At 61.9% G+C, this 57199-nt stretch carries 53 protein-coding genes (1 of these 53 only partly in view); 28 read left to right on the top strand and 25 right to left on the bottom strand.

Annotated features, from left to right (window positions below):
- The 7 genes from HX793_RS00890 to HX793_RS00860 all read right to left on the bottom strand — a co-directional run.
- A protein-coding gene (locus HX793_RS00890) for a fimbria/pilus outer membrane usher protein (RefSeq protein WP_177060573.1) crosses the window boundary here: on the bottom strand, positions 1-611 show its 5' portion. The gene continues 1870 nt to the left of window position 1, outside the view; only the first 611 of its 2481 coding nucleotides appear in the window; the start codon lies at positions 609-611; its stop codon lies off the left edge, out of view.
- Positions 612-696: 85 nt separating this feature from the next.
- Positions 697-1446, bottom strand: a complete 750-nt coding sequence (locus HX793_RS00885) for a fimbrial biogenesis chaperone (RefSeq protein WP_177050703.1) — start codon at positions 1444-1446, stop codon at positions 697-699.
- A 60-nt stretch (positions 1447-1506) separates the two neighbouring features.
- Positions 1507-2097: a fimbrial protein gene (locus HX793_RS00880; RefSeq protein ID WP_095016768.1), complete on the bottom strand. Its 591-nt coding sequence runs from the start codon at positions 2095-2097 to the stop codon at positions 1507-1509.
- 83 nt (positions 2098-2180) lie between these two features.
- Positions 2181-2825, bottom strand: a complete 645-nt coding sequence (locus tag HX793_RS00875) for a response regulator (protein ID WP_016977429.1) — start codon at positions 2823-2825, stop codon at positions 2181-2183.
- Between the two features lie 22 nt (positions 2826-2847).
- The gene (locus HX793_RS00870) at positions 2848-6006 is read right to left on the bottom strand and encodes a hybrid sensor histidine kinase/response regulator (protein WP_178905433.1); all 3159 of its coding nucleotides are present in this window, start codon (positions 6004-6006) and stop codon (positions 2848-2850) included.
- 51 nt (positions 6007-6057) lie between these two features.
- Positions 6058-7245 (bottom strand): response regulator cyclic di-GMP phosphodiesterase PvrR, encoded by a 1188-nt coding sequence (pvrR, locus tag HX793_RS00865; protein WP_177002824.1) that lies wholly within the window; start codon positions 7243-7245, stop codon positions 6058-6060.
- Positions 7232-10018: an ATP-binding protein gene (locus HX793_RS00860; protein ID WP_016977432.1), complete on the bottom strand. Its 2787-nt coding sequence runs from the start codon at positions 10016-10018 to the stop codon at positions 7232-7234. Before HX793_RS00860 ends, pvrR begins: the two co-directional genes overlap by 14 nt.
- Positions 10019-10186: 168 nt before the next feature.
- Between HX793_RS00860 and HX793_RS00855 the strand changes: the two genes are divergently transcribed.
- Genes HX793_RS00855 through HX793_RS00840 form a run of 4 tightly spaced genes read left to right on the top strand, consistent with a single transcriptional unit; the run spans position 10187 to position 14852 of the window.
- Positions 10187-10660 carry a MarR family winged helix-turn-helix transcriptional regulator gene (locus tag HX793_RS00855; RefSeq protein WP_016977433.1) on the top strand — a complete coding sequence of 158 codons (474 nt, stop codon included), beginning with the start codon at positions 10187-10189 and terminating at the stop codon, positions 10658-10660.
- Positions 10657-12108 carry an efflux transporter outer membrane subunit gene (locus tag HX793_RS00850; RefSeq protein ID WP_177094254.1) on the top strand — a complete coding sequence of 484 codons (1452 nt, stop codon included), beginning with the start codon at positions 10657-10659 and terminating at the stop codon, positions 12106-12108. Before HX793_RS00855 ends, HX793_RS00850 begins: the two co-directional genes overlap by 4 nt.
- A gap of 15 nt (positions 12109-12123) precedes the next feature.
- Entirely contained in the window at positions 12124-13323 is a 1200-nt protein-coding gene (locus HX793_RS00845) for an HlyD family secretion protein (protein ID WP_177094256.1), read from the top strand.
- Positions 13323-14852, top strand: coding sequence for a DHA2 family efflux MFS transporter permease subunit (locus HX793_RS00840; protein ID WP_016977436.1), 1530 nt, complete (start codon positions 13323-13325; stop codon positions 14850-14852). The genes HX793_RS00845 and HX793_RS00840 overlap by 1 nt, the downstream gene beginning before the upstream one ends.
- A 156-nt stretch (positions 14853-15008) precedes the next feature.
- On the opposite strand, the gene lpxH is transcribed toward HX793_RS00840, so the two are convergent.
- Together lpxH and HX793_RS00830 are read right to left on the bottom strand one after the other, a co-directional pair.
- The gene (gene lpxH, locus HX793_RS00835) at positions 15009-15758 is read right to left on the bottom strand and encodes a UDP-2,3-diacylglucosamine diphosphatase (protein WP_177050692.1); all 750 of its coding nucleotides are present in this window, start codon (positions 15756-15758) and stop codon (positions 15009-15011) included.
- Positions 15755-16258 carry a peptidylprolyl isomerase gene (locus HX793_RS00830; RefSeq protein WP_010209496.1) on the bottom strand — a complete coding sequence of 168 codons (504 nt, stop codon included), beginning with the start codon at positions 16256-16258 and terminating at the stop codon, positions 15755-15757. The genes lpxH and HX793_RS00830 overlap by 4 nt, the downstream gene beginning before the upstream one ends.
- Positions 16259-16506: 248 nt before the next feature.
- Between HX793_RS00830 and HX793_RS00825 the strand changes: the two genes are divergently transcribed.
- Both HX793_RS00825 and cysS read left to right on the top strand, forming a co-directional pair.
- The gene (locus HX793_RS00825; protein ID WP_177002828.1) at positions 16507-18207 is read left to right on the top strand and encodes a glutamine--tRNA ligase/YqeY domain fusion protein; all 1701 of its coding nucleotides are present in this window, start codon (positions 16507-16509) and stop codon (positions 18205-18207) included.
- An 18-nt stretch (positions 18208-18225) separates the two neighbouring features.
- Positions 18226-19614 (top strand): cysteine--tRNA ligase, encoded by a 1389-nt coding sequence (gene cysS, locus HX793_RS00820; protein ID WP_016977440.1) that lies wholly within the window; start codon positions 18226-18228, stop codon positions 19612-19614.
- Between the two features lie 67 nt (positions 19615-19681).
- Here cysS and HX793_RS00815 read toward each other — a convergent pair whose 3' ends face one another.
- Complete coding sequence (locus HX793_RS00815; protein WP_177050687.1) at positions 19682-20233, bottom strand: dihydrofolate reductase family protein; 552 nt, start codon at positions 20231-20233, stop codon at positions 19682-19684.
- Between the two features lie 112 nt (positions 20234-20345).
- Here HX793_RS00815 and lepB point away from each other — a divergent pair, with 112 nt between their 5' ends.
- Complete coding sequence (gene lepB / locus HX793_RS00810; RefSeq protein ID WP_177050685.1) at positions 20346-21014, top strand: signal peptidase I; 669 nt, start codon at positions 20346-20348, stop codon at positions 21012-21014.
- A gap of 50 nt (positions 21015-21064) precedes the next feature.
- Positions 21065-21523: an HIT family protein gene (locus HX793_RS00805; RefSeq protein ID WP_177050683.1), complete on the top strand. Its 459-nt coding sequence runs from the start codon at positions 21065-21067 to the stop codon at positions 21521-21523.
- Between the two features lie 125 nt (positions 21524-21648).
- Here the strand turns inward: HX793_RS00805 and HX793_RS00800 are convergent, their stop codons facing one another.
- The 7 genes from HX793_RS00800 to HX793_RS00770 all read right to left on the bottom strand — a co-directional run bounded on the left by HX793_RS00800 (position 21649) and on the right by HX793_RS00770 (position 28791).
- The gene (locus HX793_RS00800) at positions 21649-21987 is read right to left on the bottom strand and encodes a Na+/H+ antiporter subunit G (protein ID WP_016977444.1); all 339 of its coding nucleotides are present in this window, start codon (positions 21985-21987) and stop codon (positions 21649-21651) included.
- A complete protein-coding gene (locus HX793_RS00795) occupies positions 21984-22262 on the bottom strand; it encodes a K+/H+ antiporter subunit F (protein WP_003211751.1) in 279 nt (92 codons plus the stop codon). Before HX793_RS00795 ends, HX793_RS00800 begins: the two co-directional genes overlap by 4 nt.
- On the bottom strand, positions 22259-22747 hold the full coding sequence (locus HX793_RS00790; RefSeq protein WP_016977445.1) for a Na+/H+ antiporter subunit E: 489 nt from the start codon (positions 22745-22747) through the stop codon (positions 22259-22261). Before HX793_RS00790 ends, HX793_RS00795 begins: the two co-directional genes overlap by 4 nt.
- Positions 22744-24426: a monovalent cation/H+ antiporter subunit D gene (locus HX793_RS00785; protein ID WP_177095432.1), complete on the bottom strand. Its 1683-nt coding sequence runs from the start codon at positions 24424-24426 to the stop codon at positions 22744-22746. Before HX793_RS00785 ends, HX793_RS00790 begins: the two co-directional genes overlap by 4 nt.
- On the bottom strand, positions 24423-24767 hold the full coding sequence (locus tag HX793_RS00780) for a Na+/H+ antiporter subunit C (RefSeq protein ID WP_003192163.1): 345 nt from the start codon (positions 24765-24767) through the stop codon (positions 24423-24425). The genes HX793_RS00785 and HX793_RS00780 overlap by 4 nt, the downstream gene beginning before the upstream one ends.
- On the bottom strand, positions 24767-27688 hold the full coding sequence (locus HX793_RS00775; protein ID WP_177050679.1) for a monovalent cation/H+ antiporter subunit A: 2922 nt from the start codon (positions 27686-27688) through the stop codon (positions 24767-24769). The genes HX793_RS00780 and HX793_RS00775 overlap by 1 nt, the downstream gene beginning before the upstream one ends.
- Positions 27689-27846: 158 nt before the next feature.
- Positions 27847-28791 carry a DMT family transporter gene (locus HX793_RS00770; protein WP_177050677.1) on the bottom strand — a complete coding sequence of 315 codons (945 nt, stop codon included), beginning with the start codon at positions 28789-28791 and terminating at the stop codon, positions 27847-27849.
- Positions 28792-28883: 92 nt separating this feature from the next.
- Between HX793_RS00770 and HX793_RS00765 the strand changes: the two genes are divergently transcribed.
- The 11 genes from HX793_RS00765 (at position 28884) to HX793_RS00715 (ending at position 39842) form a co-directional block, all read left to right on the top strand.
- Positions 28884-29447: a helix-turn-helix domain-containing protein gene (locus HX793_RS00765; RefSeq protein ID WP_124528991.1), complete on the top strand. Its 564-nt coding sequence runs from the start codon at positions 28884-28886 to the stop codon at positions 29445-29447.
- A gap of 154 nt (positions 29448-29601) precedes the next feature.
- Positions 29602-30798 carry an SfnB family sulfur acquisition oxidoreductase gene (locus HX793_RS00760; protein ID WP_177050675.1) on the top strand — a complete coding sequence of 399 codons (1197 nt, stop codon included), beginning with the start codon at positions 29602-29604 and terminating at the stop codon, positions 30796-30798.
- A gap of 9 nt (positions 30799-30807) precedes the next feature.
- Positions 30808-31134 carry an acyl-CoA dehydrogenase gene (locus HX793_RS00755; RefSeq protein ID WP_177002838.1) on the top strand — a complete coding sequence of 109 codons (327 nt, stop codon included), beginning with the start codon at positions 30808-30810 and terminating at the stop codon, positions 31132-31134.
- Positions 31134-32513 (top strand): LLM class flavin-dependent oxidoreductase, encoded by a 1380-nt coding sequence (locus tag HX793_RS00750; RefSeq protein ID WP_177050673.1) that lies wholly within the window; start codon positions 31134-31136, stop codon positions 32511-32513. Before HX793_RS00755 ends, HX793_RS00750 begins: the two co-directional genes overlap by 1 nt.
- A gap of 184 nt (positions 32514-32697) precedes the next feature.
- Entirely contained in the window at positions 32698-33600 is a 903-nt protein-coding gene (locus tag HX793_RS00745) for an AMP-binding protein (protein WP_177095430.1), read from the top strand.
- Positions 33597-34367: an ABC transporter ATP-binding protein gene (locus HX793_RS00740; RefSeq protein ID WP_033901330.1), complete on the top strand. Its 771-nt coding sequence runs from the start codon at positions 33597-33599 to the stop codon at positions 34365-34367. Before HX793_RS00745 ends, HX793_RS00740 begins: the two co-directional genes overlap by 4 nt.
- The gene (locus HX793_RS00735) at positions 34367-35248 is read left to right on the top strand and encodes a branched-chain amino acid ABC transporter permease (protein WP_016977456.1); all 882 of its coding nucleotides are present in this window, start codon (positions 34367-34369) and stop codon (positions 35246-35248) included. Before HX793_RS00740 ends, HX793_RS00735 begins: the two co-directional genes overlap by 1 nt.
- A 4-nt stretch (positions 35249-35252) precedes the next feature.
- Positions 35253-36302, top strand: coding sequence for a branched-chain amino acid ABC transporter permease (locus tag HX793_RS00730; protein ID WP_016977457.1), 1050 nt, complete (start codon positions 35253-35255; stop codon positions 36300-36302).
- 21 nt (positions 36303-36323) lie between these two features.
- Positions 36324-37664 carry an ABC transporter substrate-binding protein gene (locus HX793_RS00725; protein WP_177050669.1) on the top strand — a complete coding sequence of 447 codons (1341 nt, stop codon included), beginning with the start codon at positions 36324-36326 and terminating at the stop codon, positions 37662-37664.
- Between the two features lie 3 nt (positions 37665-37667).
- Positions 37668-38435: an ABC transporter ATP-binding protein gene (locus HX793_RS00720; RefSeq protein WP_177095428.1), complete on the top strand. Its 768-nt coding sequence runs from the start codon at positions 37668-37670 to the stop codon at positions 38433-38435.
- Positions 38436-38447: 12 nt separating this feature from the next.
- Positions 38448-39842, top strand: a complete 1395-nt coding sequence (locus tag HX793_RS00715; RefSeq protein ID WP_177095426.1) for an FAD/NAD(P)-binding protein — start codon at positions 38448-38450, stop codon at positions 39840-39842.
- Positions 39843-39857: 15 nt separating this feature from the next.
- On the opposite strand, the gene HX793_RS00710 is transcribed toward HX793_RS00715, so the two are convergent.
- The 4 genes from HX793_RS00710 to HX793_RS00695 are packed head-to-tail and all read right to left on the bottom strand — an operon-like array spanning position 39858 to position 44484.
- Positions 39858-41102, bottom strand: a complete 1245-nt coding sequence (locus HX793_RS00710) for an efflux RND transporter periplasmic adaptor subunit (RefSeq protein WP_177095424.1) — start codon at positions 41100-41102, stop codon at positions 39858-39860.
- Positions 41092-42570, bottom strand: coding sequence for a TolC family protein (locus tag HX793_RS00705; RefSeq protein ID WP_177095422.1), 1479 nt, complete (start codon positions 42568-42570; stop codon positions 41092-41094). Before HX793_RS00705 ends, HX793_RS00710 begins: the two co-directional genes overlap by 11 nt.
- Entirely contained in the window at positions 42563-43780 is a 1218-nt protein-coding gene (locus tag HX793_RS00700) for an ABC transporter permease (protein WP_177050664.1), read from the bottom strand. The genes HX793_RS00705 and HX793_RS00700 overlap by 8 nt, the downstream gene beginning before the upstream one ends.
- The gene (locus tag HX793_RS00695; RefSeq protein WP_177050662.1) at positions 43777-44484 is read right to left on the bottom strand and encodes an ABC transporter ATP-binding protein; all 708 of its coding nucleotides are present in this window, start codon (positions 44482-44484) and stop codon (positions 43777-43779) included. The genes HX793_RS00700 and HX793_RS00695 overlap by 4 nt, the downstream gene beginning before the upstream one ends.
- 360 nt (positions 44485-44844) lie before the next feature.
- Here HX793_RS00695 and HX793_RS00690 point away from each other — a divergent pair, with 360 nt between their 5' ends.
- On the top strand, positions 44845-45603 hold the full coding sequence (locus HX793_RS00690) for a TetR/AcrR family transcriptional regulator (RefSeq protein ID WP_016977465.1): 759 nt from the start codon (positions 44845-44847) through the stop codon (positions 45601-45603).
- 181 nt (positions 45604-45784) lie between these two features.
- On the opposite strand, the gene HX793_RS00685 is transcribed toward HX793_RS00690, so the two are convergent.
- Entirely contained in the window at positions 45785-46843 is a 1059-nt protein-coding gene (locus tag HX793_RS00685; RefSeq protein WP_025999812.1) for an FUSC family protein, read from the bottom strand.
- Positions 46844-46866: 23 nt separating this feature from the next.
- Complete coding sequence (locus HX793_RS00680; RefSeq protein WP_177061112.1) at positions 46867-48483, bottom strand: NADP-dependent glyceraldehyde-3-phosphate dehydrogenase; 1617 nt, start codon at positions 48481-48483, stop codon at positions 46867-46869.
- 138 nt (positions 48484-48621) lie between these two features.
- Here HX793_RS00680 and HX793_RS00675 point away from each other — a divergent pair, with 138 nt between their 5' ends.
- The gene (locus HX793_RS00675) at positions 48622-49482 is read left to right on the top strand and encodes a Dyp-type peroxidase (protein WP_177050658.1); all 861 of its coding nucleotides are present in this window, start codon (positions 48622-48624) and stop codon (positions 49480-49482) included.
- Here HX793_RS00675 and sodC read toward each other — a convergent pair.
- The gene (gene sodC / locus HX793_RS00670; RefSeq protein ID WP_016977469.1) at positions 49479-50000 is read right to left on the bottom strand and encodes a superoxide dismutase family protein; all 522 of its coding nucleotides are present in this window, start codon (positions 49998-50000) and stop codon (positions 49479-49481) included. The genes HX793_RS00675 and sodC overlap by 4 nt on opposite strands.
- Before the next feature lie 115 nt (positions 50001-50115).
- The gene (locus HX793_RS00665; protein WP_025999813.1) at positions 50116-50577 is read right to left on the bottom strand and encodes a winged helix-turn-helix domain-containing protein; all 462 of its coding nucleotides are present in this window, start codon (positions 50575-50577) and stop codon (positions 50116-50118) included.
- Positions 50578-51178: 601 nt separating this feature from the next.
- Between HX793_RS00665 and HX793_RS00660 the strand changes: the two genes are divergently transcribed.
- The 7 genes from HX793_RS00660 to HX793_RS00630 all read left to right on the top strand — a co-directional run bounded on the left by HX793_RS00660 (position 51179) and on the right by HX793_RS00630 (position 56942).
- Positions 51179-51340, top strand: coding sequence for a hypothetical protein (locus HX793_RS00660; protein WP_016969018.1), 162 nt, complete (start codon positions 51179-51181; stop codon positions 51338-51340).
- 85 nt (positions 51341-51425) lie between these two features.
- Positions 51426-52313, top strand: a complete 888-nt coding sequence (locus HX793_RS00655) for a SctD/MshK family protein (RefSeq protein WP_016977472.1) — start codon at positions 51426-51428, stop codon at positions 52311-52313.
- Positions 52314-52449: 136 nt separating this feature from the next.
- Positions 52450-52806: a hypothetical protein gene (locus HX793_RS00650; protein ID WP_016977473.1), complete on the top strand. Its 357-nt coding sequence runs from the start codon at positions 52450-52452 to the stop codon at positions 52804-52806.
- Positions 52806-53141 (top strand): tetratricopeptide repeat protein, encoded by a 336-nt coding sequence (locus HX793_RS00645; protein WP_177061118.1) that lies wholly within the window; start codon positions 52806-52808, stop codon positions 53139-53141. Before HX793_RS00650 ends, HX793_RS00645 begins: the two co-directional genes overlap by 1 nt.
- On the top strand, positions 53138-55270 hold the full coding sequence (gene sctV, locus HX793_RS00640; RefSeq protein ID WP_177050649.1) for a type III secretion system export apparatus subunit SctV: 2133 nt from the start codon (positions 53138-53140) through the stop codon (positions 55268-55270). Before HX793_RS00645 ends, sctV begins: the two co-directional genes overlap by 4 nt.
- Entirely contained in the window at positions 55267-56547 is a 1281-nt protein-coding gene (locus tag HX793_RS00635; RefSeq protein ID WP_033901346.1) for a type II and III secretion system protein family protein, read from the top strand. Before sctV ends, HX793_RS00635 begins: the two co-directional genes overlap by 4 nt.
- 14 nt (positions 56548-56561) lie before the next feature.
- Complete coding sequence (locus tag HX793_RS00630) at positions 56562-56942, top strand: hypothetical protein (RefSeq protein ID WP_016977620.1); 381 nt, start codon at positions 56562-56564, stop codon at positions 56940-56942.
- The last annotated feature ends 257 nt before the right edge of the window (positions 56943-57199 follow it).

Genomic DNA, 57199 nt, shown 5'->3' with positions numbered 1-57199 from the left:
AGGCGCCAGGCCCCCAGGTTGATCCCGTTGCGCAGGCCCAGGTTATTCGACAGCGTGGTGTCGGCGTCGGTGCTGCTGCGGTTGCTGCTCAACTGGTAGTTGATGAATGCGGCGGGGACGCCATCATCCCACAAGGCCGGGTCGACATAACCGCGGCGTCCGCGCTCCATGGCGCGTTGCGGCACACTGACCAGCAGGCGCAGGCGCGGTACGTCGTAGCGTACTTTGGCGTGTTCGATCAGCGCAGGCAGGTCGAGGCAGGCATTGGGGTCGGTGTCGACGAGTTTGCCGCTGGACTGCAAGGCGCCGATATCGACGCCCACTTGTTGCAGCATCTCCAGGGTCAGGCAGGCTTCGACTCGGCCGTTTACAGGGTTGCGGCGAAAGTCGATATCGCGTCGGCCCACCAGGGTGTCGTTGCCATACAGGTCAACTCGGTAATTGCCGGGGAGCACGCTGCTGCTGGCGAGCAATGACTGCAGGTCAACGGACGCTGCGGCGCCTTGCAAAAACGACGTATTGAACTGTTCATTGTCGTCGGCCTGGCAGACCGAACTGAAGCCCACGACAATCAAAAAAGGCGCCAGACTATCGCGCTTGAATAAAAACATGCAGGAACCCTATATCACCTCCGATACGAACTAACGGAGCGAAGAGAAATACAGTGAAAGTGCGGCTGCGCGAACGGCAGGCGCGTTATGGTGATTCTTTGTTCAAACTCGCGCTGGTTTGAGCACGGTCAGAAAGTTGCGCGCTATAAGGGTCTTGTGCGCCATAGTCGTTGATGCTGCTGAACTTCAAGAGCGCGGAGTTAATCGAGGAAAGTTGCTTGAGTTGGAACTCTTTTTGTTCGCCTGGCGCAATCATCATCGAATCAAATGGATGTTCGCTGACGGCCCCGGCCTGTAGGGTGATGTCGGCAATCGACACGTGATAAACCCCAGGGTTGCTCACCCGCAGCACGCGTTTACCGCCGTGTTCGGCCAGTTGCCAGAGCAGTTCGGTCGGCGCCAGGTAGGCGTTGTTTTTCAACGCGGGCGGGCGGAAGAACACCTTGATGCGCTGGCGCACGGCAAGCTGCAAGGTGTTCTCGGTTTTCGAGGCCTTGGGGATTTCCTGCACGTTGAGCCACACCACCGACTCGCGGTCGGCAGGCATGCCCGTGCCTTCATAGATCACGCGCAACAGTTGTTGCTCATTGTTGGTGACCCGCGCCAGCGGCGGGGTGACGGCAAAGGGTACCGAAGTCGCGTCGTCGGCGTCCGTGTCGACCCAGGACTGGATCAACACGTCCTCGCCGCTGTTGCGAACGGTGATTCCGGCTTCTTTGTGTTGGCCGTCGAACACCAAGCGCGTGCTGCTCAACGAAATGCCGGCTGTGGCTTGCCCGACTGCAAGCAGGCCGAGCAGGCCCGCGCACAGGGGCAGTGAGTGGCGAAAAAACATAATGGCTACCGCTACGTTCGAGAGGTGTGCGAGGCCCGCAGGCCCCGCATCGGGCTGGGGTTATTCGTACTGCAGGGTGAACGGCAGGGTGGCATCGCCACGACCGGCCACGGCAGAGGCAGCGTCGATGGTGGTGACGTAGGCGGCCGAGAATTTCAGCGTGGTGTTGCTGTCCTGCAAGGTGTTCTCGATCTTCGCGGTGGTTGGCGAGCTCAGGTCGATCAGTGCGCCATTGGAGTCCAGCAGGGCGATACCGATGTTCTTGGCGGCGCCCAGGCCGTCGATCAGCTTCAACACTTTGGTGCCGGTCACGATGCCTGAACCGGCGCCTTTGGTCGGTTCGAAGATCATCGCCACTTTGGTGCCGGCGTTGCAGCTGATCTTCATGTCAAAGTTCTCGGCGCTCAGGGTGCCGTTGCCTTTGGGGGCGGTGGCGGTGCCCATGTCCTTGATCGACACTTCGCCCATGTTGATCGAGATGGTTTTGTTGACGCCGATGCCTTCAACGGAGCAGGCATCATTGTTGATACTGCCGGTGAAGTTGATGGTGCCGCTGCCGGCCTTGGTCGGTGTTACCGGTGGGTCGACGGCAAAGGCATTACCCGCGGCGAAGATCGACAATGCCAGAAGTGTGCGAGACAGCTGTTTCATGTTGTTTTTCCATGGTGGGGTTAAAACAACACGATAAGACGGCGGCGGTTAGTGGAACATCAGACGATCCCTAGAAGCGGGTGTTAGTTGAACAAGTTTCGCTCTATGCAATAAGCCAGCAAGTCTTGGTCGCTGTTGACTTCCAACTTGCGCATGGCCGCAACTTTTTGTGTGCTGATGGTTTTGGCACTGCGGTTCAACCCTCGTGCAATTTCATTGACGCTCTGTCCTGAGACAAACAAACGCAGGATCTCATGCTCCTTGGGCGACAGCCGGGTGAAGCGCTCATCGAGGTCAGACGATTCCAGTACCGAGGTCGGTTGCGGGCCCTTGCTGCGAACCGGGTTGCCACGGGCAATGGCCTTGAGCGCGGCCTGGATCTCATTGTGCAGTTGGTTTTTCTGGATCACGGCCAGCACGCCCAATTCCTGCAAGCGCGTCAGGATCAGCGGATTGGAGATCATCGTCAGCACCAGCACGCGCACCTTGGGAAAGTGCCGCACCAGGTACTCCACCAACTTCAGGCCATCGCCGTAGGGCGAGTCCGCCGGCATGTTGAAATCGGTGATAACCAGATCGACCGACGTGGTTTCCAGCAGCGTCACCAATTCGTTGGAACACACGGCTTCGCCCACCACGCGAAAACGCTCATCGCGCTCGACCAGTTCCCGTACCCCGACCAGCACGATGGGGTGATCGTCTGCAATGACTACGTTGAGGGTTTCCATGGGGTGATTATCCAGAGTGAGGTTATTCAAAGGTGTCGAGCAATGTCGTGAGGCGGGCCAGGTTGCGCCGTACTTCCAGGGCGAGTGCGGGGGTGACCGCCATGCCAGTCAGGCGCAGTTCCAGCTCGACGAAGGCACTCGCCATGTCACCGAGCTGCACCGCGCCAAGGGCACCGGCCATGCTGTGCAATTGCTGCGCTGCGCCATTGGCGTCCTGGTTCTCTAGCGCGGTCAGGGTGGCCTGAACATCCTGACGCAGGGTAGTGACAAACAGTTCGCGCATTTTGGGCGACAACGGCGGCATGTCGACGACGGCGGGCACCTCGATCTTGCAGTACTTTTCCAACTTGGTACGCAAGGTGGCGAGGTTCAGCGGCTTGACCATCCACGCATTCATGCCGACGGCGGTGCAGTGTTCGCCTTCTTCGCGCATGGCATTGGCCGTCACCCCGATAATCGGCAGCGCGGCATCTTGCTGGCGCAACGCCTTGGCGAGCTGGTAGCCGTTCATCACCGGCATGTTCACGTCGGTCAGCACCAGGTCGAAGCGCCCCGGTAGCCATTGCATGAGTGCCTGTTCACCGTTGGCGGCCAGCACCACCGAGCAGCCCAGGGCTTGCAGTTGTTCTTGAATGATGGCGGCGTTGATCGCATTGTCTTCGGCTACCAGCACTTGCAGGTTGAGCGGGCGCGCGTTGACGGTGGGCGCGGGGCGGTTGCCGGCCTCGGCACCCTGCTGTGCCAGGGAGATGGCCCAGGCAATCGCGCGCACGTCGTCGGCGTCGACGGCCCAGTCGCTGGCACACCGCTGCGCCGGGTTCGGCCCGCCGGCTGTGGCGATGATCCGCGTGCCGGGCCAAGCCGGTTCTCGTGTGAAGTCCACTAGCAGTGCAGAGGACGGCGCATCGGGTGAAACCGCGCGGCTGTCGAGCCCTAGGCGCTTGAGCCAGTCGATCAGGTGTTGCGCCCGTTCAAGTTCCTGCGCGCGCACATAGACCGTCGGCATGCCGGGGCTGAAGGCGGGGCAGTCAGCCAGGGCGCCGGGGACTGACTCCAGCGCGAGGTGCAGGGTAAAGCTGCTGCCCAGGCCGGGTTCGCTGACCACGTTCAGTTGGCCGTGCATCAACTCGCACAACCATTTGCAAATCGCCAGGCCCAGGCCTGCGCCGGCCTGGCTGGTGGCATCTTCAGCCTGGTAGAACGGGTCGAACAATTGTTGCTGTTGCGCTTGGGAAATACCCACGCCGGAGTCGCTGACTTGCCATTGCAGGTCTACCTCGCCGGCGGTGTTCTCCGACGCGCGCAGGCGCAGCACCACACGCCCGTTGTCGGTGAACTTGATCGCATTGCTCAGCAGGTTATTGAGGATCTGGCGGATACGCAGGGGGTCACCGCGCAACCGATCCGGTAGGTCCGCGTCGATGCAGGCATACAGCTGCAGGCCCTTGGAGCGGGCGAACGCGCTGTAGGTGCGCACGCAGTCTTCGGTCAGTTCCAGTGGGCAGAAATCCTGGAGTTCGAGGGTCATTTGCCCGGCTTCGATTTTGGAGACATCCAGCACGTCGCTGATCAGTTGGAACAGCGTGGTTGAGGAGCGCTGGATGGTCTGCAGGTAATCCTGCTGGCGCGGCGCGAGCGACGTGAGGCCGAGCAGCTCCAAGGTACCCAGCACGCCATACAGCGGCGTACGAATTTCGTGGCTCATGGTCGCGAGGAAGCGGCTCTTGGCCTCGCTCGCCGAGTCTGCGGCTTGGCGTGCTTCTTCCAGGGCCGCAGCGTCTTCGATATGCCGGGTCACGTCATGCACCGCACACAGCCACGCATCCTGGCCCTGGTAGCGGGTGGGCACGAACGCCACGTGCAGGTGGCGGCCTTCGCTTTCCAGGTCGGCCTGGCCCGGTGCAGCCTGCGTCTGTTGCTTGAGCAAGTCGAACAGCGGGCGAGCGTCGCGCCACTCCAAGGCGCGCTGGTTCTGCAGGAGTACATGATGGTCGCTGCGCCGGATCACACACAGGCCGGTCGGTGCGGTGTCGATGACCGCTCGGGCGAATGCCGAGCTTTCGGCAATGCTGGCATGGGCTTGGTGGGCAGGCAGTACTACCCGTGCGGTGTACCAGCGATTGAACGCGCGACTGCACCCCAGCATCACCAGCACCACGCCTACCAGGCACAGCAAAGGCCACAGCGCATAGTCGAGAAAGCGTTGCAGGCTGATCACGTAGATCGCCGTCCAGGGCTGCTCGCCCTGGCTTGTCAGCTTGAACACCAGGCCGTCGCGGTTGAGGTTCACACCTTCATTGAGCACCTCGCTGGGCTTGACGGCCCCGGTTAGCACCACGCCACCTGGAGTGATCAAGGTGAAGTCGTCGTAGATCGACCACTGCATCAGCCGCTCGATGTTATTGACCTTGGACAGGTCCAGCAGCGAGGCCACCACCACCCAGGTGTTGGCGCCGGTGACGGTCAGCGAGGTGGAGGCCAGGTTGATATCGACATAACCCAACAATATCGGAGCTTCCTTGCCATCGGGGGCGGTGTCGTAGGGTTCCCAGTGCACGGTGTGATGGGGCTGGGGGGTGTTCTGTAGGTGCAGGCGCTCGTTGAGTTGGGTCATCACGTCCACCAACATACCTATATGCACGTGGCCGCCATCGCGCAGCCGGCCGGAGGAGGGCACGGCGATGTCGAAATTGTCCGGGCCGTTGACCACGACCACTTGAGGTGCCTGGTAGTGGGAGCCCGCCCAAAAGGCGCTGTAGTAAGCCGACAGGTAGGTGCCCAGGGCGAAAACCTTGGGGTATTGGTCGGCGGCTATCTTGTCGGAGTTGATTTTCAAACTGTAGGGCAGGGAGAACGGCAAACCGCGGCCTTCATAGGTGTTCGGTCCTTCCTCGGGCAGCGGCTTTTGCACAAAAGGCGGCGGCAGGCCAATGGACTTGTACTTAGCGTTGGTGCTGCCCCGTGAGATATCGATCAAGAACACTTCCTGCTCGTGGATGTTCTCCATCAGCCGGGCGAAGTGAAAGTGCAGGGTGTCGCGTTGCTCCTGAATCATGCGTTGCGCGCCAAGAAAGCTGATGCCCAGCAGCAACAGCACCAAGGCCCCCAGCACCAGCAAGCCTTTGTTCAGGCGCAGCGAACTGCTGGTGAGTTTCTCCAGGAAGGCGTTGGGGTGATGCATGACGCGGTGACCTCGCAAGCTAACGGCGTTCGTACGCACCCGGCCAGCGGGTCAATAGGCGCTCGCCGGCCCGTCGTGGGTCAGCAATTGCTGGAACTGATCCGAAGACACGGCGTGGGAGATCAGGAAGCCTTGGACCTGAGTGCAGTCGATCTTACGCAACAGCGCAAGTTCTTGCGCGGTTTCTACGCCTTCGGCGACTACGATCAAGCCCAGCTGACGCCCTAGGCTGACAATGCTGGTGAGCGCCTGGGCCAGTTCCTCGTTGGCGTTGCAGCCTTGCACCAGTGCGCGGTCGATCTTCACCTCGGTAAACGGCGCCGACACCAGGTTCATGTACGAGCTGTAGCCCTTGCCGAAATCATCCTGGGACAAGCCAAAGCCCTTGATGCGCAAGCGACAGGCGCCGGCGTAGAAGTTGCTGATGTCATCCGGCACCGAGCACTCCATCAGCTCGAAACAGATGCGCGCGGGCAAGCCCTGGTGTTCCTGCACGAACGCCAGGATGCGGTCGGGCAGGTCGTGGCTGTTGAGCAGGTGAGTGGGCAAGTTGATGGATACCGGGATGTCATAGCCGTGTTGGCGCCACATGGCTTGAGCGGCCATCGCTTGTTTCAGCACGCACCACAACAAGCGTTCTTCCAGGTTGCAACTGATCAATGCCGGCAGGAACATGCCGGGTAACAACAGGCCATGCTCGGGGTGAACCCAGCGCACCAAGGCTTCGGCCGCGACGATGCGACCATTGCTCAGGGCTTTCTTGGGTTGGAACCAGGCTTGCAGCTCGCCATTGACCAGAGCATTCATCAGGCTTTGGCAATCAATGCCGGGCTGGGTCTCGGCCGGTTCGACCTGGCGCAGCGCCAGCAATTGATCGGTCAGGCAGCGCAAGGCCGCGGCATTCACCGGCTTGGAAATCAGCCCGATCACCTTCACTTGCAGGTTGCTCGCCACCAGGCTCGCGCCCATCAACATGCGCCGTGAGGCGGCGCTCATGATCGCCAATGCTGGGCGCGACGGTTGCGCGGCCAGGCCCTGGATAAATTGCACGCCGTCCATGCCTGGCATCAACAGGTCAGTGAGCACCAAGTCGAAGTCTCGTTGCTTCAGGCAGGCCAGCGCCTCCTCGCCGTCCCGGGCGCACACCAGGTCGAACTCACCCAACTCGCTGAACAGGTTCTGCAAATACAGGTGCTGAAAGGGATGGTCTTCGACAATCAGAATGCTACAGGGCTTCATGGATGGCTCGTTCGTAGGGAGCCAGGACAGAGGACAAGGCTCGCAGCGTAAAGGGTTTGACCAGGCAGTGATTCATGCCGGCCGCCAGGCACAAGGCTTCTTCACCGCGCAGGGCGTTGGCGGTTGCGCCGATGATCGGGGTGGTGCAGCCCAGGCGTCGAAGCGCTTCGGTCAGTTCGTAGCCGTTGAGCCTGGGCATGTTGACGTCAGTGAGCACAATGTCGAAGGTGCCCTCGTGCCAGCGCGCCAAGGCCTCTTCGCCATCGCTGGCCAGTTCCACGCTGCAGCCGAGTTCTTCAAGCTGGTCGCGCAGGATCAACTGGTTGATGACGTTGTCTTCGGCCACCAGGATGTGCAGGTGCAAGGGGCGCAGGTCGCGCACTTCGCAGCGCGCCTGGGGTGGCACCACCTGGCCGTTCTGGGCGTGGCGGACAGCTTGTTGGATCGCATCCAGGTCATTGAGGTTGACCTGCCAGCCATCGCCGCTGAACTGCGGTTCGTGCGCGCCGTCATTGCTGGCCAGTACCCGTGGCCCGTGCCAGGGCAAGTCGAGGCGGCGTTCGATAAGTTCAAGCAATACACCGGGCCCCGCCAGCTCGGTGCAGGTCGGCAGACCGACCTGCGCGCGCGCGCCCCAGCGGCGCAGCCAGCCGCAGAGGCTGTCGGCCAGTTCGCGGATCGGCGATAGCACATACACGATTTCCGCTGCCAATGGCTGCAAGGCTGGCGGTGTATTGCCGCTCGGTTGTTCCAGCGGCACGCTCAGGGAAAAGCTGCTGCCCAGTCCCGGCTCGCTGACCAAGCGCAGGGTGCCGTTCATCAAATGGGTCAGGCGCAGGCAGATAGCCAGGCCAAGGCCGGTGCCGGCGATCACATGGGAGTTGCCTTCGCTCTGGTAGAACGGCTCGAAGATAAACGCCTGGTCGGCAGGGGCGATGCCTTTGCCGGTGTCGGAGATTTGCCATTGCAGGCACACCCGTTCGCCTTCGCGACTGAGCTTTTTGACCCGCAGCACCACGCGGCCGGAGTCAGTGAACTTGACCGCGTTGCTCAGCAGATTGTTGAGAATCTGGCGTACGCGGCTGGCGTCACCGATCAGGCGCCGGGGCAGTTGCGGATCGAGGCAGGCATACAACTGCAAGCCTTTGCTGTGTGCCGCTGCCGCATAGCCTTGCACCACTTCCTGCACCAAGGTCGGTACACAGAATTCGCTCAGTTCCAGGGCCAGTTGCCCGGCTTCGATTTTTGACACGTCGAGCACATCGCAGATCAGTTGCAGCAACGTCGCGGACGATCCCTCGATGGCGTGCAGGTAGCTTTTCTGCTGGGCATCCAGGCGGGTGCGGGCGAGCAGTTCCAGGGTGCCGAGCACGCCATACAGCGGCGTGCGGATCTCATGGCTCATGGTGGCCAGGAACAAGGTCTTGGCTTCGTTGGCGGCGTCGGCGGACTGGCGTGCCTGTTCCAGCGCCGCTTCGATCTGCCGGCGTGCGCTGATGTCGCTGAAGGCGCAGAGCAACACGTCTTCGCCTTTGTAGCGGGTGGGTGCGCAGCTCAGGTACAGATGGCGGCCGTCGGCGGCTTCGAAGTAGTCGGTGAGGCAGGGGGCGTCGGGGTCGAAGGCCTGACGAATCCAGCCGGGACCAAGTTGTGCGCCACACTCACCGAGCCACTGTTGGGCGAGGGTGTTTTTCAGCACCACCGTGCCATCGGTGCGACGCAGTACGCACAGCGCCACGGGGGCGGTCTGGATCACGTCGCGGCTGAACAGCTCGCTTTCCACCAGTGCCTGGATGCGATGGATCGCCGGCGTGATAAAGCGGTGTTCGAGGCGACGGGTGAGCAGGCACACCAGGCTGATGGTCAGCAGGCAGAACAGCAGGGCGCCGAGCATCTGTGGCCAGAGCGCCCACAGGACCGCGCGCAGGTCGATGGAGTAGGTGAGCTGCCAGTCTGAAGACTTCAGTTGTTTGCGCAGCACCAATTGTTCGGGCAGCCAGCCATCGCCGACAAAACCGAAGAAGTCCTGCTGGCGCAGGTGCGGCAGGTTTTGCCCTGGCGGTGGTTTATGGCTGTTGCTGAAGAGCGGCATGCCCTGGGCATTGAACATGGTGAACTCGCCGGCGCTGTGATCACTCAAGGCGTTGGAGACTTCCCGATCATCCATTTCCAGGCCGAGCCAGCCGGAGTCCAGGTCGCGTTCATCCAGGCGAATAAAGATGTACAGCTGTGAGTGGCCGTCCGTGGCGTGGGTCAGCCAGAGTTCCTGCAGGGTTTTCTGCTGCTTGAGGGCGTGCAGTTGCGCCAGCATGGTCGCGGGGAAATCGGCCGCCACGGGCGAAGCATCGTACAGCCGCAGCACTTGGGCATCCGTGCTGACATACAGCAGGTTGAGCTGCTTGGCCCTCAAGAAGTCACGCATGCGCTGGGTCAGCCAAATGCTCCATTGCTTGCCCGGGGTATTTCCCAGCAACAGGCGGATTTCTTCATCGGAGACCGGCAGGTTCAATTCGGCCTTGCGTGTCGCTGACAGGCTGAGGCTTTCCAACAGCGCTTCACGGGTGGTGAAAAAGGTATGCGCCTCGGCGATGGCGCTGCTCATATAGCTGCGCCGCTGGGAGATCTCATTGTTGAACGTGAACAGCAGGAAGCTGTACACGCCGCCCAACATGCCCACCAGCAGTACCAACGCAAAAATACGCAACAGACGGCGCGCGGCATGGGGCGTGGACAGCACGGGGCTGATCTGGTGCAGGTAGCTCTTTAATCTCATCCCGCCACTTTAGGGATGGTCAACCGTGGGAAAAATCAGACGATCCTTAGAACCCACCATTCATCCGCCAGATACCAAGCAAGCTAATAATTCCATTTGACATTCGCTGCCTAAGCAGTAACATCTTGTCATACATTCACTGCCTAGGCAGTAATAAGGTGACTTCCGATGTCTCACTTCACGCCTGACAGTTTTCGCAACTGCCATCTCGGCCTGCTTCTGGGCCGGGCGGCGCTGCTCAAGGACCGCATTATCGATACCCATATGGAACCGCATGGCGTGACGGCCGCGCAGTTCAAGGTGTTGATCATCATTGCCCAGTTCGACGTCGATACCCCGGCGGAACTGTGCCGCAACCTGTCCCTGGACAGCGGTTCCATGACCCGCATGCTCGACCGCCTGGAACAGAAGGGCCTGCTGGCGCGCCAACGCTCCGAGCAGGACCGGCGCCAGGTGCGGCTGGTGCTCACCGAAGACGGCCAGCGCCTGGCGGACATGCTGCCGCACATCGGCGCGCAGTCGATGAACGAGTTGGCCGGCGCCCTGGAGCCTGGCGAGTTGCAAACCCTGGAACGGATCCTCAAGAAAATTCTGGTAGCTGCCGGTGACGCCATCGTCATCCAGCGGGTAGGTAATGAATGAACAGACGCGCACTTAGCCTGGTGCTGGTGGCCATGAGCATGGCCGGTTGCGCCAACTACAGCGGCCTCGACACCCAAGGCCAACGCCTCGACGCGACCAGCCTGCAAACCGGCAAGACCCTGAGCGGCGTGACCTTGTCGAGCGCGGCCTGGCCCAGCGCCGATTGGTGGAAAAGCCTCGGCGACCCCCAGCTCGACGGCCTGATCCAGGAAGCCCTGCAGAACAGCCCCGATATGCAAGTCGCCAGCGCCCGGGCCCACCAGGCCGAGGCTGCTGCTTACGCCGCCAACGCCGAGCGCATGCCGACCCTGGATGCCAGCGCGGGCGTGAGCCGCTCGCGCCTGGCCAAAGACCAGGACCCACGCGGGGAGGGCGATGCCTATTCGACCGTGCGTAACATCGGCGCCAGCTTCAACTACAACTTTGACCTCTGGGGTGGCCAGCGGGCCGCCTGGGAAGCAGCGTTGGGCGAGGCGCGCGCCGCCCAGGTCGATCAACAGGCCGCGCGCCTGACCCTGGCCGCCAACGTGGCCAAGGCCTACAGCGACCTCGGCCAGGCCCACATCGTGCGCGACCTGGCCAACGATGACCTCAAGCGCACCCGGCAGATGCTCGACCTGGGCAAGCGTCGCCTGAACTCGGGCATCGACAGCCACTACCAGTACCAGCAGACTGAAAGCCTGGAAGCCAGTTCCCAGTCGCAACTGATCGATGCGGAAAAACAACTGCAAAGCGCCAAGATCGCCTTGGCGGTATTGCTCGGCAAAGGCCCGGACCGGGGCAGTGAACTCGCTCGGCCCAACGTGCTGAAGCCCAGCGCCGTCGCTGTGCCCTCGGTGCTGCCCGCCGAGCTGCTGGGCCGTCGCCCGGACCTGATCGCCGCGCGCTGGCGCGTGGAGGCAGCCGGCAAGAATATCGACGCGAGCAAGACCCGCTTCTACCCCAACCTCAACCTGAGCGCGAGCGCTGGGGCCGAGTCGTTGCTGGGGGATGCGATGTTCGGTTCGGCCAGCCGCTTCTTCAACATTGCGCCGACGATCTCACTGCCGATCTTTGACGGCGGCCGCCTGCGCGCCGACCTCGACGCCCGCGACGCCGACTACGACCTGGCGGTGGCGCAGTACAACAAAACCCTGGTGCAAGCCCTGGGCGATATCGGCAACACCCTTTCACAACTGCGCGACACCGGCCGGCAGATCCAAGCCCAGCAACATGCCGCGGACATTGCCCAGCAGTCCTACGACACCGGTGTGCAGCGCTACAGCTCCGGCATCGGCAACTACCTGGATGTGCTCAGCATCGAGCAGCAATTGCTGCAAGCCCAACGCCAGTTGGCGACGCTGAATGCTGCGCAGATCGATCTGTCGATTCAATTGATGCAGGCCCTGGGTGGCGGATACGACGCCAGGAACATGGCCGCGACCACCCCAGCCACACGCTCGGAATAATTTGAGGTATTTGTCATGGCCACTGCCGAAAACACCAACACAACTGAACAACCCCAAGACAACAACCCACGCAAACGTAAAGTGATGCTGATCGGCCTGGCGCTGATCGTCATCCTCGCAGTGGTAGGCGTGTGGGGCTGGTATGAACTCTATGGCCGCTTCAATGAGAGCACCGACGACGCCTACGTGAACGGCAATGTGGTGGAAATTACCCCGCTGGTCACCGGCACCGTGGTCAGCATCGGCGCCGACGATGGCGACCTGGTCCACGAAGGCCAGGTGCTGGTCAACTTCGACCCGAACGACGCCGCCGTCGGCCTGCAAAGCGCCCAGGCCAACCTGGCCCGCACCGTGCGCCAGGTGCGCGGCTTGTACAGCAACGTCGACGGCATGAAGGCGCAGGTCAATGCGCAGAAAGCCGACGTGCAAACCGCCCAGGATAACTTCAACCGCCGTAAAACCCTGGCCCAGGGCGGGGCGATTTCCCAGGAAGAACTGTCCCACGCCCGTGACAGCCTGACCGCCGCTAAAAACGCGCTGACCAACCTTGAGCAGCAACTGAAAACCACCAATGCGTTGGTGGATGACACCGTGATCTCGTCTCACCCCGATGTGCAGGCCGCCGCCGCGCAATTGCGCCAGGCCTACCTGACCAATGCGCGCAGCACCTTGATTGCACCGGTCACTGGCTACGTGGCCAAGCGCACTGTGCAACTGGGCCAACGTGTGCAACCGGGCACCGCGTTGATGGCGGTGATTCCGCTGAACCAGCTGTGGATCGACGCCAACTTCAAGGAAACCCAACTGCGCGACATGCGTATCGGCCAGCCGGTGGACATCGAGTCGGACATCTACGGCAGCGACGTGAAATTCAGCGGCACCATCGACAGCCTCGGTGCGGGCACGGGCAGCGCATTTGCCCTGCTGCCGGCGCAGAACGCCACCGGTAACTGGATCAAGATCGTGCAACGGGTGCCGGTGCGCATCCATATCAATGCTGACGAGTTGGCCAAGCACCCGCTGCGCGTGGGCTTGAGTACCCTGGTCAACGTCGATTTGCACGACCAGAGCGGCCCGGTCCTTGCGCAGCAGGCGCCGCAGAAAGCTTCGTTTACCACCAACGTGTATGACCGCCAACTTGCCGAAGCGGACGCCATGATCACCCAGTTGATCCATGACAACAGCCTCGCCGCGCCCAAGGCTGTGCAACGCTGATGAGCAATAACGCCTCCTTCACGCCACCCAGCCTGTTGATGGCCACTATTGGCCTGTCGCTGGCGACCTTCATGCAGGTGCTCGACACCACCATCGCCAACGTGGCGCTGCCGACCATTTCCGGCAACCTCGGCGTGAGTTCGGAGCAGGGTACTTGGGTCATCACCTCGTTTGCGGTGAGCAACGCGATTGCCTTGCCGCTCACCGGCTGGTTGAGCCGCCGCTTTGGCGAGGTGAAGCTGTTCTTGTGGGCGACCATGCTGTTTGTGCTGGCGTCGTTCCTCTGTGGTATTTCCACATCGATGCCCGAGCTGATCGCCTTTCGGGTCATACAAGGCCTGGTGGCCGGGCCGTTGTACCCAATGACCCAGACGCTGCTGATTGCGGTCTACCCGCCGGCGAGGCGCGGCATGGCCCTGGCGTTGCTCGCGATGGTCACGGTGGTGGCACCCATCGCCGGGCCGATCCTCGGCGGCTGGATCACCGACAGTTATAGCTGGCCGTGGATCTTCTTCATCAACGTACCGATCGGCATCTTTGCGGTGATGGTGGTGCGTTCCCAGCTGAAGAAACGCCCCGTGGTCACCAGCCATCAACCGATGGACTACGTGGGGTTGTTGAGCCTCATCGTCGGCGTCGGCGCCTTGCAGATCATCCTCGACAAGGGCAATGACCTGGACTGGTTCGAATCCAACTTCATCATCATCGGTGCAGCGATTTCGGTGATTGCCCTGGCGGTGTTCATCATCTGGGAACTCACTGACAAACACCCGGTGGTCAACCTGAAGCTGTTCGCCTACCGCAACTTCCGCATCGGCACCATTGTGTTGATCCTGGGCTACGCGGGCTTCTTCGGTATCAACCTGATCCTGCCGCAATGGCTGCAGACCCAGATGGGCTACACCGCCACTTGGGCGGGGCTGGCGGTTGCGCCGATTGGTATCTTGCCGGTGCTGATGTCGCCGTTTGTCGGCAAGTACGCGCATAAGTTCGACCTGCGGCTGCTGGCGGGCCTGGCGTTCCTGGCGATCGGCTTGAGCTGCTTCATGCGCGCAGGCTTTACCAATGAGGTGGACTTCCAGCATATCGCCCTGGTGCAACTGTTCATGGGCATCGGCGTGGCGCTGTTCTTCATGCCGACCCTGAGCATCCTGATGTCCGACCTGCCGCCGCACCAGATTGCCGATGGCGCTGGCCTGGCCACCTTCCTGCGGACGTTGGGCGGTAGTTTTGCGGCGTCGCTGACCACCTGGATCTGGATCCGCCGGGCGGACCAGCACCATGCGTACATGAGCGAGAACATGACCACCTACGACTCCGCCACCCGCGATGCCTTGCAGGCGCTGGGCGGGGCAGGGCAGAAGGCCTACACGCAGCTGGATCAGATCCTCACCAGCCAGGCGTACATGATGTCCACCGTGGACTACTTCACGTTGCTGGGGTGGATGTTCATGGGGTTGATGTTGCTGGTGTGGTTGGCCAAGCCACCGTTTACCGCGAAAGCGGGGCCGGCAGCTTCCGGCCACTAAGGGATGTACTCGATCCATGTGGGAGCTGGCTTGTGTGGGAGCTGGCTTGCCTGCGATGCAAGCGCTTCGGTGAATCAGGTGTACCGAGGTGATGCTATCGCAGGCAAGCCAGCTCCCACATTTTGATCTGTGTTCGCATTTGATCGGGGCGGAAGTTCAGGCACCAGGCAGCGCCAACTGCGGGTTCACAAAATCAAACGCCGCCAACTGAAACCCTTGCTCATCCACCTGCAACGCCCAGCCCTGCTTGTCCCAATCCCCCAGCACAATGCGCTTGGCCGCCTGGTCACCAATCTGCAACTTATGAATGGCGGGGCGGTGGGTGTGGCCGTGGACCAGGGTGCGCACGCCGAACTGCTGCATCACCCGTGGCACTTCCTCGGGCGTCACATCGACAATATCGTTAGCCTTCATGCGCGTTTGCGCCCGGCTTTCGCTGCGCAGCTTGCGCGCCAACTTGTGGCGGGTGCTCAAAGGAAGGTGGCGCAGGATAAACAGCACAATCGGGTTGCGCAGGATGCGCCGCAGCTTCATATAGCCGACGTCGCGGGTACAGAGGCTGTCGCCGTGCATCAACAGCACGGGCTCGCCATGGAGCTGCACGACACTCGGGTCCTTGAGCAAGGTGGCGCCTGCGGCTTTGCAGAACGCCTTGCCGATCAGGAAATCACGGTTGCCGTGCATGATGAAAATCGGGGTGCCGCTGTCGCTCAGCTCACGCAGAGCCTCGCCAATCGAACGCTGGAAGGGGGTCATGCCGTCGTCGCCAATCCAGGCTTCAAAGAAGTCCCCCAGAATGTACAACGCCTGGGCGCCACGGGCGCGGGTGTGGAGCAGATCCAGAAACGCCCGGGTAATATCCGGGCGCTCCTCTTCCAGATGCAAATCTGAAATCAGCAATATCACCCAACGATCTCGGCTTTCTCGACGATAACGTCTTCTACCGGAACGTCCTGGTGACCGGCTTTACCGGTGGTCTGCACGCCTTTGATCTTGTCAACGACGTCCTGGCCTTCGGTGACTTTACCGAATACCGCGTAGCCCCAACCCTGCACGTTCTTGCCGCTGTGGTTCAGGAAGGCGTTGTCGGCGACGTTGATGAAGAACTGCGCGGAGGCCGAATGCGGCTCCATGGTACGGGCCATGGCGACGGTGTACTTGTCGTTGGAGAGGCCGTTGTCCGCTTCGTTCTGGATGCTTGGACGCTTGTCTTTCTTTTCTTTCATGCCAGGCTCGAAACCGCCGCCCTGGATCATGAAGTTGCCGATGACACGGTGGAAAACGGTGTTTTCGTAGTGGCCGGCGTTCACGTACTCGATGAAGTTGGCGACGGTGATCGGCGCTTTCTCGGCGTTCAGCTCGATGACGATGTCACCGTGGTTGGTGGTCAGTTTGACTTGAGTCATGTTCACTACTCTTTTCAGGGAATTCGTGGGTTTGGGTGCCTGGGCACCACGACCGGTATGGCGAAACTGCGGCCAAGGCGCGCAGTTTAGCGTGCCCTGCAGGAATTTCGAGGTGGTTTTTTACCGCCGGTGCAATAAATGCAGCAGTTTTTGGCCTCGCTCTGTCAGGTACTTGACAGCATCGGCTATGATATCGCCTTTGTTTTGTCGGCCTAGCCCGGCCACGTACTTGTCTGTTCAAGGATCCTATGAGCAAGCCCACTGTCGACCCTACCTCGAATGCCAAGGCCGGACCTGCCGTCCCGGTCAATTTCCTGCGCCCGATCATCCAGGCGGACCTGGATTCGGGCAAGCACACGCAGATCGTCACCCGCTTCCCGCCAGAGCCCAACGGCTACCTGCACATCGGTCACGCCAAGTCGATCTGTGTGAACTTCGGCCTGGCCCAGGAATTCGGTGGCGTCACGCACCTGCGTTTCGACGACACCAACCCGGCCAAGGAAGACCAGGAATACATCGACGCCATCGAAAGCGACATCAAGTGGCTGGGCTTCGAATGGTCCGGTGAAGTGCGCTATGCCTCCAAATACTTCGACCAGCTGTTCGACTGGGCCGTCGAACTGATCAAGGCTGGCAAGGCCTATGTCGACGACCTGAGCCCGGAACAGGCCAAGGAATACCGTGGCACCCTGACCGAGCCGGGCAAGAACAGCCCGTTCCGCGACCGTTCGGTGGAAGAGAACCTGGACTGGTTCGCCCGCATGCGCGCCGGTGAATTTCCGGACGGCGCCCGCGTGCTGCGGGCCAAGATCGACATGGCCTCGCCGAACATGAACCTGCGTGACCCGATCATGTACCGCATCCGCCATGCCCATCACCACCAGACCGGTGACAAGTGGTGCATCTACCCGAACTACGACTTCACCCACGGTCAGTCGGACGCCATCGAAGGCATCACCCACTCCATCTGCACCCTGGAGTTCGAAAGCCATCGTCCGCTGTACGAATGGTTCCTGGACAGCCTGCCAGTGCCGGCGCACCCGCGCCAGTACGAGTTCAGCCGCCTGAACCTGAACTACACCATCACCAGCAAGCGCAAGCTCAAGCAACTGGTGGACGAGAAGCACGTCCACGGTTGGGACGACCCGCGCATGTCCACGCTGTCGGGCTTCCGCCGCCGTGGCTACACACCGGCGTCGATCCGCAACTTCTGCGACATGGTCGGCACCAACCGTTCCGACGGCGTGGTCGACTTCGGCATGCTCGAATTCAGCATCCGCCAGGACCTCGACGCCAACGCTCCGCGCGCCATGTGCGTGCTGCGTCCGTTGAAAGTCGTGATCACCAACTACCCGGAAGACAAGGTCGACAACCTCGAACTGCCGCGTCATCCGCAGAAAGAAGAACTCGGCGTGCGCAAGCTGCCGTTCGCCCGTGAAATCTACATCGACCGCGATGACTTCATGGAAGAGCCGCCAAAGGGCTACAAGCGCCTGGAGCCGAATGGCGAAGTGCGCCTGCGCGGAAGCTACGTGATCCGTGCCGACGAAGCGATCAAGGACGCCGATGGCAACATCGTCGAACTGCGTTGCTCCTACGATCCGGACACCCTGGGCAAGAACCCTGAAGGCCGCAAGGTCAAGGGCGTGATCCACTGGGTGCCAGCCGCCGCCAGCATCGAGTGCGAAGTGCGCCTGTATGATCGCCTGTTCCGCTCGCCGAACCCGGAAAAGGCCGAAGACAGCGCCAGCTTCCTCGACAACATCAACCCTGACTCCCTGCAAGTACTCACTGGTTGTCGTGCCGAACCCTCGTTGGGCGAAGCACAGCCGGAAGACCGTTTCCAGTTCGAGCGCGAAGGTTACTTCTGCGCGGATATCAAGGACTCGAAACCAGGTGCTCCGGTATTCAACCGTACCGTGACCTTGCGTGATTCGTGGGGCCAGTGATTCTCTAAGGAAGCCGTTGTGCTAACGATCTACAACACACTCAGCAAGACCAAAGAAGTCTTCAAGCCGCTGGATGGCAACAAGGTGCGCATGTACGTGTGCGGCATGACCGTGTACGACTATTGCCACATCGGCCACGGCCGCAGCATGGTGGCCTTCGACCTGGTGACCCGCTGGTTGCGTTTCAGCGGCTATGACTTGACGTATGTGCGCAACATTACCGACATCGACGACAAGATCATCAACCGCGCCAACGAAAACGGCGAGTCGTTCGACGCGCTGACCGAGCGCATGATCGCCGCAATGCACGAGGACGAGGCCCGCCTCAACATCCTCAAGCCGGACATGGAACCGCGTGCCACGGACCACATCCCGGGCATGCACGCGATGATCCAGACCCTGATCGACAAGGGTTACGCCTACGCCCCAGGCAATGGTGACGTGTACTACCGCGTCGCCAAGTTCATGGGCTACGGCAAGCTGTCGCGCAAGAAAATCGAAGACCTGCGCATCGGTGCGCGTATCGAAGTCGACGAAGCCAAGCAGGATCCGCTCGACTTCGTGCTGTGGAAAGCCACCAAGCCGGGCGAGCCGAGCTGGGAATCGCCATGGGGCGCGGGGCGTCCGGGCTGGCACATTGAGTGCTCGGTGATGTCCACCTGCTGCCTGGGCGAGACCTTCGACATTCATGGCGGCGGCAGCGACCTTGAGTTCCCGCACCACGAAAACGAAATCGCCCAGAGCGAAGCCGCCACCGGCAAGACCTACGCCAACGCCTGGATGCACTGCGGCATGATCCGCATCAATGGCGAGAAGATGTCCAAGTCCTTGAACAACTTCTTCACCATTCGCGACGTGCTGGAAAAGTACCATCCTGAGGTTGTGCGTTACCTGCTGGTGTCGAGCCACTACCGCAGCGCCATCAACTACTCGGAAGACAACCTCAAGGACGCCAAGGGCGCCCTGGAGCGGTTCTACCACGCGTTGAAAGGCTTGCCGGTTGTCGCCCCAGCTGGCGGTGAAGCGTTCGTTGAGCGCTTCACCCAGGTGATGAACGACGACTTCGGCACCCCGGAAGCCTGCGCCGTGCTGTTCGAAATGGTGCGCGAGATCAACCGTCTGCGTGAGAGCGATCTTGACGCGGCGGCGGGTCTGGCGGCGCGCTTGAAAGAACTGGCCAGCGTGCTTGGGGTTCTGCAAATGAAGCCTGAGGACTTCCTGCAAGCCGGCGCCGAAGGGCGTGTGGATGCTGCTGAGGTTGATGCGTTGATTCAGGCGCGTCTGGCTGCTCGGGCTAACAAAGACTGGGCGGAATCCGACCGCATCCGCGACCAACTGACCGCGATGGGTGTGGTGTTGGAAGACGGGAAGGGTGGGACGACGTGGCGGTTGGCTGATCAGGTTTGATCGGTAAACGCTGAATGAAAAACGCCCCGACTGGTTCGGGGCGTTTTTTTTGGACGCGGGCTTGGCCTCAATGCTTACTACCCACCTCATACCTGCTCTGAACAAACCCATTGTCTGACACGTAGGTTCCGACATGGCGCAGCTCATGCTCACTGCCAATTTGGCTGAACAGTGGAATACCTTGCCCCAGCAAAACCGGGATACGGGTAATGATCAGCTCATTGATCAGACCTGCATCAAGAAACGCCTGAATCGTCTGCCCACCGTCGATATACAGATGCCGCATGCCGCGCTCGGCTAACGTCGCCACCAATGTGGTCACGTCTCCCGCCATGACCTCAACCTTGCCTTCCAGATGCGCCGGGATTTCCAGTTGCTGGTGAGACAGGACAATGACCGGCGTACCCTCATAGGGCCATTCCGGAAAGGACAGCACTTTCTCCAGGGTTTTGCGGCCCATCACCAGCGCGTCCACGGTGGCGATGAAGCTTTCATAGGTCACGCCCTTCAGCTCAGCGGTTTCATACTCCGGCCGGTGCAACCAGTCGATATCACCGTCCGGGCGGGCAATATAGCCGTCGAGGCTGGCCGCGATAAAGACTGAGCATTTCATATCCATGGCGAAAACTCCTTTTTGTGCGCTTGGACGCTAATGATAATTTAATCCTGACCTGCAACAACCGAGCTTCTAAGAAATTGCCCTGATGCCCCTGTCTGTCGTGCGAGGATGTATGCGAAGTTGGTTGATCCGTTACCGTTACGCAATCATGTTCTGGGTGTGCTTCGGCGTTTTCCGTACCTCCCTGGCCGATTGGAATCCGATTCCCTCCGGCTCCATGCGTCCGACCTTGCTGGAGGGTGATGTGGTGCTGGTCAACCGCGTGGCCTATGACCTCAAGGTGCCGCTTACGGACATTTCCCTGGCCCAGCTCGACAAACCCCGGCGCGGCGATGTAGTGACGTTCTCGTCTCCCAAGGATGGCATACGCCTGATCAAGCGCATCGTCGGCATTCCCGGTGACACTTTGGAGATGAAAGACGAGGTGCTGTGGGTCAACGGTGTGCCTGCCACCTACAGTGACGCGCAGGACATCAGCGAGCCCATAGTGCCGGGTCATACGGTACCGGGGATCAAGCTGAACGAGCTGGCGGCCAACCGTCAGCGCACGGTGCAGTTTATGCCGACGGTACGGGCGTTGCGCAGTTTTGGCCCGGTCACTGTGCCGGCTGACAGTTACTTCATGCTGGGGGACAACCGCGATAACAGCGATGACTCCCGGTATATCGGTTTTGTGCCGCGCCGGCTGTTAATCGGACGGGCGCATCATGTGCTGGCTTCAGCGCAGATTCTGGATGATTGGATGCCACGGTTTCGCAGGTTTGGCGCGTCGATTTTGTAATAGAATTTCTGCCAGTTAAAGGACACCCGGATCCACTGACGGAGATTCAAATGGATTGCATTTTCTGCCGCATCGTTCAAAAGACTTCCCCGGCACACATCTTGTGGGAAGACGACCAGCATATGGCGTTTCTCTCGATCTTCCCTAACACCCCCGGTTTCAGCGTGGTGATCCCCAAGCAGCATTACGGCAGCTATGCGTTTGCGCAGTCGGATGAGGTGTTGGCCGGGCTGGTTGTGGCGGCGAAGAAGACTGCGCTGCAGATTGACCGTGCGTTTCCCGATGTGGCGCGCACGGGGATGATGCTGGAGGGGTATGGGGTGGATCATTTGCATGCGAAGTTGTTTCCCATGCATGGGACGGGGGCGGACAGTGCCTTCAAGCCGTTGAGCTCGAAGGTGGATAAGTTCTTCGAGGCGTATGAAGGCTATATTTCGTCCCATGATCATGGGCGGGCGGATGATGCTGAGTTGGCAGAGCTGGCGGTTAGAATCCGATCCTTCGCCTAGCGCAAAACCAATGTGGGAGCTGGCTTGCCTGCGATGAGGGAGCGTCAGTCACCGAAGATGTTGACTGAGCCACCGCAATCGCAGGCAAGCCAGCTCCCACATTTTTACGCTGCCCACTTGAGAAATCAGCGGCGGCTGCTGACCTCGGCAGGCACATCGTCACCGGCCATGCGCTTACGGAACAACGCCGTACGCGCCAGCAGCAACGTGGTCACCGGCACAGTGATCGACAACAAGATCGGAATCAACCACCCGTGCAACACCGGCCCGGACTTGAGCACCGAAAAGTAGATGATCGACGCCAGCGCCACACACCATGCCCCCAACGTCGAAGCCAATGCCGGCGGGTGCATGCGCTGGAAGAAGTCCTTCATCCTTAGCAAGCCAATCGCGCCAATCAATGCAAACACACTGCTCAACACCAGCAGCACGGCCACGACGACTTCCATCCATAACGGCATCATTCAATCACCTCCCCACGCAGCAGGAATTTGGCCAGGGCAAACGAGCCCACGAAGCCGAACAGCGCAATCAGCAGCGCCGCTTCAAAGTAGGTGTCACTGGCGTAGCGAATGCCCAGCACCAGCATCATCAGCATCGCCAGGATGTACAGGTAGTCCAGCGCCAGTACCCGGTCCTGGGCCGACGGGCCTTTGAACAGGCGGACCAGGGTCAGCACCATCGCCAGCGAGAACAGGAACAGGCTGAACAGGATCGCATTGGAGAGCAGGGCGCTCATTCGAAGATCTCCATCAGGGGCCGTTCGTAGGCGGTCTTGAAATGCTCGATAAACGGCGCTTCATCCTCAAGATCAAACACGTGCAAGAGCAGGACGCTGCGGTCCAGCGCCAGTTCCGACCAGATGGTGCCAGGCACCACGGTCGTAATCATCGACAGCGCAGCCAGGCCGTTCGGATCGCGCAGGTCCAAGGGGATTTTGATGAAGCGTGAGCGTGGCGGGCGGGAGCCGCAGGTCAATACGCCCCAGGCCACTTGCAGGTTGGAGACGATCACATCGCGGCCTACCAGGAAGAACAGGCGAATAATCACGCCAGGACGACGGATGCGGATGGGCAGGGGCCGCAGCGGCGCCATCATCAGTGGCGCCAGAAAGCCCAGCAGCGCACCCAGCAGCAGGTTGCCGGGGCTCACGGACAGGTTGAGCACCAGCCACAACAGCCACAACGCCAGCGACAACCACGGGGCAGGGAACAGGCGTTTCATGGCTGCACCTCCAGCGCGGCGGCTTTGGCTTCAGGGCTCGGCACCGGGCGCGTGGCCATCACCGCCATCACGTAGTGTTCCGGGTTGTTCAGGCTGACGGCCGTGTCCTGGGTGTAACGCATCAGTGGCTCGGCCTTGAAGGTCAGCAGAATGCTCAAGCCCAGCAGGAAGAAGATCGGCAGGCACTCGTAGCGACGCAGCAGCGGCGAAGGGCGCTCTTCCGGGGTCCAGAAGCGCTGGATGCCGAGGCGGGCGAAGGCGATCAACGAGGCCAGGCCCGAGAGGATCAACAACGCCACCAAGCCCCAGGCCGCCGGGCGGATCGGCGCGTCAACACTGACGCCCAGGCCCAGCGGATTGACCAGTGCACTCAACAGGCTGAGCTTGCCGATAAACCCGGAAAGCGGCGGCATGCCGATGATCAGCAGGGCGCAGGCGATAAAGCTCAGTCCCAGGAAGGCCATGGTCCAGGGAATCACCTGGCCGACCACGGCCTGCTGTTCATCATCGAGGTTGACGCCGGGACGTGGGTGCAAGGACTCCATGGCTTTAGGCAGCGCATCGATCTCTTCGTCCAGCGGCAGGTCATTGGCCGAGCGCGAACGCTCGATCAGTTCGGCCAGCAGGAACAGCGCACTCAACGCCAGCGTCGAGCTGACCAGATAGAACAGCGCCCCCGCCGTCAGGCTTGGCTGGGCGAAACCGACGGCTGACAACAGGATCCCCGCCGACACCAGAATGCTCAAGCTGGCCATGCGCTCCAATCGCTGCGCCGCCACCATCGCCAACCCGGCGCAGATGATGGTCGCCATGCCGCCATACACCAGCCAGTCCCCGCCAAACAGCGCCGACGCGCCGGCCTGGCCGGAGAACAGTAGAGTCCACAGGCGCAGCACCGTGTACACGCCGACCTTGGTCATGATCGCAAACATCGCCGCCACCGGCGCACTCGCCGAAGAATAGGCGGGCGCCAGCCAGAAGTTCAGTGGCCACATGCCGGCTTTGGCCAGGAACGCCGTCGCCAGGATCGCCGCACCGGCGTGCAACAGGCCACGATCCGCCTCCGGCACCAGCGGGATCTTCAACGCCAGGTCAGCGAAGTTCAGCGTGCCAGTCACCCCGTAGATCATCGCCGCGCCAATCAAAAACAACGACGACGCCAACAGGTTGATCGCAATGTAATGCAGCCCTGCCGACACCCGCGCTCGTCCCGAGCCGTGCAGCATCAAGCCATAGGACGCCGCCAGCAGCACCTCGAAGAACACGAACAGGTTGAACAGGTCGGCGGTGAGGAACGCGCCGTACAACCCCATCATCTGCACCTGGAACAGCGCGTGGAAACTAGTGCCCGCCCGGTCCCAGCGGGCCATGGCGAACAGCAGCGCGCTCACGCCGATGATGCCGGTGAGCACCAGCATCAGCGCCGACAACTGATCCACCACCAGCACAATGCCAAACGGCACTTGCCAGTTGCCCGGCAGGTACACGCCGATCGAACCGGGGCCGCCTTTTTGCGTCCAGTACAGCAGCAAAACAGCAATGCCCAGGCCGATCATGCTGGAGAACAGGTTGATGCGCGCCTTGAGCGGGCGGTGCTTCTCGCCGAGCATCAGCATCAATGCGGCCGTCAGCAACGGCAGCAGGATCGGCGCGACGATCATTTGATTCATCCACGTCATTCCTTGGGCTCCCGGCCGTCCACATGGTCCGTACCGGTCAGACCGCGGGAGGCCAGCAGCACTACCAGGAACAAGGCGGTCATGGCGAAGCTGATCACGATGGCCGTCAGCACCAGCGCCTGGGGCAGGGGATCGGTGTAGTTGAGCAGGTCTTGCGGCACGCCGTCCTTGATGATCGGCTCCTTGCCGATAAACAGGCTGCCCATGCTGAAAATGAACAGATTGACCCCGTACGACAACAGGCACAGGCCCATCACCACCTGGAACGTTCGTGGTCGCAGGATCAACCAGACGCCGGAGGCCGCCAGGACCCCAATGGCAATTGCGATGACTTCTTCCATCAGGCGGCTCCTTCCGTTGCGGCAACCACTTTGGCCTGGTTGCTCGGTTTATGGGCCCGCACGGACTGGTGACCGAGGGCAGTGAGCATCAGCAGCGTCGAGCCGACGACCATGGCGTACACGCCGACGTCGAAGAACAGGGCGCTGGCGATATGGATGTCGCCGAGCAGCGGCAGGCTGAAATGCCAGGTGTGGGTAGTGAGGAATGGATACCCGGCAAACAATGCACCGAGGCCGGTCAGCGTCGCCGAGAACAGGCCGAAGCCCATCCAGCGCATCGGCCGCAGGCTCATCTGCGCCTCGACCCACTGCGTGCCGGCGACCATGTATTGCAGGATAAACGCCACCGACATCACCAGGCCGGCGACAAAGCCGCCGCCCGGTTGGTTGTGGCCGCGCATGAACAGGTAGAACGACACCACCAGCGCAATCGGCAGCAGCAGGCGCACCAGCACCGCCGGTACCATCATGAAACCCAGGGCGGTGTCGCTGGCCTGGCGTGGGTTGACCAGGTCGGTGGCCACGTCCGGCGCCAACTGGCGCTGTTGCGCGGGGAGTTGCATGCTTTCCTTGGACGGACGGAAGCGCCGCAACAGGGCGTACACCGTCAGCGCCACGGCGCCGAGCACGGTGATTTCACCCAGGGTATCGAAGCCCCGGAAGTCCACCAGCATCACGTTAACCACATTGCTGCCGCCACCTTCGGGCAGGGCGCGGCTTAAGTAGAACGAGGAAATATCGTTGGGCGTCTGGCGCGTCAGCATTGCGTAGGACAGCAGCGCCATGCCGCCACCCACTACGGTCGACAGCAAGAAGTCGCGCAGACGGCGAATCCGCGCCTTGCGCAATGAACTCGGCAGTGGCGACACTTCCTCGATCCGCCGTGGCAGCCAGCGCAGGCCCAGCAGGATCAGCACCGTGGTCACCACTTCGACCACCAGTTGGGTCAGCGCCAGGTCTGGCGCCGAGAACCATACAAAGGTCACGCAGGTCATCAGGCCGCACACGCTGACCATGGTCAGGGCCGCCAGCCGGTGGTACTTGGCTTGCCAGGCGGCGCCCAGGGCGCAGGCAATCGCCAGCAGCCACAGGGTGACGAACACGATGGAGCCCGGGATCTTCGGCCGGTCGCCCCAACTGAGGCTGCTGTGCAGCATCGGGATCAAACCGGCGATGACCGCCGCCAGCACCAGCAGGAACAGCTGGGTTTGCAGGCGTTTGGTGCTGATGAGCTTCTCGATCTTGCGTGTGCCACGCATCAACACCACCAGGCAGCGCTCGAAGCCGCGCTTGCCATTGAAGTAGCTGATCACGGGCGGGTACTTGAAGCGCCCGCGCTTGAGTTGCTTACGCAGCAACAGATAGAGCACCACGCCGGCAGACATGGCCACCAGGCTCATGATCATCGGTGCGTTCCAACCATGCCAAATGGCCAGGCTGTACTCCGGCAGCACGCCACCGACAACAGGCAACGCGGCAGCGGCGAGGATCGAACCTACCACCTGGGCCGGGAAAATCCCCACCAGCAGGCAGGTGAACACCAGCAGCTCGACCGGCGCACGCATCCAGCGCGGCGGTTCGTGGGGCGTGTGTGGCAGGTTGGTGGCGGTGGGGCCGAAGAACACATCAATGGTGAAGCGCAGTGCATAGACCACGCTGAACGTGCCGGCGACCGTCGCGATCACCGGCAGGGCAAATTCCACCCAGGCAGTGGAGGAGATGAACACGGTTTCGGCGAAGAACATTTCCTTGGACAGGAAGCCGTTGAGCAACGGCACGCCAGCCATGGATGCACTGGCAACCATCGCCAGGGTTGCGGTAAACGGGATCAAGCGGATCAGGCCACTGAGCTTGCGAATGTCACGGGTGCCACTTTCGTGGTCAATGATGCCTGCGGCCATGAACAGCGAGGCCTTGAAGGTGGCGTGGTTGAGGATGTGGAACACGGCCGCGACGGCGGCCAGTGGGCTGTTGAGGCCCAGCAATAAGGTGATCAAGCCGAGGTGGCTGATGGTGGAATAGGCCAGCAGGCCCTTGAGGTCGTTCTGAAAGATCGCGCAGTAAGCGCCGAGAAGCAGGGTAATCGCGCCGGCACCGCCGACGATATAGAACCATTCTTCGCTGCCGGACAGCGACGGCCACAGGCGGGCCAGCAGGAACACGCCGGCCTTCACCATCGTTGCCGAATGAAGGTACGCCGACACCGGCGTGGGCGCTGCCATTGCGTGAGGCAGCCAGAAGTGGAACGGGAACTGCGCGCTTTTGCTCAAGGCGCCGATCAGCACCAGGGCCAGCATGACCGGGTATAGCGCATGCGCGCGAATCTGATCGCCCGCCGCCAGCACCTGGTCGAGGTCATAGCTGCCGACGATATGCCCCAGCAACATCACGCCCGCCAGCAGGCACAAGCCGCCCGCACCGGTCACCATCAGCGCCATATAGGCACCACGCCGTGCATCGGCGCGGTGGTGCCAATAACCGATCAGCAGGAACGAGAACAGGCTGGTCAGTTCCCAGAAGAACACGATCTGGACCAGGTTGCCGGAGATCACCAGCCCGAGCATGGCGCCCATGAACGCCAGGAAAAACGCAAAGAAGCGCGGCACCGGGTCGTCCGGCGACATGTAATAGCGCGCATACAACGACACCAGCGTGCCGATGCCCAGCACCAGCATCGAGAACAGCCAGGCAAACCCATCCATGCGCAACACGAAGTTCAGCCCGAGGCTGGGCAACCACATGAATTCTTCGCGGATCACGCCACCGTGGGCGATCTGGGGGTAGAGCAGGGCGACTTGAATGGTGCCGACCAGGGCCACAAGGCCGGCCAGCAGGGATTCGGTGTTACGTGCATTGTGCGGCAGCAAGGCCGCCAGACAGCTGCCAGCGAACGGCAGAAGCAGTAGAACTATCAGGGACATAGGCTTCTAATCTGCGGGAGTTTGGGATGCATCATACGTGCCGCTTTCTCGATCACCAAACGGCAAGATGTGGCAGGATCCTACAAGCTAAGCTGAAAACCCTTGTAGGAGCGAGCTTGCTCGCGAAAATCGTCAACGGTAACGCGGGCCTCCTGGATTCACACAGTGTTCTCAGGTTCTTCGCGAGCAAGCTCGCTCCTACCTGTGGATGCGGCTGCCTTCTGGGCCTTGGTCTTCATCTCACTGACAATCACCGCCGCCACAATCAACGCTGCGCCCAGCATCGCAATCGGAGGGAAGCGTTCCCCGGCGATCCGTCCCACCACGCCTGCCCACACCGGCTCACCGGCATAAATCAACGTGGCTCGGGTAGGCGAGACACTCTGCTGCGCCCAGTTCATTGCCACTTGTATGACCGCACTGGTCAAACCCAGGCCGACTGCACTGAACAGCAGCAACCACGAAAATCCCGGCAACGCCTCGCCCATCGGCACCACCATCAGGAACGACAGCAACGAGGCCGTGGCCAGTTGCACCACGGTCACCCGGCGCACATCCACCTGGCCGGCAAATGCGCTGATCAGGATGATCTCCGCTGCAATCGCGACGGCACCGATCAAGGTGGCGATTTCGCCGGGGCTGAAATTCAGCGAAGCGCCCGCCGGCCCGGTCAGCAGCATCAAGCCGGTAAACGCCAGCATGATGCCAATGCTCGGCATCAAGCCTGGACGGCGTCCCAGCACCAGCCATTGCAGCAACGGCACGAACGGCACATATAACGCCGTGATAAACGCCGACTGGCTGCTCAGGATCGTCTGCAAGCCAATGGTTTGCAGGCCGTAGCCAAACATGATCGCCACGCCGATAAATACCCCGGCCTTCAATTCGAACAGCGTCAGGTCACGCAACGTGCGCAAGGAAAAGAAGCCAACCACAATCGCCGCCGCCGCAAATCGCAGGCCCACGAAAAACATCGGCCCGCTGACGGTCATCGCGTGTTGCACCAGCAAAAAGGTGCCGCCCCAGATCATGGTGATCACCACCAGGATGCATTCGGCTTTGCTGAAACGGTTGAAACGAGGGGAGACGTTCGCGGTGGTCATGGCGGCTCGGTCTTGCAAGGGAAAGGCACGGACCGCACAATGCGCCGCACGCTGGGCAGTATACTGCGCACACCCACCCATTGAGCAATATAGTGCACAAAGAAAATCCACAACGGGCCTCGGTCCTGCAGCACGTCAGCCAGAACGTTCGTCGCCTGCGCCATGCTGCCGACTTGAGCCAGACGGCGCTCTCGGAAAAATCCGGGGTCAGCCGGCGCATGCTGGTGGCCATCGAGGCGGGGGAAAAGAACGTCAGCCTGTCCACCCTCGACCGTGTGGCCGAAGCGTTGGACGTGGCCTTCAGCGACCTGATCCAGGCGCCGGATGCCCCCGACCACAGCCGCATCAATGAGCTGGCCTGGGCCGGTGAAATCCCCGGCAGCAAGGCGGTGTTGCTGGCCAAAGCCACGGCGCGGCGTGAGGTCGAATTGTGGGAGATGCAACTGGAGCCGGGCGATCGCTACAGCCCCGATCCCGATCCGGAAGGCTGGAGCGTGCAACTGTTTGTGTTCGAAGGTTGCCTCACCCTGCTGGTGGGCGAGGAAGAAAAGCACGTCGCCGCAGGCGAGTTTTATATGTTCGCCAGCCGACACGTGCATGGCTATCGCAATGACGGCGATGTGTCTGTGCGGTTTGTGCGCAATGTGGTGATCTAACTGTTCGCCCGGCAACAGTGGATGGACACTTTGCTGGTTTGAAACGCGCCCTGTTGCGATGAATAACCGGCAACCCAATGATTTTATTGGCGATTAAATTCAGGCACGACTCCTGCAATCACTCCAGTATCCCCTCGGAGCCTGGAGTCGGCCCATGTCAGCCCACCCTCAACACCCTGCCCATATCATCCGCTCGGACGCGGAAGCCATCGAGGTCGCCACGCGCCTGGCTGCACGGTTTGCCGTCGACGCCAGCGCGCGCGACCGTGAGCGTCGCCTGCCGGTGGCCGAACTCGACGAGTTCTCGGCCAGCGGCTTGTGGGGCATCACCATTCCCAAGGCTTATGGCGGTGCCGAGGTGTCGTATGTGACAGTGGCCGAGGTGATCAAACTGATCTCCGCCGCCGACCCGTCACTGGGGCAGATCCCACAGAACCATCTGGGCGTGGTGGACATCCTGCTGCAAACGGCCACGGAGGCACAAAAGCAGTACTACTTCGGCAAAGTCCTGCAAGGCTATCGCTTCGGCAATGCCTTCTCCGAAGCCAAGAGCAAGAACGCCGGCACCTTCGACACGCAGATCCGCTTCCACGGCGACAGCGCGCAAATCAACGGCGAGAAGTTCTACTGCACCGGCGCATTGTTCGCCCATATCGTGCCCACCGTCGGCAATAACGAAAAAGACCAGGCGTTCATCGCCTTCATCGAACGCGATGCTCAGGGCCTGAGTGTGATCGACAGCTGGGACGGCTTCGGCCAGCGCACCACCGCCAGCGGCGGCGTGACCCTTGACGGCGTAACCGTGCCCCTCAGCGCGGTGATCCCCGCTCACCAGGCCTTCGATCAACCCACCGCCAACGGCCCGATTTCACAGATCATCCAGGCAGCCGTCGACACCGGCATCGCCCTGGGCGCCCTTGAACAGGCCAAGATCTACGCACGCCAGGCGCGGCCGTGGATCGACAGCCAGCAGGATCACGGCTGGCAGGACCCGTTCACCATCGCCGCCATCGGCGACCTGGAATGGCGCGTGCACGGCACCGAAGCCATCCTCGCCAAGGCCGGCCTGGCGGTGGACCGTGCGCTCGCCGAGCCAAGTGAAGACAGCGTGGCCCAGGCCTCCTTGGTGGTTGCCCAGGCCAAAGTGCTGTCGGCCGAAACCGCCTTGCTCGCCAGCAGCAAGCTCTTCGAACTGGCCGGCACCCGCTCGGTCACCGGCAAACACAACCTTGACCGCTTCTGGCGCAACGCGCGCACCCACACCCTGCACGATCCGGCCCGCTGGAAATACCACCTGATCGGTAATTTCGTGCTCAACGGCGTGAAGCCCGCGCGCCACGCCTGGAACTGAGGATTAACCATGACCGCACTGAGCCTTGCGCGCCAACTGTTGGACAGCACCCGCCGCCATGTCGAGACAAGCGATGACCCCTATGTGATCAGCCGCTTCGGCGATCTGCAGATCCGCGTCGACGTGGCCGCCGCCTTGCTGGAACGCGCTGAAACCCACCCAAGCCCGGTGGCCGCCACCGAAGCGCAGATCGCCGCCGCCGAAGCCTTGATTGCCGCGAGCAATGCCGAATTCGAACTGACCGGCCAACGCACCGCACTGCCGTCGACCCTTGACGACCCGCTGCGCTGGAAATACCAGATTGTCGGCAACTACCACCTCAACGGAGTGCTTTGATGTCCCGTGAAATCCGCTTGAATGCCTTCGACATGAACTGTGTCGGCCACCAATCGCCCGGCCTGTGGGCGCACCCGCGTGATCGTTCGTGGCAGTACAAGGACCTGGAATACTGGACTGACCTCGCCAAGATCCTTGAGCGCGGCAAGTTCGACGGCCTGTTCATCGCCGACGTGCTGGGCATTTATGACGTGTACAACGGCAACGGCGACGCGGCGATTCGCCAGGCGGCGCAGGTGCCAGTTAACGATCCGCTGTCGCTGATCGCGCCGATGGCCTTGGTCACCGAACACCTTGGTTTCGGCCTGACGGCTTCGTTGTCGTTCGAACATCCGTATCCGTTCGCTCGTCGCCTCTCGACCCTGGACCACCTGACCAAGGGCCGCATTGGCTGGAATATCGTCACGTCCTATCTGGAGAGTGGCGCCAAGAACCTCGGCCAAAAAGCCCAGACCGAACACGATGCGCGCTACGACTACGCCGAGGAATACCTGGAGGTTTGCTACAAACTCTGGGAAGGCAGCTGGGAGGAGGGCGCGGTGCTGCGTGACCGCGAGCGCCGGATTTTCAGCGACCCGAGCAAGATCCACGAGATCCGCCATGTCGGCAAACACTTCCAGGTGCCCGGTATTCACCTGTGTGAACCCTCGCCGCAACGTACGCCGGTGCTTTACCAGGCCGGCGCGTCCAGCCGAGGCAAACAGTTCGCCGCCGAGCAGGCCGAGTGTGTGTTCGTCGCCGCACCGTCCAAGGTGCTGCTGAAAAAAACGGTTGCTGACATCCGCCGGCGTGCCGCCGAGGCAGGGCGCGACCCGAAGAAAATCCTGATCTTCAACCTGCAGACCGTGATCGTCGGTGAGACCGACGCCAAGGCCAAGGCCAAGTTCGACGAGTACAAATCCTACGTCAGCTATGAGGGTGCTATGGCGTTGATCTCCGGCTGGACCGGCATCGACTTCAGCCAATTCAAACCCGACGAACCCCTCAAGCATGTGCACACCAACGCCATTCAATCGGCGGTGGAAGCCTTCTCTACGGCCGACCCGAACAAGGTCTGGACGCCCAACGAGCTGGCCGATTGGGTCGGCATCGGCGGCTTTGGCCCGCTGTTTGTAGGCGGCCCGGAAACCGTGGCGGACCTGTTGCAAGAGTGGGTCGAGGAAACCGACGTAGACGGCTTCAACCTGGCCTATGCGCTGACCCACGAAACCTTCATCGACGCCGTGGACCTGCTGGTGCCGGAGTTGCAGAAACGCGGGGTGTACAAGACCGAATACGCCCAGGGCACGCTGCGTGAGAAGTTGTTTGGTGACGGTGCACGGTTGGGCGCCAATCACCCCGGCGCCGGTTACCGCGACCTCAAGGCCACCAGCCTCTAACTGAAACGCCTCGGTCAATGTGGGAGCTGGCTTGCCTGCGATAGCGGTAGGTCAGTTGGCTGATAAGTGACTGATACACCGTCATCGCAGGCAAGCCAGCTCCCACATTTGATCTTCATTGTTTGATCCACCTTGGCCAGCGGACCACCGCACGCACACCCCCCCCAATAGGAGCATTACCCCTATGAGCGTGCACGAACTCAAACGTCCACTGGCCCTGGAATGGCCCGCCGAACTGCTCGGCAACCTGCCCAAGGCGCTGGAACAACTGCACCACTGGGCACAGATCACGCCGCTGCACACCGCCTTGCGCCACAAACGCCAGGGCCAGTGGCATGCATGGCGCTGGATCGACGCCTTGCGGGATGTGGAGCGTCTGGCCGATGGCTTGCGTCAGCAGGGCTTTGACGAGCAATCGCGCGTGGCCCTCAGCGGGGCGTTCGAGCCGAACCTGTTGCTGTTGGTGCTGGCTGCTCATTCCATCGGTGGGCAGGTCCTGACCCTGGCTGACGACCTTGAGGTCGACGCACTGCAACAACACCTGTGGCGCATCCGTCCCACCCACTCTTACACCCAGGACCGCCAGCAAGTGCGGCATTGGCAATCGGCCAACCTGCTGGATTTTGCCCAGTTGCTCGGCCCGATCGACCCGGCGCAGCACCTCGTACGTTGGTGGCAACCCAGCGGCGAAACCGCGTTGTGGAGCGAAGAGGGCACCCGCTGGCAGGGCGGCCTGGCGGTGGTGTTGGAGCAATGGCTGAACAGCGGCCATGGCCTGGCCTTTCCGGAAAGCCTGGCCTCGGCTCGGCGTGATCGCAGTGAAGTGGCGCCCACCGGCCTGCTGTTATCGCCCGCACGTTTGCAGCACCTGGCCGACGAAATTGAAAGCCGCCTGGCACCCCATGGCACCTGGCGTCGGCGCCTGTGCGACTGGGCCATCGCCCACCCGCAAAGCGGCCTGCGCCGCCTGTTGAAAAACCGTGTGCGCAAGCTGCTCGGCTTTCAGCGCCTGGCTTATATCTGGCAACCCCTCAAATCCACCCCGTCGCCGGTGTGGCTGGCGGAATTCAAACGGGACATCGCATGAGCCAAGCCATTCTCCAGGTGCGGGATATTTCGCTGTCGTTCAAGGGCGTCAAGGCGATCAATGCCTTGTCCTTCGAGGTGGCGCGCGGCGAGATCTGCGCGCTGATCGGTCCTAACGGTGCCGGCAAAAGCTCGTTGCTCAACGTACTCAATGGCGTGTATCGCTTCGATGCCGGCGAGATCGTGTTCGAAGACCAGCACTTCCACCGCATTGACCCATTGGGCGCCGCGCGCCGGGGCATTGGTCGCACCTTCCAGAACAACGCGCTGTTCAAGAAGATGAGCGTGCTCGACAACATCCTCACCGGCCTGTCGCGGCATCTGCGCAGCAGCTTTATCGAACAGGCCCTGGGCTTACCCCGCGCACGCCGGGAAGCCGAAGCGTTCCGCCTGCGTGCCCAGGGCATTCTCGAATTTCTTGAGTTGCAAGCTCAGCGTGATGTGCTGGTGGGCAACCTGTCCTACGGCCTGCAAAAGCGCGTCGAGCTAGGGAGGGCATTGATCGCCGGCCCTAGCCTGTTGCTGCTCGACGAACCCATGGCCGGCATGAACGCCGAGGAAAAACAGGAAATGGCGCGCTTCGTCGCCGACGTGAACCGCGACCTCGGCACCACCGTGGTGTTGATCGAACACGACATGGGCGTGGTCATGGGGCTGTCCGACCACGTGGTGGTGCTCGATTACGGGCGCAAGGTCGGCGACGGCACGCCCGCCGAAGTGCAGGCCAATCCCGAGGTGATCGCGGCCTACCTGGGAGTGGTGCACTGATGACGTTTTTCTTTGAAACCCTGCTTGGCGGCCTGCTCGCTGGCACTATGTATTCGCTGGTCGCCATCGGTTTCGTGCTGATCTACAAGGCCAGTGGCGTGTTCAACTTTGCCCAGGGCTCGATGCTGTTGTTCGCCGCGCTGACCTTCGTCAGCCTGCATGATCAAGGCGTGCCGTTTGCCCTGGCGCTGCTCTTGACCGTGATCGTGATGATCGTCGGCGCCATGCTGATTGAGCGCCTGGTGTTGCGGCCGCTGGTGAACCGCTCGCAGATCACGTTGTTCATGGCCACGTTGGGCCTGTCATTCATTATCGAAGGCCTGGCCCAAGGTTTGATGGGGTCGCAAGTGCGGGCATTGGACTTGGGCATCGACGACGTGCCGCTGTTCGTCGGCCCGCTGATGCTCAGTCAATTCGACCTGATCGCCGCGGCCGCTGCAGTGGTGCTGGTGACGGTGCTGGCGCTGCTGTTCAACAAGACCCGCATCGGTGTGTCGCTGCGCGCGGTGGCGGATGACACCACGGCGGCGCTGTCCATTGGCATCAACCTCAACCGTATCTGGCAGATCGTCTGGGCGGTGGCCGGGATTGTCGGGCTGGTGGCGGGGCTGCTGTGGGGTGCGCGCCAAGGGGTGCAGTTTTCGTTGTCGCTGGTGGTGCTCAAGGCCTTGCCGGTGCTGATCATCGGCGGCTTTACCTCGATTGGCGGGGCGATTGTCGGCGGGTTGATCGTCGGCGCGGCGGAGAACCTGGCCGAGGTGTATATCGGCCCCTTGATCGGCGGCGGCATCACGCCGTGGTTCGCCTACGTACTGGCCCTGGCCTTCCTGTATATCCGTCCCGCCGGCCTGTTCGGCGAGCGCGCCATCGAGCGAGTCTGAAACCATGTCGATTCCCGTTGTTCAAGACACCGCCCCGTTGCTGCTGATCCAGCGGCGCATTCCCTGGGGGCTGACTGGCCTGTTGGCGCTGGCCTTTGTCGTGGTGCCGCTGTGGGGCAATGACTATTGGCTCAATGCGATCCTGATCCCTTTTTTAGTGCTGTCGTTGGCCGGGTTGGGCTTGAACCTGCTCACCGGCTACACCGGGCAAACCTCGGTAGGGGCCGCCGGTTTCATGGCTGTTGGCGCATTTGCCGCCTACGGTTTTTTGCTGCGCCTGCCGGAACTCGGCTTGCCGGTGGCGCTGCTCGGCGGCGGGGTTATCAGCGCGTTGGTCGGCCTGTTGTTCGGCCTGCCGAGCTCGCGGATCAAGGGCTTTTACCTGATGGTCACCACCCTGGCCGCGCAGTTTTTCCTGGAGTGGCTGTTCGTCAAATTCCCCTGGTTCTACAACTATGGCTCGTCCGGGACCATCTCCGCGCCGAAGCTTGCGCTGTTCGGGCATGACCTCAATACCCCGCTGGGCCGTTACCTGCTGACGTTGGTCACCGTGCTGCTGCTGACCTGGACCGCGATCAACCTGGTGCGCAGCCAGGTCGGGCGCAACTGGATGGCGATCCGCGACATGGACACCGCCGCCGCCGTGGTTGGTATTCCGGTGGTGCGCTACAAGCGCCTGGCCTTTGCGGTCAGCTCGTTCTACCTAGGCATCGCCGGCGCGCTGTGGGCCTTTGCCTACCTGGGCACGGCCAGCGCCAGCAGTTTCGACATCAATCGTTCATTCCAGATCCTGTTCATCATCATTATCGGTGGCATGGGCAGCATCGCCGGCAACTTTGTCGGTGCGGCCTTCATCAGCCTGTTGCCGATCTTCCTCAGCCACGCCGGGCAGGCGCTGTTCGGTGGTTCGGTGGATGCGGGGCAGTTGCAGAACCTGCAAAAAATCATCTTTGGCGTGTTGATCATCGTGTTCCTCATCAAGGAACCCGAGGGCTTGATTCGCCTGTTGCACAACCTGCGTGACCGTGTGCGGCAGTGGCCGCTGCGTTTCTAACATTCCCTCAAGAGAATTCCCATGCGTGCATCCTTGAAACGTTCCCTGGTCGGCGCTGCATTCGCGCTGGCCGCCCTGGCCGGTGCTGTTCCCCAGGCGATGGCCTCGCCGGACCAGCAATTCATTCCCCTGGCCACCTACCGCGTCGGCGCCTACGCGTCCAGCGGCGTGCAGGTGTGGGCCGGGATGATCGACTACCTGCGCTACATCAACGAGGTCGAAGGCGGCATTAACGGCGTCAAGTTGGTGTGGCAGGAATGCGAGACCGAATGGACGGCGGAGAAGGGCATTGAGTGCTACGAGCGCTTCAAGAATGGCCTGGATGGCGCGCCGGTTGCGGTGTACCAGCCCAACGGGGCACCGGCGGCCTATGCCTTGAGCGAGCGCGCCGAGGTGGACAAGATCCCACTGATTACCCTCGGCTACGGCCGCACCGAAGCCACCGACGGCACGGTGTTCCCCTACAACTTCCCGGTGATGCTGACGTTCTACAGCGAGGCGTCGACCCTGGTGAACTACATCGCCCAGCGCGAAGGCGGATTCGACAAACTCAAGGGCAAGAAGATCGCCACGGTCTACCACGACTCGGCCTATGGCCGCGAAACCCTCGGCCCGCTGAAACTGCTGGCGGAAAAGTACGGCTTTGAAAACATCCAGATTCCAGTGGCCGACCCCGGCAACGAACAGTCCGCGCAATGGCGCCAGGTCCGCCAGGCCAACCCGGACTGGGTGTTCCTGCGTACCTGGGGCGTATCCACCCCGGTGGCGGTGAAGACTGCCGCGCGCTTCGGTTTTCCGGTGGATCACATCATCGGCGACATCTGGGCCAGTTCCAGCGAAGACGTCTTGCCTGCCGGTGCCGCCGCCAAGGGCTACCTGGCACTCACGCCGTACCCGGCGGGTGCCGACTTCGAGATCCACAAGCGCCTCAAGCAATACATCCTCGACAAGGGCCACAGCGACCTCAAGGACCTGAAGAACTTCGGCAGCGTCTACTACAACTCCGGCCTGGTGAACGCCGCCGTGGCGGTGGAAGCGATCCGCACCGGCCAGGCCAAGTTCGGCAAGCGTCCGCTGAATGGCGAAGAGGGCCGCTGGGGTCTGGAACACCTGAACATTGACGACGCCCGCTTGAAAAACATGGGCTACTTGGGGCTGATGCAGAACCTCAAGCTGTCGTGCCGCGACCACGAAGGTGGCGGCTCGGCGCGGGTGCAGCAGTGGGATGGCGCCAACTGGACGCTGATCAGCGAGTGGATCGCCGCCGACCGCGCGCTGCTGCGACCATTGATCGATGAAAAGTCCGCCGCCTTTGCCAAGGAAAAAGGCCTGACGCCACGCACCTGCACCGGGGATGAGTAAACCATGAGCCAGCCCGCCGCTGAATCCGCCAGCCTGTCACTGTTGACGGTCAACGACATCGAAGTGATCTACGACGGCGCGATCCTCGCGGTGGCCGGGGTGTCGCTGAGCGTGCCCAAAGGTGCCATCGTCGCCTTGCTCGGTGCCAATGGCGCCGGCAAGAGCACCACGCTCAAGGCGATTTCGGGGTTGGTACGGGCCGAGCGAGCGGAGGTCAGCCGGGGTGTGATCGAATATGCGGGCCTGGACCTGGCCGGTGTCGATCCCAGCCAGCGCGTGCGCCAGGGCACGGTCCATGTGCTGGAAGGCCGTCATGTGTTCGGCCAGCTCACGGTGGAAGACAACCTGCGCAGCGGCGGCTTCGTGCGGCGCTTGAGCCGCAAGGACATGGAACAGGACCTGGAGCGCATTTACACCTGGTTTCCACGGCTCAAGACCAAGCGCCACACCCGCGCCGGGCTCACCTCGGGCGGCGAGCAGCAGATGGTCGCCATCGGCCGGGCGTTGATGACGCGTCCTACTTTGGTACTGCTCGACGAGCCGTCCATGGGTTTGGCGCCTATGATCGTGCAGGAGATTTTCGAGATCATCGCGCAGCTCAACCGTGAGCAGCAGGTGAGCTTCCTGATCGCCGAGCAGAACATCAATGTCGCACTGAACTATGCGTCCCACGGCTACGTATTGGATACTGGCCGCGTGGCCTTGAGTGGCAGCGCCGCTGAGCTGTTGGCGCGGGGCGACTTGCATGACATTTACCTGGGCAAACAGTAAGGGCGACTCTGCATGACTGAATCCATCCGCAACGCTGATGTACTGATCATCGGCGGCGGTCTGAGCGGCACGATGCTGGCGGTGCAACTGCTGCGCCTGCCGGGTCGGCGCCGGATCCTGGTGATCGAGCCGCGTGCCGAACTCGGTCGGGGCGAGGCCTACAGTGCTGTCGAACTGGGCCACACCCTGAACGGCAACGCGGCGCGCATGAGTGTCGACCCGGACAATGCCGACGATTTGACCCAGTGGCTCACCGAGTACATTGGCGCCGGAGGCTGGCCGGAGTCGCGCCAGCAGCACGTGCCGATCAGTGAACTGTTCCCGCCACGCGGGATATTTGGCGTGTACGCCCAGCAACGCTTGGCCGAGGCGAAAGCGCAGTCTGCCTCCAGCGTCGAGCATGTGCGTGCTGAAGGGGTCGACCTGCAGGTGGACGAAGGTTCAGCACTGCTCACCCTGGATGACGGCCAGCAATTGCGCGGCGGTGTTGCGGTGCTGGCCACCGGCATGTTCCCGGCAGCGCGCACACCGCAGACCGAGTCCAGCGGGTTGAACGCAGCAGCGGTGGATCCTTGGGATGTGCAAGCCATGACCGCGATTGACCCGCAAGCGCCGGTGCTGATCATCGGTTCCGGGTTGACCATGGTTGATGCCGTGGTGTCCCTGGAACAGGCCGGGCATCGCGGGCCGATCGAGATTTTCTCGCGCCATGGCCTGTTGCCCCATGTGCGCCGCCAGCCGCCGAGCTGGGTGGATTTCCTTGGCGAAGATCACCGTCTGCGCAGCCCTCGGCAATTGCTGCGCGAGGTGCGTCGGCAATGCACGATGGCGCAAGCACAGGGCATTGATTGGCAGGCGCCGCTGGACACGGTGCGTGCGCATATCGGCCGGCTGTGGAGCCAGGCCAGTGAACGCGAAAAACGTCAGTTCGTGCGCCATGTGCGGCCGTGGTGGGAAAGCCATCACCACCGTTCGCCGCCGTTGAGCGCGCAGTTGGTGGCGCGGTTGCATGAAGCGGGGCGGTTGCGGATTCGGGCGGCGTCGTTCAAGGGCCTGGAGCCTTCGGTCGAGGGCGTGACCATTGGTGTGCGTTACCGGGGCGAACACGCGGTAAAGCGGGTTTGCGGCGCGGCCCTGATCAACTCCAGCGGCATCGAATACGACTGGCGCCGCGTGGCCCGGCCGTTGCCGCAGCAGTTGCTCAAGCGTGGGTTGATCCAGCCTGGGCCATTGGCGTTGGGCATTGCGGCCGATGCTTGCGGGGCGGTGGTGGATGCCCAGGGGCAGGTCAGCCAGCGCTTGTTCGCCATGGGCCCGCCGTTGCGGGGGATGTGGTGGGAAAGCACGGCGGTGACGGATGTGGCGATTCAAGCTAAAGCCTTGGCCGCAAAGCTGACACAAATCTAACTGTGGGATCGCCATCTATTTCGAGGTCTTCACAAAGCCGGGCTTTAAACCGAACACCTCAACGCCTTGGGGCGTCGATTGCCCGCTCGTCACCTTCACCCGTTCCACCGGCTTATCCATCGTCTCACGGTATTCGACCGTCATATCCGGCGCTATCGCCTGGCTTGGAATCACTATTGCCTGCGCGTTGTTGTAGGTCACGATGGTCAACCGCGCACTCATCCCCAGTCGCACCCGTTGCAACTGCTGCGGCGTGAGCTTGGGGATCGACAAGGTCACCGGAAACTGTGCACTGCCCTGGCTGTCACTGGCAATCGCCAAGCCGCTCACCACGCTGACCGTGCCACTCAGCCGCTCGCCGTCAAACCCATCCCCCAGCACTTCCACCGCCTGGCCTTGATGCAACTGGTTGATGTCCAGCTCCGAGACTTTGGCGACGATTTTAAGCCGTTCGATGTTCGCCAGGCCAAACAGCACCTGACCCTGGCTGACCTTGCTGCCGGCCTGCACCGGGGCGGTGTTGTTGCCGCCGCCCTGAGTTGAAGTATTGCCGGGCGGCGGCACCACGATGCCGGAGAACGGCGCCTTGACTTCCTGGCCGTCGAGCAGCTTGTGCAGGGCGTCGTATTTCACCGTGGCATTGGTCAGTTCCATGTCGGCGATCTGGCGGTATTCGCCCTTGCCCTGGTCGAGGGCCTGCTGCAGTTCGCTGCGCGCGGAGGCGAGGTCGAGTTGTTGCTGCTGGGTCTGCTGCTTGAGGTCATCCAGCTCGTTGCGCGGGATGATGCCGCGCTGGAACAGGTTTTCGCTTTCGGTCAGTTTGCGCTGGGTGTTGCTGGCGGTCATTTCGAGGGTGCGCAAGGCACGGCGCGCGCGGCTGACAGTGGGGCCGTTGTCCCAGTCCTGCATTTCCTGCACGGTACGCCGGGCCCTGAGTTGGACGGAGAGGGCGTCGCGCAATTGCACCTCCAGGGTGGCAGGGTCCATGCGCAGCAACACCTGGCCGGCCTCGACCCTTTGGCCTTGCTCCACCAGGTTGGCTTGCACGTTGCCGTCGAACGGCGCGGTGAGGGCGATGGTGGTGTCGGGCTCGATCTTGCCCACCAGGCCGATCTGGTGCACCAGCGCGTCGGGCTGGACGGCCTGCCACTGCTCGGGAATCCCGGCCGGATCGGAGGCCGGGCCGCGCAAGGCCAGGCCCGCGCTGCCCAGCAACAGGATAAGTACAGCGCCCAGCAGGCGTTTCTGATTAGTAGTCATTGAGGGCGATTTCCCAACTTTCCAGCGTCATGCCCAGGGTCAAGTCGAGCTGGGTCTGGGCGTTCAAATAAGCGATCAGCGCATTGAGCTGTGCGTTTTCGGCGTTGCGCAGGTCGGTCTCGAAACTCAGCACCTGGAAGTTGGTGGAGCGTCCGGCGCTGAGTTTTTCCCGCTCAATCTCGATCTTGCGCCGCGACAGCTCCACGGCGCGCTGGGAGATTTCATATTGGCGCCAGCGGGTGCCGAGGTCGCGCACCACGTTGTTGACGCTGCGCTCCAGCTCCTGGCGCGCATCGGTGATACGGATCTCCTGATCCTCCACATTCACCCGCGCACGCACTTCAGCCTGGCGCGTGCTGATGTCGCCGATGGGGATTTGCACCTGCACCCCGGCGTAGCTATCCCAGGTTCGGTTGTTGGTACGGCCGGCGTCGTTGTCGGTGTTGGCCCGTATCTGGTTGGCACCGGCCACGAGGTCCACCTGCCAGCGCCCGGAGTCCTTGGCGATCACCAGGTTCAGGTCGGCCTGTTGGCTGCCGAGTAAAGCGGCAAGGTATTCCGGCTGCTGGGTCTGCGCGAGGTTGAAGGCCTGGCGCTTGTCGACCTGCACGGGCTGGGCCTCCAGGGCTTCGGTGGCGCGAATCGGTGTGGACAGGTCCAGCGCCAGCAGGCGCAGCAGGGCCAGGCGGCTGGTGTCCAGTTGGTTCTGTGCTTCTTCCACGCCCAGTTGCTGGGTGGCGATATCGGCTTCGGTCTGCACGATTTCGAACTCAGCCATGCGCCCGGCATTGATCAGCGCCTTGTTCACCTCCAGCAAGGTGCCGGAGCGCTTGAGGGCGTCCTGCACGATGCTCAGTTGCTGCTGGGCGCGCAACAGTTCGCGGTAAGTGGCGATGATCTGGCTGATGGTCTGCGCCACGGTGGCCTTGAGGTTCAGGCGGTTGGCCTGTTCCGACAGGCGCGACAGGCGCAGCGGCGCGGTGGTGGCGTCCCAGCCGGCGCCGCGCAGCAGCGGCTGGATGATCGCCAGGTCGAGGCCGTCGCTGCGGTAGCGGCCGGCTCGGTCGGCGGTGTTCAGTTGCTGGGTCCAGGCCATGCTCAGGCGCGTGCCGTATTCACTGAGCAGGCTGGTGGCCGGCGCGAGGTTGGCATTGCGTGTGTTGTCGGCGGAGCCACGGTTGGTGCGGTAATAACTGTTGAGGGTGAGCTTGGGGTTGAACACATCTTCGGCCACCCGCAGGTCGAATTTCTGCGCCACCCGTTGCAGGTAGGCGCTGCGGATCGCCGGGTTGTTGCGCAAGCCAAGGTACACCGCATCGCCCAGTGTCAGGCGGGTGACCTGAGCATTCAACGAGACGCTGCGGTCATAGCCGCTGCGGGTGCTACTGGGCGCCGATGGCTTGATCACCACGTCGGCGGCTGTACCGGGCAGGCTGACGAATGCGAGCAGCCAGAGCCATTTATTCATCGCGCAGGGCCTCCACCGGCTGCAAGCGTGAGGCCGACACCGCTGGGTAGATGCCGAAGAACAACCCCACCAGCAACGTGCTGCCCACCCCCAGCGGCAAGGCGGCCACGGCCAGTGAAAATTCCCAGCCCGACAGCCAGGCGTACAACCAGGCAGCGGTCATGCCCAGCACCGCGCCGCAGAGCGCGCCGACGGCGGTGAGGGTCACGGCTTCGAGCAGGAACAGATTGCGGATATCGCGCTGGCGGGCGCCGAGGGCCATGCGGATGCCGATCTCGCGGCGGCGCTCAGAGACGTTCATCAGCATCACGTTCATCACCCCCACACCACCGCCCACCAGTGAGATCGCGCCCAAAGCCAGCAGCAGGTAGGCGAATGTGCGGCTTTGCCGGGTCATGCCGTCGATCATTTGCTGGGGCACCTGGATGTCCACATCGTGGTCGGGGAGCTGGGGTTTCAGCGCGGCGGCCGTGTCTTGGGCGACGCGCTCCATGTCCTGGCCGGGCGCGGCACGAATGATCAGGTTGCCGATCTGTGGTGTTGCGTAGATGCGGCGCATGCCTTCGGCGGGAATGAACAGCGACTCATTGGCCTGTACGGGCATCAGCATCGCCCGTGGCTGGCTGCGCAGGATGCCCACGATCAGGAACAGGTAGTCGTTGATGCGCACGCGATCGCCCACTTGCAAGGGGTCGCCCGGTGCACTTAGTGACTGGGCCACTTGGTCACCGATCACGCCGTAGGTTTCGTTGGCATCGAAGCTCGACAGGAAACGCCCCCGTTGCACCACCAGGCGCATCGCGTCCTTGATGTCCGGTGTACTGCCCACGAAGTTGGCGTTGGCGGTACGGCCATGGAACACGATGGGCCCGCTGAACAGTGTGAGCGCACCGATATGGGCAATGCCCGGCACCGTCTGGCGCATGGCGTCGAGGTCGAGGCGGGCGGGCATCGGCACAGTGCTGGCGCCCTTGGGGGGGAACTGAGCGATCAGGGTGTCGGTGCCCATGTCCTTGAAGATCATCGCGGCATCCACCGACGCGTTATGCCCGATGTTGATCAGCGCCACCACCGACGAACTGCCGATCACAATCCCCAGCAAGGCCAGGATCGAGCGCTTGCCCAGGGTGCGCAGGCTGACGAACGCTTCATGCAGCAGTTGGCTGAGGTTCTGTTCAACCCGCAGGCTGCTCTTTACCCCCTCGATCATGGGCGCCCGGCCTCCTGTACCACGCCATTGCGCACCAGGATCTTGCGGTCCAGGCGCTCGGCGATGTGGGGGTCGTGGGTGACGATGATCAGGGTGACTTGTTGTTCACGGTTCAGCGCCAGCAGCAGGTCCATGATGTCCTGGGCCGTGGTGCTGTCGAGGTTGCCGGTGGGTTCGTCTGCGAGGATCACCGAGGGCTTGCCTACCAACGCCCGCGCAATGGCGACCCGTTGGCGCTGGCCGCCGGACAGGTCGGCGGGGCGATGGTGGGCGCGGTCGGCCAGGCCGACTTGTTCGAGCATGCGCAGGGCTTGTTCCACCGACTCATGGCGCGACACGCCGCGATAACTCAGGGGCAGGGCGACATTGTCCAAGGCGCTGAGGCGTGGCAACAGGTTGAAGCTCTGGAACACAAAACCGATCTGCTGGTTGCGGATCGCCGCCAGTTCATCGGGTGTGGCGTTGAAGATATCGTGCCCGGCAAAGTGGTACTGGCCGCAGTTGGGCAGGTCCAGCAGGCCGAGGATATTGAGCAGCGTGCTTTTGCCTGAGCCGGAGGCGCCGAGGATGCCGCAGCTGTCGCCGCTGGCGATGCAGAGGCAGACATTATTGAGAATGGACAGGTGCTGACCGGCCAGCTGGTAGCTTTTGCCGATGCCGTTCAGGGAGATCAAGCCGGGTTGCGCGGGGGTATCTGTCATCATGACTACGCCTTCAGTCTCGACGGTGCTGCCATGCCCCCTTGGTAAAGCCTTGTAACAAGTTCGGGAGCTGCCTGGTACGCGTCACGGACTGGTTTTATTTCTTGTTTTTAAAATATTGTTTGAATACTAACCGTGTTCCAGCCGCTTCGCCAGCCATGGATATAGAGCGGTTTCACCCTTTGAAACGATTGCTCCCCAGGCAGCGGAAGCCTGCTAGAAACCCGTTCGACTAACCTCTGCACGCCCGTCTGCAAAGGCTTTCGGTTATATGGCGGTGTGTCACTACTTGCTTTCGGACGGTCGGCCCGGTATAAAAAATCAAATTATTTTTTAAAACAATATTTCCCACGTGGAACTTCTATGGTCGCGAAGAAAGTCAGCGCTCCAAACATTACCAAGACTCGATTGCTGGATGCGACAGAGGCTCTCTTCATCAAGTATGGCTACGACGCCGTTCTGCTCCGGCAGATTACCGAGCGTGCCCAGGTAAACCTGGCTGCGGTGAACTACCACTTCGGGGACAAGGATTCCCTGATGCAGACCCTGCTCAAGCAGCGCCTTGAACCGCTCAACGAGCAGCGTCTGGAACTGCTCGCGCGCTGTGAGGCCGAGTCCGACGGCCCTCTGGACTGCGACACCTTGCTCGGCGTGCTGTTCGCCCCGGCCATGGGCCTGGAGCGCAGCGACCCGGCCAGCGCCAGTGGGGAAGGACGTTCATTCATCCGTTTCCTGGGGCGGGTGTACAGCGACACGTCGCCGTTTATCCAGGAATACCTCAAGGTGCATTACCAGCCGGTGTTCCAGCGTTTCTTCGAAGCCTTTGCCCTGGCCTTGCCGGACCTGCCGCGCAATGAACTGGGCGTGCGCCTGCAATTTGCCCTCAAGGCGATTTCCGGCGTGATGGCTGGCACCGAACTGCGCCTGCTGATGAACTCCATGAGCCTGGGCCGCCCGGCCACGGATGCCGAGGTGATGGCCAAGTTGATCACGTTGGTGTCGGCGGCGATTCGCGTGCCGCAGCAAAGCCCTGAGGCGGAACATGCCTTGGCCAAGGTGCTGGATACCCAGCGGGCGATTCGTGAGCAATCTGCCGCGCCAGCGAGCAAGGCAGCGCGTTGACTCAATTCCCAGGCAAAAAAAAGCCCGCTGGGGCGGCGGGCTTGATATGCAACATTTGTAACGGATGAGGCTTCACACTACGTTCCTGAATGTGAATAAAACGTGAAAACTTTGTAAGGCAAAGTGTGAAATTCTTGAAATCTGTAAACGCGTCGGAATTATCCTTTTTTGCTCAGCGGATTCAGATTTTCCAGTGCCCGGCGCTCTTGGCCAATCGCTGACGCATTGCATCCACGTTCTGTGCCAGTTGCAATGTCAGCAATCGATAGCCATCCAGCGCGCTATACACCGGTACGTCCAGCGCCGGTTCAGCGCCGGTATGACTTGGCCGCTCCAACCGCTCTGTCACCCCCGACTTCAACGCCCGCGCCATCCCCACTAACTGCACGCGAATCTGCCGATGCTCGGCCTTCAACATCATCTGCATGCGCGACATCGCCTGCTCATCGCGCGGATCCGGTCGGGTATTGCCAAGAATCTCCAGGGTGCTGATGCACAGGCGCAGGTGTCGTTGGATCGCGTCCAACTCCGTCATGGAAATCCGCACTTCCTTAGACACGGACGGCATCAGCGAGCGCAATTGCACCATCGATGCATTCAAGCGATTGAGCTGTTTGAGGTGTTCATCATCGGTCACCGACTGGCCATTGATGATCCGGCTATAAATAGCGGCGCAATCGCGTAATGCACTGGCCAGGTTGTAACGCCACGAATACACGGCATACAGCGGCAGGGCGAAGGAAAAGGCCAGCGCCAGCACGATACCGATCAGGATATCCACGGTGCGCCACAATCCGTCCGATACCGGATTGTCACCATGCCCGGCGACGATAAACACCGTGATCGCCGACAGCAGCGCGATATAGCCGCCCTTGCCAATGGCGTGATAGGAAAAGAACCCGCACACCACAGACATCAGCAGATAGGTCAGCAACGGCTGGCCCAGCCATGCCTGTTGCAGCACCAGCAGCAAACCGACGCTGGCGCCGATCAAGGTGCCATAGGCGCGTTCCACCGCTTTTTTGCCGATATTGCCGTGGTGCTGCAAACCGCCAATCACGATCAGCATGGTCACCGACGCCCACTCACCGTGAGGCAGGTTGATGCCGGTGGTCAGCAGGATCGTCGCCAGCAAGCCGATGGACACGCGCACGGCGTGGATCAGCTTGGCATGGCGATAGCGGCGGTACGGGTCGAGCAGTGGGCGCAACAGGCGCCGGGCAAACACAGGCAGATGCAGGTTTATCAACGACGAATCGTCCTCTAGAAAATGTAATCGGTGGTCAGGAAGCTTGAATCGCGGTTGCGCAATATGTCGCTGACCAGCGCCTTGTTGCTCTCCTGGAACTTGGTCGCCACCAAGGTGCGGATCGAAAACACGCGCAAGGCGTCATGCACCGACAGCGTGCCCTCGGCCGAGTTTTTGCGCCCGTTGAACGGGAACGTGTCCGGGCCGCGCTGGCACTGGGCGTTGATATTGATCCGGCCGACCTGGTTGGCGAAGGTGTCCACCAGGCGCCCGACTTGCACGGCGTTGGTGCCGAAAATGCTCAACTGTTGGCCGAAATCGGAATCGAGCACGTAGTCGATCACGGTCTCCAGGTCGCGGTAGGGCACGATCGGCACCACCGGGCCGAACTGCTCTTCGTGGTACACGCGCATCTGCGGGTTCACTGGGTACAGCACCGCCGGGTAAAAGAACGATCCACGGCTTTCAGCGCCATGCTCATTTACCACCTTGGCACCGTGCTGCGCGGCATCCGCCACCAGGCCGTTGAGGTAATCCACCTTGCCCACTTCGGGCAATGGCGTCAGCGCCACGCCGTCTTCCCACGGCATGCCGGGTTTGAGCGTGGACAGCTTCTGGTTGAATTTCTCGATAAAACTTTCGACCACATCCTCATGCACAAACAGGATTTTCAAGGCGGTGCAGCGTTGGCCGTTGAACGACAGGGAACCGGTGACGGCCTCACTCACCGCATTGTCCAGGTCCACTTCGGGCAACACGATGCCGGGGTTTTTCGCATCCAGGCCCAACGCCGCACGCAGGCGGTGCGGCTTAGGGTGCAGTTTCTTCAAATCGCTGGCGGCCTTGTTGGTGCCGATAAACGCGAAGATATCGATCTTGCCGCTGGCCATCAGCGCGCTGACGGTTTCGCGGCCGCTGCCGTAGATCACGTTGATCACCCCGGCCGGGAAGCTGTCGCGGAACGCTTCCAGCAGCGGGCGGATCAGCAGCACGCCCAGCTTGGCCGGCTTGAACACCACGGTGTTACCCATGATCAACGCCGGGATCAGCGTGGTGAAGGTTTCGTTCAGCGGGTAGTTGTAGGGGCCCATGCACAACGCTACGCCCAGCGGCACGCGACGGATCTGGCCGAGGGTGTCCTGTTCCAACTCGAAGCGGCTGGAGCGGCGGTCGAGTTCCTTGAGAGCATTGATGGTGTCGGTGATGTAGTCGCAGGTGCGGTCAAATTCTTTCTGCGAGTCCTTGAGGTTCTTGCCGATTTCCCACATCAGCAGCTTGACCACCGCGTCGCGCTGTTCACGCATGCGCCGCAGAAAGGCTTCGACGTGCTGGATACGTTCGGCCACGCGCATCGTCGGCCATTCACCCTGGCCCCGATCATAGGCACGCACGGCGGCATCTAGAGCGGTGAGGGCGGTGTCGGCGTCCAGCAGCGGTGTGCTGCCGATATGCACACGTTCGTCGCCAAACTGCACCGGGCTTTGCACCTTGGCCAATGGGCCGTTCCACACCTGCAACTGGCCATCGACCAAGTAATCACGCTGTTCAATGGGCGCTCCGAGCTGGAATGGCTCGGGAATCTCGGCGGCGGAGGCGGGAAACAGCTGGGTGAGCAGGTTGCTGGTGGTCATGTCGCTACCCCTGGAATAGTTGCAAAACATGACTAGAGAGTCACCCAACAACAGGCTCTATGGCAAGGCTTGCGCGCTTTCTTGTACGCAGCGCTGCGCCTGCCGGTTAAACTGCGCGGCTTTTCAGAAGGAGTTCACATGAGTCAGTACCAGCCGGGCATTCTTGCCGCACCGGTGCCATTGCAGGCACGCCATCTGTTTTTTGCCGTGGATTCACTGGCCGCCGTGCCCGCTGCGTTGGACGCGCTGGTGCAGTTGACCGACTCGGCGGCGGTGGTCGGTTTTGGCGAGCCGCTGGTCAACGCCTTGGGTGCCCGGATTGAAGGCCTGCGCACATTCCCTACCGTCAGCGGGCCGGGCGCACATAACCCGTCAACCCAACAGGCGCTGTGGGTATGGCTGCACGGCGTGGATCGCGGTGAATTGCTGTTGCGCAGCCGTGCCTTCGAGAAGGCCCTGGCCCCGGCGTTCCGCCTGGTGCAGATGACCGAAGGCTTCCGCTACAAGACCGGCTTCGACCTCACCGACTACGAAGACGGCACCGAAAACCCCCACGACGACGCAGCCGTTGAAGCGGCCCTGACCGACAGCGGCGCCAGCTTTGCCGCGATCCAGCAGTGGCAGCACGACCTCGACGGCTTCGCCGCCTTGCCTGCGCAAGAGCGCGACCACATCATCGGCCGTCGTCATGGCGACAACGAAGAACTCGACGATGCCCCCGAGTCCGCTCACACCAAGCGTACCGCCCAGGAAAGCTTCACCCCGGAAGCCTTCGTGGTGCGCCGCTCCATGCCATGGGCCGAGAACGGCCAGGCGGGGTTGATGTTCCTCGCGTTCGGCCACTCCTTCAATGCATTCGAAGCGCAACTGCGCCGCATGAGCGGGCTGGAAGATGGGATTGTCGATGGCCTGTACCGCATCAGCACACCGTTGACCGGCGGTTACTACTGGTGCCCGCCGATCAAGGATGGGCACCTGGACCTGAGCGCGCTGGCTTAAATCACGCCGCACACCAGCCGCTCACCGCCACCGCCCAATGGCTTGGGCATGTCGGAATGGTTGTCGCCGCCGGCATGGATCATCAGCGCGTGGCCTTTGATCTGCGCCAGGCTTTTCAAGCGGGGCGCCAGCACCGGGTTGTTCGAGGTGCCGTCCATGTTCACGTACAGCGCCGGCAGGTCACCCAGGTGGCCGTCGGCGTAAGGGCCCAGGTGCTTGCCGGTCTTCTCCGGGTCGAAGTGCCCGCCGGCGGCCAGCGCCGCGACTTTCACGCCGTCTTTCACACCCGCTTCACAGCTGCCGTTTTCATGGATATGAAAGCCATGCACGCCCATTGGCAGGGATTTGAGATCCGGGGTGAAGATCAAGCCATAGGCTGACTCGCTGATGGTGATGCTACCGACGGGCTGTGGCGCGCCATCGGCACTTACCAGGTTGACCGGGACTTGCAACGAAGCCGCCTGGGCGGAGCCGACCGCGAAGACACTGAGCAGGCCGAGCAGAAGAGAGCGATTCATAAAAGCGTTCCTGAAGGTTAGGGGTGTTGGGCAGTTTCAGGAATAACAACGATTGGGCTGCGCCAAACATTCCGTTGGAAAAAACATATTTTTCCAACGGAATAACCTCGGGCCATCAACTGTTCTGCATACCTATCTGTGCAAACTGCGGCGCCATCCCTGCGCCGCGACAATGGCGGCAGCCGTACACACCCAGCACCACCGGCTCCTTCACCAGCGGTTTCGGCTCCCGTTCGAACCAGGTCGGCGCCACAAAGCGGTAACCCAGACCGGGTGCCGTGGCGATGTACAGCGCGTCATCGTCACCAAGGGTGCGGCGCAGCGTCTTGATCTGTGTGCGCAGGTTGCATTCCTCCACCACCAGTTTCGGCCAGGCGATGTCGAGCAGTTCGGCTTTTTTCAGCAGTTCGCCAGGCCGCGAGGCGAGGGCGATCAGCAGTGTCAGCGCGCGGCTGCCCAGGTTCACGGGTCGTCCGTGCTTGAGCAGTTGATGGCGCTTGGGGAGCAGTCGATAAGGGCCGAAGTGAATCTCAGCGCAGCCGTCGTTTTCGAGGAGCGTTGTGAGTGAATAATTCATGTCGGTCATAGATCACCTGGAAGTTTTATATATAGCCGGCCCGCGAACTAGTCCTTTGGTTATTAGTGCAGTTGCACTAACGGGCGCGGAGGAAAGTTGCTCTCCCAGCAATAAGGCTGCTGGAGAGGAGCTATCAAACGTGATGATTAAGTCGCTGTTGTTACAAATTGAAATATCTGGGAAGTTGGGCAAAAGGCTATTAGCGAGAAATGTGAAGTCGTCGCGAAAATAAATGCCAAGCCTTGCCGTGCAGATCGTCTGTATCGCGCCTTATTGTTCAAATTCATTCTGCTCTCAGTTGTCAGGTCCCCGTAAATCGAGGGCTGCAGCGTGTCTTGGATTTTTTCAGAAAGTTCCGTGACCCAAAATGGATGAGTTTTTTTCAACGCCAGGTTGAACCAAACCTTTCACAGCGTCTGTGCGGAACGTTTCACAAGCTTTCACAGCGAAGGCGTTTTGATCGTGAGTAGTATGGAACCCATGCAAGCCGACGGCAGTTCGAAGGCTCACTGTCTGACGTTTTGGGCATTCACCGGTTTGCATACTTTCAGCTTGCTGTTGCGCAACTGAATAACTTCCCTATCGATGCAAGGAGATGAACATGGCTGATGTCCCACCAGTAAAAGCAGGCGGCGCCGACGACGCTATCGCGAAGATGGAAGCGACCTTCAACATGGCTATCGAGAAGTCGGCCAAGATCACCGAAATCAGCACCGCGAAAAAAGCGGAGCTCGACGCCACCAAACAGCGTCCGCAGAACTGATTCGCCAAACGGGCGGCGCCGGCGCTGCCCGTTTACCCTCTGATGCTTGACCCCGTTGCACATGCTCAAGGGGGCAAACCCAATCATGACAGCCTTGATTTCCTTGGGGCCGGTCGCCGCTACTGGCGCACCGACCTTGACCGTGACCGGTGGTTTGCACCAGGGCAGTTCCCTGGTGCTCGACCAGCCGGTCTATACCCTCGGCGCCGACCTGGCGGCCGATCTGGTACTCACTGATCCCGGTATTGCCGGCCTGCACCTGCGCCTTCGGTTTGAAGGCGACCAAGTGGCGGTCGAAGCGCTGGGCGGTGATGTGCTGCTCGCCGGCAATGTGCGCATTCCCCACGGCAGCGGCCATCGCGCGCGGCTGCCGCTACAACTGCGGATCGGCACGGCGGCTGTGAGCCTGGCAGTGCCTGGTGGAGCTGAAAAGCCGTCGGACACCCCACGCAAAATCACCCCGTGGATTGTCGCGACCGTCCTGCTGTTTATCTGTGCGGGGGCGCTGGCGGTTCGTAGCGAAGCGCCCCTGGTGCCCGCAACGGTCGTGGCCGACGAGGTTGCGCCGCTGAAAAAACCGTCCCGCGAGCAAGCCAAGGCCTGGTTGGAGCAGCAGCTACAAACCGCCCGCTTGGACACCGTGAAAGTCAGTGACAGCAATGGCCAGCTCAGCGCCACCGGCACCTTTGAACAGTCGCAAAAGCCACAGTGGCTGGCGTTGCAGCAGGCGTTCGATCAGCGCTACGGCCAGCAGATCGTGCTCAACCCCCGTGTGACGGCCCGCGCCGATGCCGCCGCGCCGCGCGTGCGCTTCCAGGCCGTGTGGTTTGGCACCCACCCCTACGTGATCAACGACAGCGGCAAGCGCCTGTACCCCGGCGCAGCCCTGGCGGACAACTGGGTACTGGAACGCATCGAAAACAACCAAGTGATCCTCGCCCGTGGCGAGGAGCGCTTCACCTTCACCCTATGAACATGCGCCGCCCCCCTGTAGGAGCGAGCTTGCTCGCGAAAAACGCCCAGCCAACCCGTTCCGACAGGCAGCCCGCGTCAGCGTTGACGACCTTCGCGAGCAAGCTCGCTCCTACAGTGTTTCTGCGAGTCCTTCCATGAAAGTCGAACCCCGCCCGTTGATTCCCAGTGATGTGCGCAGTGCGCCGGTCGAAGCCGTTCGCCCGGTCAACTCGCGCCAGGCCACCGCCTTCGAAGCGGTGCTCAAGACCCGCAAGACCCAGACCCGCCGTTCCCTGCGCAGTGACCTCGAAGCGCTCACCGCCGCCGCCGGCGTCGACTCGTTGCTGTTCGGCGGCGCGCGTTCGCTGGAGTTGTTGGAGCATGTGATGGAACAGATCCTGCCCGGCCTGGACGCCGAGCCACACATCAAGGCACTGGCCGTCGAGCTGATCGGCGAAGAGATCGAGATGCGCCGCAACCTCGAACAGCAACGCTCGGAGGTGCATACCTGATGGCCCGCGATAACGACGACGCCGTGCAACTGCTCAAGGGCATTGGTGAACTGTACCGGCGCAATGGCCAGTCCCAGCGCGCCCTGGTGATGCTGCTGATTGCCGTCAGCGTCGCGCCCCACGACGGTGTGTTGCTGCGCTCGCTGGTGCTGGCTTTCACCGACAGCGGTGACGCCGCCCGTGCCCTGAGTGCCCTGGACCGCCTGGTGGCGCTGGAAGGCGAATCGGCCAGCCTGTTGCTGCTGCGCGCCCGCGCCTTGTGGTACGGCGAGCGCAAGGACGAAGCGCGCCAATGCTTTAAACGCTACCTGGCCGCACGCAGGGCTGGCGCATGAGTGCACTCAACCGCCTGAACAACCTGGCGCGCCTCGCTGCGCAGCGCACCGACGTGATCATCGTCGCATTCATGCTGATGGCGATCGTGATGATGATCATCCCGCTGCCCACCTATCTGGTGGATGCGTTGATCGGCCTTAACATCGCCCTGAGCATCCTGATCCTGATCGTGGCGTTCTACATCGGCCATTCGGTGGAATTTTCCGCGCTGCCGCCGCTGATCCTGTTGAGCACGCTGTTCCGGTTGTCATTGTCGATCACCACCACGCGTTTGATCCTGCTGCACGGCGACGCCGGCCATATCGTCAAGGCCTTCGGCGACTTTGTGATTGCCGGGCAAGTGGTGGTGGGCATGGTGGTGTTCCTGATCATTACCGTGGCGCAGTTCGTGGTGATCACCAAGGGCGCCGAGCGTGTGGCGGAAGTGGCCGCGCGTTTCACTTTGGACGCGATGCCCGGCAAGCAGATGAGCATCGACAACGACCTGCGCAACGGCGACATCGACCAGGCCGAAGCCCGGCGCCGCCGCTCGCGCCTTGAGCGAGAAAGCCAGATGTTCGGTGCGATGGACGGCGCCATGAAGTTCGTCAAAGGCGATGCCATCGCCGGCCTGGTGATCCTCGCGGTCAACCTGCTCGGCGGCATGTTGATCGGCATGATCGAGCGCGACATGCCCTTCGGCGTGGCGGTGCACACCTACTCGTTGCTGACCGTGGGTGACGGCCTGATCGCGCAGATTCCGGCGCTGCTGATTTCCGTGGCGGCGGGCACCGTGGTCACCCGCGTCAACAGCGACGGCGAAGCGGGGGACCTGGGCAGCGAGATCATCAAGCAACTGGGCGCCAGTTACCGGGCGCTGGGCTTGACCGCGTTGATCATGATTGGCGTGAGCCTGCTGCCGGGGTTTCCGACCTGGGTGTTCCTCGGTCTGTCCCTGGTGTTTGGCGGCGCGGCGTTCATGATGTATCGCCGCCATCACCGGCAGCCTGAGCTGGAAGTGCTGGTCGAGGCACCGGAACCCGAGGTCGAAGTGCAGGCCGAGCTGGATGACAACCTGCTGCCCGATACCCGGGTGCTACTGACCCTTGGCAGCGGCGTGTCCCAGAACGCGCCGCGCCAACTGCTGCGCCAGCGTGTCGAAGCGCTGTGCCATGACCTGCGTACCGAACTCGGCGTGGACATGCCGGTGCCGGGCATCTACATGGAGGCCAAGGCCACTCCGGGCAGTTTCCGCGTGTCCCTGGAAGGCGTGCCGGTGAGCGAGGGCGAATTGCCGATCAACTGCCTGCTGGTGCAGGACGATCCGGTGCATGTGCAGCTGCTGGACATCGCCACTGTGCAGGCCGATTCCCCCCTCAATGGCCGCAGTGCCCATTGGGTCGAACGCCAGCACGAAGACACGCTGCGCAACGCCGGCATCGGCTTCCTGCTGCCCGACGAGGTATTGCGCGGTGTGCTGGAACGCAGCCTGCGTCGCTATGCCGCCGACTTCCTCGGCATCCAGGAAACCCGCCTGCTGCTGGAGCGCACCGAGGCCACCTACGGTGAACTGGTCAAGGAAGCCTTGCGCCTGGTGCCGTTGCAACGTGTGGCTGAAACCCTGCGCCTGTTGGTCGGCGAGGGCGTGTCGATCCGCAATCAGCGCGCTTTGCTCGAAGCCATGGTGGAGTGGGGCGCCCGTGAAACCGACGCCGGGCGCCTGGCTGAACACTTGCGCGCCGCGCTGGCGCGGCAGATCAGCCATCAATACGCCGACCGCAACCGGGTGATCGGTGCGCTGGTGCTGGCGCCGGGCCTGGAAGACCAATTGCGTGCATCCCTGCGTCGCCAGGAGCCGCAGCGCGAATTGATCCCCGAAGAAGTCAGCCGCGCCTTGCTCGCCCAACTGCGCCAGGCCTGTGACAACACTCGCGAAGTCAACAGTGCGGTGTTGCTGGTGCACCCGGAACTGCGCCGCAGCCTGCGCCGCCTGGTACTGCGCGGTGAGCTGGAGCTGGCGGTGCTGTCGTTCCGCGAGCTGGCCACCGAGTACAACCTGCAAGCGTTGGTGACCATCAGCCTCACCGAAATTTCCAACCGCCGCGCGCCTGCCGCGGCTTCCGTCACCCCCCTGGCGTCTGCCTCATGATGCGTTTTTGTGTGCTGTTGCTGAGTGTTTTTGCATGTGTGAGCCAAGCTCAGGAGATCGCGGCTGGCGCCGGGGGTTCGATTGCCCTGGCCTCCGGTGAAGGGCGCATCCTGCATTTTGTCGCGCCGGTGGATTCGGTGCTGGTGGCCGAGCCGAATGTGGCCGACCTGCAAGTGGTGTCGCCGGGCACGATCTATATTTTCGGCAAGGCGCCCGGCAACACCAGCCTGATTGCCCTGGGCAGCGACGGCAAACAACTGGCGAGCCTGACCCTGGCCGTGAGCAGTGGCAGCCAGGCGGTGAGCACGCCGATGCAGGCGCTGCACCCCGGCAATGGCGCACAGATCAGCGGCGCCGGTAATCGCCTGGTCGCCAAGGGCACCCTGGGTTCGGTGGCGGAGGCGACCGACCTGAATGCCTTGCTCAACCCTCAGGGGCAAGGTTTCCAGAGCGCGATCAACACCACCGAATACGCAGGGTCCGCCCAAGTGAACCTGCGTGTGCGTTTTGCCGAGGTGTCGCGCTCCGAGCTGCTGCACTACGGCGTGAACTGGAACGCCATGTTCAACAACGGCACGTTTTCCTTTGGACTGATCACCGGCGGACCATTGGCCGCCGCCACGGCGGGTGGCTTGGCAGCAGCGGGTGCCGGTTCAGGCAATGTGAACATCGACGGCATGCTCGATGCGTTGCAGGCCAACGGCGTGCTGCAGATCCTTGCCGAACCGAATATCACCGCCATGACCGGCCAGACCGCGAGTTTCCTTGCGGGTGGCGAAGTGGCGATCCCGGTGCCGGTCAACCGTGACCTGGTGGGCATCGAGTACAAGTCGTTCGGCGTGTCGTTGCTGTTCAACCCGACCCTGCTGCCCAACGGCCGCATCGCCCTGCAAGTGCGCCCCGAAGTCAGCAGCGTGGTCAGCGGCGGCACCGTGGATTTCGGCAACTTCCACGTGCCGTCCTTCAGCGTGCGCCGCGCCGATACGCGGGTGGAAGTCGGCAGCGGGCAGACCTTCGCCATCGCCGGGCTGTTCCAGCGTGAAAGCAGCCAGGACATCGAGAAACTGCCACTGCTGGGTGACCTGCCGATCCTCGGCAACCTGTTCCGCTCCAAGCGCTTCCAGCGCAATGAAACCGAACTGGTGATTCTCATCACGCCGTACCTGGTGGAACCGGTACGCGGTCGCACCCTCGCCACGCCCCTCGACGCACAACCGGCTACCGCAGCGGCCACCGGACCGCGCAGCGGCGGGGCGTTCGGTTTCTACATGAATTGATCAGGGGGACTGCCATGACTGCTTTACGCGTATTGATGCTGTTGCCCCTGGCGCTGATGGGTTGCCAGACCCACCTGGCGCCCACTTACTACTCATCCGAGTACCGCGCGGATGGCTTGCCGACCCAATGCCAGCAACCACCGGCAACGGACACCATCGGGCTGGGCGAGGATTTCAAACCGACCCTGGCGTTGGGCTGCGCGAATAACCTGAACCTGATGCAGATGGTCGAGCGCAAGCAAGACCTGACCCAAGGCCGCACGACCGGCCCGGTGATGGCCGCGCCCGTCGGCCGAGCTGCGCAGGTGTACATCGAGGGGTTTGATCGTGAGCAGTTGCAGCGGCGCAAGGACCAGCAGGAAGCCAAGGCCGGCGCCGCGGGGGGCCAACAATGACCTCCTTCACTGGCATCCGGTATCTTTCTGACTCCCCACATCCCAACTGTAGGAGCTGGCTTGCCAGCGATAGCGGTATGTCTGTGTACATATCCGTTCCTGCGGTAACGGCCGCTTATGGTTCCGCTCTTACAGCGGGTCACTTTTGGAAGAGCCGGAAGCCGGCCCAGCCAAAAGTAACCAAAAGGCTCTCGCCCCACCACTCGGCACCTCGCCTAGGCTCGGTGTTCCCTCTCTCCGGCTTGAATCCGTGGGCC

Origin of the sequence: Pseudomonas reactans (assembly GCF_013387025.1) — a bacterium.
Taxonomy (GTDB): Bacteria; Pseudomonadota; Gammaproteobacteria; order Pseudomonadales; family Pseudomonadaceae; genus Aquipseudomonas; species Aquipseudomonas reactans.
The sequence above is the reverse complement of the archived record's forward strand: the minus strand, read 5'-3'. Positions and strand labels throughout refer to the sequence as shown.

Bases quoted from the DNA above. Each gene is read 5' to 3' on its own strand.
- HX793_RS00885 (WP_177050703.1), bottom strand. From the start codon at position 1,446: ATGTTTTTTCGCCACTCACTGCCCCTGTGCGCGGGCCTGCTCGGCCTG.
- HX793_RS00880 (WP_095016768.1), bottom strand. From the start codon at position 2,097: ATGAAACAGCTGTCTCGCACACTTCTGGCATTGTCGATCTTCGCCGCG.
- HX793_RS00875 (WP_016977429.1), bottom strand. From the start codon at position 2,825: ATGGAAACCCTCAACGTAGTCATTGCAGACGATCACCCCATCGTGCTG.
- HX793_RS00870 (WP_178905433.1), bottom strand. From the start codon at position 6,006: ATGCATCACCCCAACGCCTTCCTGGAGAAACTCACCAGCAGTTCGCTG.
- pvrR (WP_177002824.1), bottom strand. From the start codon at position 7,245: ATGAAGCCCTGTAGCATTCTGATTGTCGAAGACCATCCCTTTCAGCAC.
- HX793_RS00860 (WP_016977432.1), bottom strand. From the start codon at position 10,018: ATGAGATTAAAGAGCTACCTGCACCAGATCAGCCCCGTGCTGTCCACG.
- HX793_RS00855 (WP_016977433.1), top strand. From the start codon at position 10,187: ATGTCTCACTTCACGCCTGACAGTTTTCGCAACTGCCATCTCGGCCTG.
- HX793_RS00850 (WP_177094254.1), top strand. From the start codon at position 10,657: ATGAACAGACGCGCACTTAGCCTGGTGCTGGTGGCCATGAGCATGGCC.
- HX793_RS00845 (WP_177094256.1), top strand. From the start codon at position 12,124: ATGGCCACTGCCGAAAACACCAACACAACTGAACAACCCCAAGACAAC.
- HX793_RS00840 (WP_016977436.1), top strand. From the start codon at position 13,323: ATGAGCAATAACGCCTCCTTCACGCCACCCAGCCTGTTGATGGCCACT.
- HX793_RS00830 (WP_010209496.1), bottom strand. From the start codon at position 16,258: ATGACTCAAGTCAAACTGACCACCAACCACGGTGACATCGTCATCGAG.
- HX793_RS00825 (WP_177002828.1), top strand. From the start codon at position 16,507: ATGAGCAAGCCCACTGTCGACCCTACCTCGAATGCCAAGGCCGGACCT.
- HX793_RS00815 (WP_177050687.1), bottom strand. From the start codon at position 20,233: ATGGATATGAAATGCTCAGTCTTTATCGCGGCCAGCCTCGACGGCTAT.
- lepB (WP_177050685.1), top strand. From the start codon at position 20,346: ATGCGAAGTTGGTTGATCCGTTACCGTTACGCAATCATGTTCTGGGTG.
- HX793_RS00805 (WP_177050683.1), top strand. From the start codon at position 21,065: ATGGATTGCATTTTCTGCCGCATCGTTCAAAAGACTTCCCCGGCACAC.
- HX793_RS00800 (WP_016977444.1), bottom strand. From the start codon at position 21,987: ATGATGCCGTTATGGATGGAAGTCGTCGTGGCCGTGCTGCTGGTGTTG.
- HX793_RS00795 (WP_003211751.1), bottom strand. From the start codon at position 22,262: ATGAGCGCCCTGCTCTCCAATGCGATCCTGTTCAGCCTGTTCCTGTTC.
- HX793_RS00790 (WP_016977445.1), bottom strand. From the start codon at position 22,747: ATGAAACGCCTGTTCCCTGCCCCGTGGTTGTCGCTGGCGTTGTGGCTG.
- HX793_RS00785 (WP_177095432.1), bottom strand. From the start codon at position 24,426: ATGACGTGGATGAATCAAATGATCGTCGCGCCGATCCTGCTGCCGTTG.
- HX793_RS00780 (WP_003192163.1), bottom strand. From the start codon at position 24,767: ATGGAAGAAGTCATCGCAATTGCCATTGGGGTCCTGGCGGCCTCCGGC.
- HX793_RS00775 (WP_177050679.1), bottom strand. From the start codon at position 27,688: ATGTCCCTGATAGTTCTACTGCTTCTGCCGTTCGCTGGCAGCTGTCTG.
- HX793_RS00770 (WP_177050677.1), bottom strand. From the start codon at position 28,791: ATGACCACCGCGAACGTCTCCCCTCGTTTCAACCGTTTCAGCAAAGCC.
- HX793_RS00760 (WP_177050675.1), top strand. From the start codon at position 29,602: ATGTCAGCCCACCCTCAACACCCTGCCCATATCATCCGCTCGGACGCG.
- HX793_RS00755 (WP_177002838.1), top strand. From the start codon at position 30,808: ATGACCGCACTGAGCCTTGCGCGCCAACTGTTGGACAGCACCCGCCGC.
- HX793_RS00750 (WP_177050673.1), top strand. From the start codon at position 31,134: ATGTCCCGTGAAATCCGCTTGAATGCCTTCGACATGAACTGTGTCGGC.
- HX793_RS00745 (WP_177095430.1), top strand. From the start codon at position 32,698: ATGAGCGTGCACGAACTCAAACGTCCACTGGCCCTGGAATGGCCCGCC.
- HX793_RS00740 (WP_033901330.1), top strand. From the start codon at position 33,597: ATGAGCCAAGCCATTCTCCAGGTGCGGGATATTTCGCTGTCGTTCAAG.
- HX793_RS00735 (WP_016977456.1), top strand. From the start codon at position 34,367: ATGACGTTTTTCTTTGAAACCCTGCTTGGCGGCCTGCTCGCTGGCACT.
- HX793_RS00730 (WP_016977457.1), top strand. From the start codon at position 35,253: ATGTCGATTCCCGTTGTTCAAGACACCGCCCCGTTGCTGCTGATCCAG.
- HX793_RS00725 (WP_177050669.1), top strand. From the start codon at position 36,324: ATGCGTGCATCCTTGAAACGTTCCCTGGTCGGCGCTGCATTCGCGCTG.
- HX793_RS00720 (WP_177095428.1), top strand. From the start codon at position 37,668: ATGAGCCAGCCCGCCGCTGAATCCGCCAGCCTGTCACTGTTGACGGTC.
- HX793_RS00715 (WP_177095426.1), top strand. From the start codon at position 38,448: ATGACTGAATCCATCCGCAACGCTGATGTACTGATCATCGGCGGCGGT.
- HX793_RS00710 (WP_177095424.1), bottom strand. From the start codon at position 41,102: ATGACTACTAATCAGAAACGCCTGCTGGGCGCTGTACTTATCCTGTTG.
- HX793_RS00705 (WP_177095422.1), bottom strand. From the start codon at position 42,570: ATGAATAAATGGCTCTGGCTGCTCGCATTCGTCAGCCTGCCCGGTACA.
- HX793_RS00700 (WP_177050664.1), bottom strand. From the start codon at position 43,780: ATGATCGAGGGGGTAAAGAGCAGCCTGCGGGTTGAACAGAACCTCAGC.
- HX793_RS00695 (WP_177050662.1), bottom strand. From the start codon at position 44,484: ATGATGACAGATACCCCCGCGCAACCCGGCTTGATCTCCCTGAACGGC.
- HX793_RS00690 (WP_016977465.1), top strand. From the start codon at position 44,845: ATGGTCGCGAAGAAAGTCAGCGCTCCAAACATTACCAAGACTCGATTG.
- HX793_RS00680 (WP_177061112.1), bottom strand. From the start codon at position 48,483: ATGACCACCAGCAACCTGCTCACCCAGCTGTTTCCCGCCTCCGCCGCC.
- HX793_RS00675 (WP_177050658.1), top strand. From the start codon at position 48,622: ATGAGTCAGTACCAGCCGGGCATTCTTGCCGCACCGGTGCCATTGCAG.
- sodC (WP_016977469.1), bottom strand. From the start codon at position 50,000: ATGAATCGCTCTCTTCTGCTCGGCCTGCTCAGTGTCTTCGCGGTCGGC.
- HX793_RS00665 (WP_025999813.1), bottom strand. From the start codon at position 50,577: ATGAATTATTCACTCACAACGCTCCTCGAAAACGACGGCTGCGCTGAG.
- HX793_RS00660 (WP_016969018.1), top strand. From the start codon at position 51,179: ATGGCTGATGTCCCACCAGTAAAAGCAGGCGGCGCCGACGACGCTATC.
- HX793_RS00655 (WP_016977472.1), top strand. From the start codon at position 51,426: ATGACAGCCTTGATTTCCTTGGGGCCGGTCGCCGCTACTGGCGCACCG.
- HX793_RS00650 (WP_016977473.1), top strand. From the start codon at position 52,450: ATGAAAGTCGAACCCCGCCCGTTGATTCCCAGTGATGTGCGCAGTGCG.
- HX793_RS00645 (WP_177061118.1), top strand. From the start codon at position 52,806: ATGGCCCGCGATAACGACGACGCCGTGCAACTGCTCAAGGGCATTGGT.
- sctV (WP_177050649.1), top strand. From the start codon at position 53,138: ATGAGTGCACTCAACCGCCTGAACAACCTGGCGCGCCTCGCTGCGCAG.
- HX793_RS00635 (WP_033901346.1), top strand. From the start codon at position 55,267: ATGATGCGTTTTTGTGTGCTGTTGCTGAGTGTTTTTGCATGTGTGAGC.
- HX793_RS00630 (WP_016977620.1), top strand. From the start codon at position 56,562: ATGACTGCTTTACGCGTATTGATGCTGTTGCCCCTGGCGCTGATGGGT.